The organism is Ruegeria sp. CL7 (genome assembly GCF_056536445.1).
Genome location: NZ_JBQFPQ010000004.1, coordinates 54,153 through 110,687, shown reverse-complemented (window position 1 = coordinate 110,687; position 56,535 = coordinate 54,153). Strand labels below are relative to the sequence as shown.

Annotated in this window: 52 protein-coding genes and 1 pseudogene (1 of these 53 cut by a window edge); 28 read left to right on the top strand and 25 right to left on the bottom strand. The window is 60.2% G+C overall.

Annotated features, from left to right (window positions below):
* Positions 1-115: 115 nt before the first annotated feature.
* Complete coding sequence (locus tag ACR0LI_RS12475) at positions 116-988, bottom strand: S-methyl-5'-thioadenosine phosphorylase (RefSeq protein ID WP_171636900.1); 873 nt, start codon at positions 986-988, stop codon at positions 116-118.
* 66 nt (positions 989-1,054) lie between these two features.
* Positions 1,055-1,615, bottom strand: a complete 561-nt coding sequence (locus ACR0LI_RS12470) for an invasion associated locus B family protein (RefSeq protein ID WP_480718603.1) — start codon at positions 1,613-1,615, stop codon at positions 1,055-1,057.
* A gap of 166 nt (positions 1,616-1,781) precedes the next feature.
* Between ACR0LI_RS12470 and ACR0LI_RS12465 the strand changes: the two genes are divergently transcribed.
* A complete protein-coding gene (locus ACR0LI_RS12465) occupies positions 1,782-3,416 on the top strand; it encodes a SulP family inorganic anion transporter (protein WP_480718602.1) in 1,635 nt (544 codons plus the stop codon).
* A gap of 31 nt (positions 3,417-3,447) precedes the next feature.
* Here ACR0LI_RS12465 and ACR0LI_RS12460 read toward each other — a convergent pair whose 3' ends face one another.
* Together ACR0LI_RS12460 and ACR0LI_RS12455 are read right to left on the bottom strand one after the other, a co-directional pair.
* On the bottom strand, positions 3,448-4,086 hold the full coding sequence (locus tag ACR0LI_RS12460) for a CatB-related O-acetyltransferase (protein ID WP_480718601.1): 639 nt from the start codon (positions 4,084-4,086) through the stop codon (positions 3,448-3,450).
* On the bottom strand, positions 4,086-4,691 hold the full coding sequence (locus ACR0LI_RS12455; RefSeq protein WP_171636908.1) for a flavin reductase family protein: 606 nt from the start codon (positions 4,689-4,691) through the stop codon (positions 4,086-4,088). The genes ACR0LI_RS12460 and ACR0LI_RS12455 overlap by 1 nt, the downstream gene beginning before the upstream one ends.
* Before the next feature lie 71 nt (positions 4,692-4,762).
* Here ACR0LI_RS12455 and ACR0LI_RS12450 point away from each other — a divergent pair, with 71 nt between their 5' ends.
* The 5 genes from ACR0LI_RS12450 (at position 4,763) to ACR0LI_RS12430 (ending at position 7,816) form a co-directional block, all read left to right on the top strand.
* On the top strand, positions 4,763-5,257 hold the full coding sequence (locus tag ACR0LI_RS12450) for a GNAT family N-acetyltransferase (RefSeq protein WP_171636909.1): 495 nt from the start codon (positions 4,763-4,765) through the stop codon (positions 5,255-5,257).
* A gap of 52 nt (positions 5,258-5,309) precedes the next feature.
* A complete protein-coding gene (locus ACR0LI_RS12445; protein WP_171724418.1) occupies positions 5,310-6,053 on the top strand; it encodes an EcsC family protein in 744 nt (247 codons plus the stop codon).
* Between the two features lie 132 nt (positions 6,054-6,185).
* Positions 6,186-6,647 carry an NUDIX hydrolase gene (locus tag ACR0LI_RS12440; RefSeq protein WP_171636911.1) on the top strand — a complete coding sequence of 154 codons (462 nt, stop codon included), beginning with the start codon at positions 6,186-6,188 and terminating at the stop codon, positions 6,645-6,647.
* A 72-nt stretch (positions 6,648-6,719) separates the two neighbouring features.
* Positions 6,720-7,175, top strand: a complete 456-nt coding sequence (locus tag ACR0LI_RS12435; protein ID WP_171330180.1) for a DUF1178 family protein — start codon at positions 6,720-6,722, stop codon at positions 7,173-7,175.
* 2 nt (positions 7,176-7,177) lie between these two features.
* The gene (locus ACR0LI_RS12430; RefSeq protein WP_480718600.1) at positions 7,178-7,816 is read left to right on the top strand and encodes an SDR family oxidoreductase; all 639 of its coding nucleotides are present in this window, start codon (positions 7,178-7,180) and stop codon (positions 7,814-7,816) included.
* Here ACR0LI_RS12430 and ACR0LI_RS12425 read toward each other — a convergent pair.
* On the bottom strand, positions 7,810-8,166 hold the full coding sequence (locus ACR0LI_RS12425) for a hypothetical protein (protein ID WP_171363717.1): 357 nt from the start codon (positions 8,164-8,166) through the stop codon (positions 7,810-7,812). The genes ACR0LI_RS12430 and ACR0LI_RS12425 overlap by 7 nt on opposite strands.
* Positions 8,167-8,331: 165 nt before the next feature.
* Between ACR0LI_RS12425 and ACR0LI_RS12420 the strand changes: the two genes are divergently transcribed.
* The 6 genes from ACR0LI_RS12420 (at position 8,332) to ACR0LI_RS12395 (ending at position 17,142) form a co-directional block, all read left to right on the top strand.
* Positions 8,332-9,570, top strand: coding sequence for an aspartate kinase (locus ACR0LI_RS12420; protein ID WP_171636914.1), 1,239 nt, complete (start codon positions 8,332-8,334; stop codon positions 9,568-9,570).
* A gap of 46 nt (positions 9,571-9,616) precedes the next feature.
* Positions 9,617-11,860 (top strand): phosphoenolpyruvate--protein phosphotransferase, encoded by a 2,244-nt coding sequence (gene ptsP / locus ACR0LI_RS12415; protein ID WP_171636916.1) that lies wholly within the window; start codon positions 9,617-9,619, stop codon positions 11,858-11,860.
* A gap of 149 nt (positions 11,861-12,009) precedes the next feature.
* Complete coding sequence (zwf, locus tag ACR0LI_RS12410; protein WP_480718599.1) at positions 12,010-13,455, top strand: glucose-6-phosphate dehydrogenase; 1,446 nt, start codon at positions 12,010-12,012, stop codon at positions 13,453-13,455.
* A gap of 2 nt (positions 13,456-13,457) precedes the next feature.
* A complete protein-coding gene (edd, locus tag ACR0LI_RS12405) occupies positions 13,458-15,263 on the top strand; it encodes a phosphogluconate dehydratase (RefSeq protein ID WP_216598296.1) in 1,806 nt (601 codons plus the stop codon).
* A gap of 4 nt (positions 15,264-15,267) precedes the next feature.
* Positions 15,268-15,900, top strand: a complete 633-nt coding sequence (locus tag ACR0LI_RS12400) for a bifunctional 4-hydroxy-2-oxoglutarate aldolase/2-dehydro-3-deoxy-phosphogluconate aldolase (protein ID WP_480718598.1) — start codon at positions 15,268-15,270, stop codon at positions 15,898-15,900.
* Between the two features lie 51 nt (positions 15,901-15,951).
* Positions 15,952-17,142, top strand: a complete 1,191-nt coding sequence (locus ACR0LI_RS12395) for a pyridoxal-phosphate-dependent aminotransferase family protein (protein WP_171636922.1) — start codon at positions 15,952-15,954, stop codon at positions 17,140-17,142.
* A gap of 124 nt (positions 17,143-17,266) precedes the next feature.
* On the opposite strand, the gene ACR0LI_RS12390 is transcribed toward ACR0LI_RS12395, so the two are convergent.
* Positions 17,267-18,382, bottom strand: a complete 1,116-nt coding sequence (locus ACR0LI_RS12390; RefSeq protein WP_480620817.1) for a pyridoxal phosphate-dependent aminotransferase — start codon at positions 18,380-18,382, stop codon at positions 17,267-17,269.
* Between the two features lie 88 nt (positions 18,383-18,470).
* Between ACR0LI_RS12390 and ACR0LI_RS12385 the strand changes: the two genes are divergently transcribed.
* Both ACR0LI_RS12385 and ACR0LI_RS12380 read left to right on the top strand, forming a co-directional pair.
* Positions 18,471-19,541 carry an SMP-30/gluconolactonase/LRE family protein gene (locus ACR0LI_RS12385; RefSeq protein ID WP_480718597.1) on the top strand — a complete coding sequence of 357 codons (1,071 nt, stop codon included), beginning with the start codon at positions 18,471-18,473 and terminating at the stop codon, positions 19,539-19,541.
* 66 nt (positions 19,542-19,607) lie between these two features.
* A complete protein-coding gene (locus ACR0LI_RS12380) occupies positions 19,608-20,390 on the top strand; it encodes a crotonase/enoyl-CoA hydratase family protein (RefSeq protein ID WP_171636928.1) in 783 nt (260 codons plus the stop codon).
* Here the strand turns inward: ACR0LI_RS12380 and ACR0LI_RS12375 are convergent, their stop codons facing one another.
* The 4 genes from ACR0LI_RS12375 to ACR0LI_RS12360 all read right to left on the bottom strand — a co-directional run bounded on the left by ACR0LI_RS12375 (position 20,391) and on the right by ACR0LI_RS12360 (position 26,035).
* The gene (locus ACR0LI_RS12375; protein ID WP_209834987.1) at positions 20,391-20,723 is read right to left on the bottom strand and encodes a DnaJ family domain-containing protein; all 333 of its coding nucleotides are present in this window, start codon (positions 20,721-20,723) and stop codon (positions 20,391-20,393) included. It lies immediately after the preceding gene.
* Positions 20,724-20,763: 40 nt separating this feature from the next.
* Positions 20,764-21,927, bottom strand: a complete 1,164-nt coding sequence (locus tag ACR0LI_RS12370) for a benzoate/H(+) symporter BenE family transporter (RefSeq protein ID WP_480718596.1) — start codon at positions 21,925-21,927, stop codon at positions 20,764-20,766.
* Between the two features lie 138 nt (positions 21,928-22,065).
* A complete protein-coding gene (locus tag ACR0LI_RS12365; protein WP_210093505.1) occupies positions 22,066-25,227 on the bottom strand; it encodes a valine--tRNA ligase in 3,162 nt (1,053 codons plus the stop codon).
* A gap of 79 nt (positions 25,228-25,306) precedes the next feature.
* Positions 25,307-26,035: a dienelactone hydrolase family protein gene (locus tag ACR0LI_RS12360; protein ID WP_171636936.1), complete on the bottom strand. Its 729-nt coding sequence runs from the start codon at positions 26,033-26,035 to the stop codon at positions 25,307-25,309.
* A gap of 113 nt (positions 26,036-26,148) precedes the next feature.
* Here ACR0LI_RS12360 and ACR0LI_RS12355 point away from each other — a divergent pair, with 113 nt between their 5' ends.
* Both ACR0LI_RS12355 and ACR0LI_RS12350 read left to right on the top strand, forming a co-directional pair.
* Positions 26,149-28,440 carry a xanthine dehydrogenase family protein molybdopterin-binding subunit gene (locus ACR0LI_RS12355; protein WP_480718595.1) on the top strand — a complete coding sequence of 764 codons (2,292 nt, stop codon included), beginning with the start codon at positions 26,149-26,151 and terminating at the stop codon, positions 28,438-28,440.
* Positions 28,418-29,494, top strand: a complete 1,077-nt coding sequence (locus ACR0LI_RS12350) for a DUF2235 domain-containing protein (RefSeq protein WP_171724407.1) — start codon at positions 28,418-28,420, stop codon at positions 29,492-29,494. Before ACR0LI_RS12355 ends, ACR0LI_RS12350 begins: the two co-directional genes overlap by 23 nt.
* 313 nt (positions 29,495-29,807) lie before the next feature.
* Here ACR0LI_RS12350 and ACR0LI_RS12345 read toward each other — a convergent pair whose 3' ends face one another.
* Together ACR0LI_RS12345 and ACR0LI_RS12340 are read right to left on the bottom strand one after the other, a co-directional pair.
* Positions 29,808-30,830 (bottom strand): alpha/beta hydrolase, encoded by a 1,023-nt coding sequence (locus ACR0LI_RS12345; protein ID WP_480486950.1) that lies wholly within the window; start codon positions 30,828-30,830, stop codon positions 29,808-29,810.
* A gap of 240 nt (positions 30,831-31,070) precedes the next feature.
* Entirely contained in the window at positions 31,071-32,315 is a 1,245-nt protein-coding gene (locus tag ACR0LI_RS12340; protein ID WP_480718594.1) for an alpha/beta hydrolase, read from the bottom strand.
* A 133-nt stretch (positions 32,316-32,448) separates the two neighbouring features.
* On the opposite strand from ACR0LI_RS12340, the gene ACR0LI_RS12335 reads away from it, so the two are divergent.
* Positions 32,449-33,021, top strand: coding sequence for a tyrosine-type recombinase/integrase (locus tag ACR0LI_RS12335; protein WP_480718660.1), 573 nt, complete (start codon positions 32,449-32,451; stop codon positions 33,019-33,021).
* A 1,511-nt stretch (positions 33,022-34,532) separates the two neighbouring features.
* On the opposite strand, the pseudogene ACR0LI_RS12330 reads toward ACR0LI_RS12335, so the two are convergent.
* Positions 34,533-35,667: pseudogene (locus ACR0LI_RS12330) on the bottom strand (IS3 family transposase).
* 265 nt (positions 35,668-35,932) lie between these two features.
* On the bottom strand, positions 35,933-36,508 hold the full coding sequence (locus tag ACR0LI_RS12325) for a GcrA family cell cycle regulator (RefSeq protein ID WP_152457300.1): 576 nt from the start codon (positions 36,506-36,508) through the stop codon (positions 35,933-35,935).
* A gap of 126 nt (positions 36,509-36,634) precedes the next feature.
* On the opposite strand from ACR0LI_RS12325, the gene ACR0LI_RS12320 reads away from it, so the two are divergent.
* Positions 36,635-37,438, top strand: coding sequence for an ABC transporter permease (locus tag ACR0LI_RS12320; RefSeq protein ID WP_171638216.1), 804 nt, complete (start codon positions 36,635-36,637; stop codon positions 37,436-37,438).
* 81 nt (positions 37,439-37,519) lie between these two features.
* On the opposite strand, the gene ACR0LI_RS12315 is transcribed toward ACR0LI_RS12320, so the two are convergent.
* Positions 37,520-38,404, bottom strand: a complete 885-nt coding sequence (locus ACR0LI_RS12315; RefSeq protein WP_210092782.1) for a DMT family transporter — start codon at positions 38,402-38,404, stop codon at positions 37,520-37,522.
* Positions 38,405-38,677: 273 nt separating this feature from the next.
* On the opposite strand from ACR0LI_RS12315, the gene ACR0LI_RS12310 reads away from it, so the two are divergent.
* Together ACR0LI_RS12310 and argF are read left to right on the top strand one after the other, a co-directional pair.
* Positions 38,678-39,865 carry an acetylornithine transaminase gene (locus ACR0LI_RS12310; RefSeq protein ID WP_480718593.1) on the top strand — a complete coding sequence of 396 codons (1,188 nt, stop codon included), beginning with the start codon at positions 38,678-38,680 and terminating at the stop codon, positions 39,863-39,865.
* Positions 39,866-39,941: 76 nt separating this feature from the next.
* Complete coding sequence (gene argF / locus ACR0LI_RS12305) at positions 39,942-40,868, top strand: ornithine carbamoyltransferase (RefSeq protein ID WP_171724400.1); 927 nt, start codon at positions 39,942-39,944, stop codon at positions 40,866-40,868.
* Here argF and ACR0LI_RS12300 read toward each other — a convergent pair.
* Positions 40,865-41,461 carry a ferric reductase-like transmembrane domain-containing protein gene (locus tag ACR0LI_RS12300; RefSeq protein ID WP_371732299.1) on the bottom strand — a complete coding sequence of 199 codons (597 nt, stop codon included), beginning with the start codon at positions 41,459-41,461 and terminating at the stop codon, positions 40,865-40,867. The genes argF and ACR0LI_RS12300 overlap by 4 nt on opposite strands.
* 8 nt (positions 41,462-41,469) lie before the next feature.
* A complete protein-coding gene (locus tag ACR0LI_RS12295; RefSeq protein WP_480718592.1) occupies positions 41,470-41,958 on the bottom strand; it encodes a twin-arginine translocation pathway signal in 489 nt (162 codons plus the stop codon).
* Positions 41,959-42,174: 216 nt separating this feature from the next.
* Between ACR0LI_RS12295 and ACR0LI_RS12290 the strand changes: the two genes are divergently transcribed.
* From ACR0LI_RS12290 to ACR0LI_RS12280, 3 genes are all read left to right on the top strand, one after another.
* On the top strand, positions 42,175-43,008 hold the full coding sequence (locus tag ACR0LI_RS12290) for a phytanoyl-CoA dioxygenase family protein (protein WP_171724397.1): 834 nt from the start codon (positions 42,175-42,177) through the stop codon (positions 43,006-43,008).
* Between the two features lie 119 nt (positions 43,009-43,127).
* On the top strand, positions 43,128-44,090 hold the full coding sequence (locus ACR0LI_RS12285) for a pirin family protein (RefSeq protein ID WP_480718591.1): 963 nt from the start codon (positions 43,128-43,130) through the stop codon (positions 44,088-44,090).
* A 79-nt stretch (positions 44,091-44,169) separates the two neighbouring features.
* Positions 44,170-45,144: a 2-dehydropantoate 2-reductase gene (locus ACR0LI_RS12280; RefSeq protein ID WP_480491547.1), complete on the top strand. Its 975-nt coding sequence runs from the start codon at positions 44,170-44,172 to the stop codon at positions 45,142-45,144.
* Positions 45,145-45,153: 9 nt separating this feature from the next.
* Here ACR0LI_RS12280 and ACR0LI_RS12275 read toward each other — a convergent pair whose 3' ends face one another.
* From ACR0LI_RS12275 to hrpB, 3 genes are all read right to left on the bottom strand, one after another.
* Positions 45,154-46,629 (bottom strand): inorganic phosphate transporter, encoded by a 1,476-nt coding sequence (locus tag ACR0LI_RS12275; RefSeq protein WP_480718590.1) that lies wholly within the window; start codon positions 46,627-46,629, stop codon positions 45,154-45,156.
* A gap of 89 nt (positions 46,630-46,718) precedes the next feature.
* Positions 46,719-47,177, bottom strand: a complete 459-nt coding sequence (locus ACR0LI_RS12270; RefSeq protein ID WP_171724395.1) for an NUDIX hydrolase — start codon at positions 47,175-47,177, stop codon at positions 46,719-46,721.
* A 166-nt stretch (positions 47,178-47,343) separates the two neighbouring features.
* Positions 47,344-49,818, bottom strand: coding sequence for an ATP-dependent helicase HrpB (hrpB, locus tag ACR0LI_RS12265; RefSeq protein WP_480718589.1), 2,475 nt, complete (start codon positions 49,816-49,818; stop codon positions 47,344-47,346).
* 188 nt (positions 49,819-50,006) lie between these two features.
* On the opposite strand from hrpB, the gene meaB reads away from it, so the two are divergent.
* The 4 genes from meaB to ACR0LI_RS12245 all read left to right on the top strand — a co-directional run bounded on the left by meaB (position 50,007) and on the right by ACR0LI_RS12245 (position 52,724).
* Positions 50,007-50,978, top strand: a complete 972-nt coding sequence (meaB, locus tag ACR0LI_RS12260; protein ID WP_171232539.1) for a methylmalonyl Co-A mutase-associated GTPase MeaB — start codon at positions 50,007-50,009, stop codon at positions 50,976-50,978.
* Positions 50,979-51,164: 186 nt separating this feature from the next.
* Complete coding sequence (gene rpmB / locus ACR0LI_RS12255) at positions 51,165-51,452, top strand: 50S ribosomal protein L28 (protein ID WP_050603240.1); 288 nt, start codon at positions 51,165-51,167, stop codon at positions 51,450-51,452.
* 407 nt (positions 51,453-51,859) lie between these two features.
* On the top strand, positions 51,860-52,210 hold the full coding sequence (locus tag ACR0LI_RS12250) for a hypothetical protein (protein WP_171638200.1): 351 nt from the start codon (positions 51,860-51,862) through the stop codon (positions 52,208-52,210).
* A gap of 40 nt (positions 52,211-52,250) precedes the next feature.
* A complete protein-coding gene (locus ACR0LI_RS12245; protein ID WP_209546981.1) occupies positions 52,251-52,724 on the top strand; it encodes a copper chaperone PCu(A)C in 474 nt (157 codons plus the stop codon).
* A 92-nt stretch (positions 52,725-52,816) separates the two neighbouring features.
* Here the strand turns inward: ACR0LI_RS12245 and ACR0LI_RS12240 are convergent, their stop codons facing one another.
* On the bottom strand, positions 52,817-53,425 hold the full coding sequence (locus ACR0LI_RS12240) for an HdeD family acid-resistance protein (RefSeq protein ID WP_171638196.1): 609 nt from the start codon (positions 53,423-53,425) through the stop codon (positions 52,817-52,819).
* Positions 53,426-53,486: 61 nt separating this feature from the next.
* The gene (locus ACR0LI_RS12235; protein ID WP_171638223.1) at positions 53,487-54,185 is read right to left on the bottom strand and encodes an NAD-dependent deacylase; all 699 of its coding nucleotides are present in this window, start codon (positions 54,183-54,185) and stop codon (positions 53,487-53,489) included.
* A 28-nt stretch (positions 54,186-54,213) separates the two neighbouring features.
* Here ACR0LI_RS12235 and ACR0LI_RS12230 point away from each other — a divergent pair, with 28 nt between their 5' ends.
* On the top strand, positions 54,214-54,657 hold the full coding sequence (locus tag ACR0LI_RS12230; protein WP_480718588.1) for a low molecular weight protein-tyrosine-phosphatase: 444 nt from the start codon (positions 54,214-54,216) through the stop codon (positions 54,655-54,657).
* Here the strand turns inward: ACR0LI_RS12230 and ACR0LI_RS12225 are convergent.
* From ACR0LI_RS12225 to ACR0LI_RS12215, 3 genes are all read right to left on the bottom strand, one after another.
* A complete protein-coding gene (locus tag ACR0LI_RS12225; RefSeq protein WP_171205681.1) occupies positions 54,654-55,607 on the bottom strand; it encodes a LysR family transcriptional regulator in 954 nt (317 codons plus the stop codon). The genes ACR0LI_RS12230 and ACR0LI_RS12225 overlap by 4 nt on opposite strands.
* A gap of 65 nt (positions 55,608-55,672) precedes the next feature.
* Positions 55,673-55,981: a hypothetical protein gene (locus ACR0LI_RS12220; protein WP_171229650.1), complete on the bottom strand. Its 309-nt coding sequence runs from the start codon at positions 55,979-55,981 to the stop codon at positions 55,673-55,675.
* A gap of 173 nt (positions 55,982-56,154) precedes the next feature.
* Positions 56,155-56,535 carry the final stretch of a hypothetical protein gene (locus ACR0LI_RS12215; protein WP_480718587.1) on the bottom strand. Its footprint extends 741 nt past the window's final position, so 381 of the gene's 1,122 nt are visible here — the last part of the coding sequence; the start codon falls outside the window, past its right edge; the stop codon is at positions 56,155-56,157.

Genomic DNA, 56,535 nt, shown 5'->3' with positions numbered 1-56,535 from the left:
AAATGCCAGGGAACGTTCCGTTCTGACAAACCGGCAGGACAACAAACCTTACCAGTACCCTGTGCCAGGCCGGGTTTCGGCGCGATTTCCGGCCATCAGTAGCAAAACCGGGCGTTTACATCACACGCCCGGCCACCGCATCCAACTTGGCCATAAGCGCCGGGTCGCGCTTTTCCGGTGCGGTCAGGATCGCGTATTCCAGCGCCCGGTCGCAACCGTGCGGGCAGGGTGTTCGTTCGGCCCCCAGAAGGGACGGCAGGCCCTTGACCAGTGCGCGGCCTTTTTCGGCATTGCCGGTCAGGGTGGCGATGATCGTGGTCACGTCCACCTCGCCATGGTCCGGGTGCCAGCTGTCATAATCGGTGACCATCGCGATCGACGCGTAACACAGCTCGGCCTCGCGGGCGAGTTTCGCCTCGGGCATGTTGGTCATGCCGATCACGTCACAGCCCCATTGCTCGCGATACATCCTGGATTCCGCAAGGCTTGAAAACTGGGGGCCCTCCATCGCCAGATAGGTGCCGCCCCGGTGGATTGTGATGCCAGCGGCCTTACCTGCCGTCTCGCATGCGTCCGACAGGCGTGGGCAGGTGGGATGAGCAACGCTGACATGGGCAACGCAGCCCGTTTCGAAAAAGCTTTTGTCCCGTGCAAAAGTGCGATCGATGAACTGATCGACAATCACGAAGTCACCCGGTGCCATATGTTCGCGGAACGATCCGCAGGCCGACACCGAGATCACGTCCGTCACGCCCAACCGTTTCAGCGCATCGATATTGGCGCGATAAGGTACATCGGTGGGTGAATGCACATGACCGCGCCCATGACGTGGCAGAAAGGCCATTTCGATACCGTCAAGCGACCCTGTCAGGATCTGGTCTGACGGCGTTCCCCATGGGGTCTCAACCTCTACCCATTCCGGGTTTTCCAGCCCATCGATGTCATAGATGCCCGATCCGCCGATGACGGCTATTCTGGTTTGGGTCACTGTCCTGCTCCGCCTGAATATCTGATGTTGAATTTGTGCGGGTTCAGCCCGGATTTGACAAGAGGCCTATTCCCGTAACGTCAACAGGTTGCGCTGCTGCGATTGCACGGTGAAATCATCCCAGGCCGCGCCAAACATGCCCAGAGACCAGGTCAGATCCTGTGATTGTCCGTGCCGGTCTCGGAACACAAAGCGGAACGCATCGCCGGTCAGCATGGCGTCCAAAAGCGCCTCGGCACGTTGGTCTTCGAAGGTACAGCCAAGCCCGGTCAGGCATCCGGGGCGCCGCGTGCGCCATATGGCTTCTTCGCCGTTGTCGATGCGAAATCCGGATGGGTTGAAGAAAGTGCCCGGCTCGATCCCGAATTCAACTTTGAAACCTTCAGGTTCGGGCGTAATGAAAACGAACTGTGCCGCAAATTTTGGCCGAAAGGAAAACACCTCGGCCCGTCGGATGTAACACCGCTGCCGCAGGGTGTTGTCTTCTTCGCGCTCGTCACAGATCGAATTCCAGATGCCGAAAATCTCGTGATGCGTTACCCGCCAGTTGCCGGCCGTGTCATTGCCATCCAAATCCTGTGCAAGGACGGGAAGGGCCGGGAACAGTAAGAAGAGGATCCAACGCATGGCCTCACATGTTGTGGCTTCATCATGGTTCTGCAAATCAACTTGCCGCGAGCGTCACGTATGCGTCACACGCATGGCTGCATCCCGTTTTATGCAGTAGCTCAATGCCGGCGCGCCAGCTACAACGACGCCTTCGCGCGAACATATAATCCTATAGGACTGTCTGATGCCCCGAGCCTTGCTGGCAAGCTTTGCCAATCGCCTCGCCATTCCCGATCTGCGCTGGGTTCCAGATGAAGGACTGACCGTCTCACGCCTGCGGATCGAGCTGCTGTCCGGCCTGACTGTTGCTCTTGCACTGGTGCCCGAGGCGGTGGCCTTTGCCTTTGTGGCGGGTGTGCACCCGCTGGTCGGTCTTTATGCGGCGTTTTTGGTCGGTTTGATCACCGCACTGATCGGTGGACGGCCGGGCATGATCTCGGGCGCGACCGGCGCGCTTGCGGTTGTCATGGTGGCACTGGTGGCCGAACATGGGGTTGAATACCTGTTCGCGACCGTTGTTCTTATGGGAATCCTTCAGGTTATCGCCGGGGCGATGCATTGGGGGCGCTTCATCCGTTTGGTGCCGCATCCTGTCATGCTGGGCTTTGTGAACGGTCTGGCCATCGTGATCTTTCTTGCCCAGATGGGGCAGTTCAAAGTGCCCGGAACCATGGAAAATACCGGTCATGGCATGGGCGGCGGCGAATGGTTGTCCGGGATGCAGCTTTACACCATGTTGGGTCTTGTCGGGCTGACAATGGCAGTGATCTGGGTCATGCCCCGGATTACACGCATCATTCCTGCGCCGCTGGCTGGTATTCTGGTTGTCGCGGCAATCGTGATCGGTTTTGGCCTTGATGTGCCGCGCGTCGGCGATCTGGCATCGATCGAAGGCGGCCTGCCTGCCTTCCATATTCCAATGGTTCCTCTGAACTGGGAAACGTTTGAGATCATCCTGCCATATGCAGTCATTCTGGCCGCCATCGGCCTGATCGAATCCCTGCTGACCCTGAACCTCGTGGGTGAGATCACAGGCAAGCGTGGTGGGGCGTCTCAGGAATGCATCGCGCAGGGCGCGTCAAATATCGTGACCGGATTTTTCGGCGGCATGGGCGGTTGCGCGATGATCGGGCAGTCGATGATCAACGTGAAATCCGGCGGGCGTACTCGTATTGCCGGAATTGCAGCAGCGCTTTTCCTGCTGGTCTTCATCCTGTTCGCATCACCCCTGATCGAACAAATCCCGCTGGCCGCGCTGGTTGGCGTGATGTTCATGGTTGTGATCGGCACCTTTGCGTGGAACTCGTTCAAAATTCTGCGCAAAGTGCCAATGACCGATGCGTTCGTCATCGTTCTGGTCACTGTCGTAACGGTGATGGAGGACTTGGCCGTTGCCGTTGTGGTCGGCGTCATCGTCTCGGCGCTGGCCTATGCCTGGAACAATGCCAAGCGCATTCATGCGGTCACGCGTGACTCCGAGACCGAGAAAGGCGCGAAAGTCTATGAAATTCAGGGGCCGTTGTTCTTTGGGTCCTCTGACGGCTTTATCGAACTGTTCGACGTCCCGAACGATCCCGAAACCGTCATCATCGATTTCGCCGAAAGCCGCGTGGTGGATCAGTCCGCGCTGCAAGCCATCGAGAATATCGCAGGAAAATACGAGGCAGCAGGCAAACGAGTCATGCTTCGCCACCTGAGCCGGGATTGTCACAAACTGCTGAACAAAGCCGGACACCTCATGGTCGACAGTGATGATGACCCGGACTACGAACTGGCGGTAGATTACTCTGTCCGCACCGGTATTCTGGGCGGGCACTGACTTCGAAAGGCGGCCACTCAGACCGCCTTTTTCAAGGGTCCAAGCGCTCCAGCTTATCGATATCTCCCGTCAGCAGAGCGCTTTCGGCTTCGGCGATCAGTTCGGCTGGCCAATCCCACCACTTCAAAGCAAGCAACCGCTCGATTGTGTCGGCGTCAAACCGGTATCGCCGTACTTCGGCAGGATTGCCCGAGACGATCGCATAAGGCGGGATGGTTCCACGCACGACTGAACCCGCGCCGATTATCGCTCCGTCACCGATACTGGCTCCTGGCATGATCAGCGCGCCATAGCCGATCCAGACATCATTGCCGATCACGGTGTCACGGACGTCCGGCTGGAATTCCAGCATCTGTTCCGGATCGAAAACCGGAAAGGGAAAGCAGGTTATCCCATCCGTTGCGTGATTTGCCGAGGCTGTCACAAAGCGGACGCCATGGGCAATTTGGCAAAACTTCCCCAACATCAGCTTTTCGCGCGAAAACTCGAACAGGTAAGGGGCCAACCGATTGGCCCAATCCTCGGGTTCGTCAAAATCTGATGCGTAGGTGTAATCTCCCACCTGAATTCTGGGGTGGTTGATCACTCGTGACAGAAAGGCCGTTCCTTTGTGTTCCGTGCCGTCAGGCAGAGTGACAGGATATCGGCGCGCAGCGTCAGGCAGGGGCATCAGTCATCCGGTCTCGAAAGGCTGAACAACTCGGAAACGACAGAGTAATCGCGATACCCAAGCCGCGCCAAAGGTTGGAACGAGGTCACGTCAAACTTGCCATCCCGAATATGATCGTCGTGCAGGTGTACACCTGTCACTTCGCCAAACACCACCCGATTGGCTTCACCGGGCAGCGTGACGATCTGGGTCAGCTTGCATTCCAGCGCAGCTGGGACCCCTTCGATCCGTGCGCAGGGTATGGTTTCGCATTCTATGGGTGAAAGCCCGGCATGCGAAAACTCATCAACTTCTTTCGGCAACCCGGCCGAACTTGCATTCATTGCGTCCCGATGCGCTTGGGCCACGACATTTACGCAAAACACGCCCGTGGCCTCGATATTGGCGATGCTGTCCTTGCCGGCGTTCTGATCCTGTTTGGTGCCGGTCGAGGCAAACATGACCTGTGGTGGCGTATAGGCGACGCCGTTAAAGAAGGAATAGGGTGCCAGATTGTTGACCCCATCCGCGTCCCGAGTCGAAATCCAGCCAATCGGGCGCGGCGTGATGATGGCGTTGAACGGGTTGTGCGGCAATCCGTGGCCGTCTTCGGGGCGGTAGAACATCTGATCTCCAAGCGTTTGCCCAAGGCGTAGCGAAGTGCTAGGGCGATTGCCAGCAAGTAAATGAGGGCAGGGTGCAGCAATTCGGGATCAGGCCGGAAGAGCCGGACGACTGGTGGGAGGTCGAAGCCCTGTATGACCTGTGTTTTGCGCCGGGTCGCGAGGCTTTGTCGTCCTACCGCTTGCGTGATGATGTACCGCCGGTTGCGGGCTTGTCTTTGGTCGTGCGCGACGGTCAGGGGATTCTGGCCGGTGCGATCCGGTTCTGGCCGGTTCATGTTGGTGATCATGATGCTCTGCTGCTGGGGCCGGTTGCCGTGCACCCCACCCACCAAGGTGAAGGCCTGGGTGGATATCTGATACATGCAGGAGTCGAAGCGGGGCGCACCCGCGGTTGGCAGAGGGTCATGCTGGTCGGGGATCAGCCCTATTACAGCCGGTTCGGTTTCACGCGATTGCACGCGGTCGAAATGCCTCCGCCCACCAACCCTGACCGGGTTTTGGGGCTGGAACTGGTGCCCGGCGCCTGGTCCGGGGTTCAGGGCGCGGTGACACGTTGGAGCCGCTGACCTATTGAAACCATGCTGCGCAACGCCGATGTTGAAAGGCAGGAGGGCGTGAATGCAGAACGTTGTTCTTGTTGAAAACGTGGATACCGAGGCCGAACTGGATCGTTTGGCGGATCACTACCGGTCCGCCGGAGGGGTCGGCGTGAAACTTCTCAACAAACTTGGGGGGTCAGCCGAGTCTTTGCTGGAGCAATTGCCAGAACCCGTTCGGAATGGCCTGACAGGCGCAACCGAACAGGCGTTATGGCTGGCGATGCATGCGGCCGAGGGCTCGCGGCGCGCGGTTCCTGATCAACAGCCCTGGGTCAATACCGCGCTGACGACTGCCATGGGTGCGGCCGGGGGGCTGGGCGGCGTTTCGACAGCCTTGATGGAGCTGCCCGCGACAACCGCGATGCTGCTGCGTGCCATTCAAGGGGCCGCCGCGCGCGAGGGGTTTGATCCCTCTGCCGAAAACGTAAAGTTCGATTGCGTCCGCGTCTTGTCGGCAGCTGGACCATTGTCGCATGATGATGGGGCAGACCTGGGGTTTTTCTCGGTCCGGCTGACCCTGACCGGACCGGCCATGCAACGCCTGATTGCCGCCGTTGCGCCGCGTTTTTCGATAGTACTGGGGCAAAAGCTTGCAGCCCAGTCCGTTCCTGTGCTGGGGGCATTGGCCGGCGGTGGCACGAATTATGTCTACACGCGCTACTACCAACAGATAGCGCGCGTGCATTTCGGTTTGCGCCGGTTGGCAATTGACGCTGACATCCCCCATGAGGATCTGGCACGGCGGCTTTCTGCCCGAATGTAGGCGATATCCTGGGCGACGTGAGTGACTTGGCGTGTGATACATCATGTGGTATGATTGCAAGTGCCAGCCGCTAGATTGGGTGAGCATACCAATTTGGATGGCTGACGTTCGACCGAAAGGGAGCGTCGCTTGATGAAAGCACGATTGTTGCTTCATGACCTTCCAAAAGCTGCAAGGCAGCCAGTTTTGCGGCAATCCTCGGCTTTGTGTTTCCGGATCAAGCGGGGCCGTCCCAAGATTCTGTTGGTCACGACACGCAAGGCACGGCGATGGATCATTCCCAAAGGATGGCTCATCCCCGGTCTGAGCCCGCAGGAAACCGCATTGCAAGAGGCTTGGGAAGAGGCGGGCGTATCTGGTCGGATCAGCGGGGTGCGACTGGGGCAGTTCCTGCACCACAAACATCATTCGAACCGGCCCCCATCCTTATGTCTGGTGGATGTTTTTCCAGTGCATGTAAGCGCTGTGTCGCAGGAATACCCGGAAAAGACCGAGCGTCGGCGCAAATGGTTTTCGCCGAAAAAAGCGGCGCTAAAGGTCGATTCTCATGAGCTCGCTGAATTGTTGCGCGACTTTAAGCCGTACTCACATTGAAGTAGCATCTGATAGGCTTGATATTGTCACCTTGATCGGTATCTATTCGCCAATCGTTTTTTTGGACTGAACATGATTCAATACGCGTTGAAATGCAGCGAAGGCCACAGTTTCGACAGTTGGTTCCAATCCGCAGAAGCCTATGACAAGCTGGCCTCTGTGGGTATGGTCACCTGCGCGGTTTGCGGGTGCACGCAGGTCGAGAAAGCGGTCATGACGCCTCGCGTCCGCCCGGCGCGGAATGCCAGGAAGAAAAGTGAAATCCGTTCCACTCCGGAAGAAAAGATCGACGTTGCAACGCCATCGCCCGAAATCGAGAAGGTTTTGGCCGAAATGCGCCGCCATGTCGAAGAAAACTCGGATTATGTCGGGAAAGATTTCGCCAGCGAGGCGCGCAAGATTCATCTGGGCGAGGCTCCGGAGCGTGCCATCTACGGAGAAGCCAAGCTGGATGAGGCGAAATCCCTGATCGAAGATGGAGTGCCGGTGGCTCCGCTGCCGTTTGTCCCCAGCAGAAAGACCAATTGATCATGCACATCATGATCACCGGCGCCAATCGCGGCATCGGGCAAGCCCTGGCAAAGCATTACGTGAACCGGGGGGACAAGGTCACTGGGACGGCGCGTGACGGCAGCATGCAGGTGCGTCTGGATGTGTCCGATCCCGTGCAGCAATCCGCCATGGCAGAACAGATGAAAGACCAGCCTGTCGACCTGCTGGTCTGCAATGCCGGCGTGTATCTGGACAAGGGGCATTCGATCGATGGCTACCCGGCCGACATGTGGGCGCAAAGCTTTGCGGTAAATGTCACGGGGGTCTTTCTGACCGTACAGACCCTGTTGCCCAACCTGCGCGCCGCGGGCGGTAAAGTTGCGATCCTTTCGTCGAAAATGGCGTCGCACACACTTGCGCCGGGTGGCAGTTATATCTACCGCGCATCCAAGGCGGCGGCTCTGAACCTTGGGCGGAATCTGGCGATGGATCTCAAAGATGACGGGATTGCCGTCGGCATCTATCATCCGGGCTGGGTTCAGACGGATATGGGCGGTGCAGCGGCGGATATCGATGTGGATCAGGCCGTGTCCGGCCTGATTGAACGATTTGATGCCTTGTCGCTAAGCACAACGGGCTGTTTTGAAACCTATGACGGGCAACCGCACGCCTACTGAGAGGCCAATGCGGCTTTGGGGATTTCGAAGACCTCACCAGGTTCAATGTAGACCACCATCATATCGCCTCGCGTTTCATGTGAGATTTTCGAGGTCGAATTGCTGGATTCCGGCACACCATCCTTGAAATAGATATTGCGCACATGTCCGCCTCCCAGGGCCACTGCGACCGTTATGTTTCCGTCATCATGGCGGCGCAGTTCCGCGTGGCAGCTTTGTACGGGATCACCGGCATTTGCAGCGCAGGGAATTGTGCCCAACGCGTTCTTGCCGTCCGTCCCGGCAACACTCGCGACCTGGGCCAGTGCAGGCGATGATAATAGGGCAAAGGCGAGGGCTAGGCGAAACATGAGGAACCTCTTTATCTGGTTGTTATCCTCAGGCTGACATCGCGCCGGTGCAATGTAAAGCGGCCCTGCGCCGCAGGCAGAACTCCTTTGCGCCCTTGCCCTTGCGGTGCCCCTCGCTTATGAGGCACGGAACGTCAAATCCAAGGCGCGGAGACTTTTGCCCCCATGCCCGTACTCGTAATGAAATTCGGCGGCACATCGGTCGCCAATCTGGACCGCATCCGCCGCGCCGCCAAACGTATCGGCGTTGAAGTTGCCAAGGGCTATGACGTGATCGTCATCGTCTCGGCCATGTCGGGCAAGACCAACGAGCTTGTGGGCTGGGTGAACGAAACGTCGCCTCTGTTCGACGCCAGGGAATACGACGCGGTCGTGTCCTCGGGTGAGAATGTTACCGCTGGCCTGATGGCGCTGACCTTGCAGGAAATGGACATCCCCGCGCGCAGCTGGCAGGGCTGGCAGGTGCCGCTGCTGACCACCAGCGCGCACAGTCAGGCGCGGATCGAGGAAATCCCGACCGAGAACCTGAATCAGAAATTCGGCGAAGGAATGCGCGTTGCCGTGGTTGCAGGCTTCCAAGGGATCAGCCCCGAAGGCCGCATCACCACGCTGGGTCGGGGTGGGTCGGATACCACGGCGGTTGCCTTTGCGGCAGCCTTCGACGCCGAACGCTGCGACATCTATACGGACGTTGATGGCGTCTATACCACCGATCCGCGCATCTGCGAAAAGGCACGCAAGCTGGACCGCATCTCGTTCGAAGAAATGCTGGAACTGGCGTCGCTTGGTGCCAAGGTGCTGCAAACCCGCTCGGTCGAACTTGCGATGCGATACAAAGTCAAACTGCGCGTTCTCTCAAGTTTTGAAGAACAATCCGATGAGGCCGGCACGCTGGTCTGCGACGAGGAGGATATCATGGAATCCAATGTTGTGGCCGGTGTGGCCTATTCCCGCGACGAGGCGAAAATGACAGTTGTTTCCGTGGCGGACCGCCCCGGCATCGCCACGACAATCTTCTCGGCGCTCAGCGAAGAGGGTGTGAACGTCGACATGATCGTCCAGAACATCTCGGACGAGGGGCGCACGGACATGACCTTTTCCTGTCCCACCGATCAGGTGGCACGCGCCGAAAAAGCGCTGCTGGAGATCAAGGAAAAGGGCGAGCTGAACTATGCCGAACTGGTTGCAGACACTGATGTCTGCAAGGTCTCGGTTGTGGGTATCGGGATGCGCTCGCAATCGGGCGTGGCGGCCAAGATGTTCAAGGTGCTCTCGGATGAGGGGATCAACATCAAGGTCATTACAACCTCCGAGATCAAAATTTCCGTCCTTGTCGACAGGAAATACATGGAACTTGCTGTTCAGGCACTGCATGATGCCTTTGAACTGGACAAGGCGGCCTGAGCTTATCGGCCAAAGGTATCGCCTGACACACTAAATCGGTTGGGCCATGGCGGACGGCACGGAAACAGAATCCCGCAAGCTGCTGCGGCGGTTGCGCGAAGAAATGGCGAGCGAAGCCGCCGGTCAGGAACGTCTTGACCGGATCACGCACCTGATTGCCGACAGCATCAGGGCCGAGGTGTGTTCCATCTATCTGTTTCGCGATGAAGACACGCTGGAACTTTGCGCGACCGAGGGGCTGTCTCCGGAAGCGGTTCATAAAACCCGGATGCGCATGGGCGAAGGCCTTGTGGGGCGGGTCGCCAAGTTCGGCAAGGTCGTCAACACCGCCGACGCGCCGTCGGCCAAGGGCTTCCGTTACATGCCGGAAACCGGCGAAGAGCGGTACTCCTCGTTCCTGGGTGTGCCGGTTCAACGCCTTGGGGAAAAGCTGGGCGTTCTGGTCGTCCAGTCCCGCGAGGCGCGCGAGTTTTCCGCAGATGAGGTCTATGCACTGGAAGTGGTCGCCATGGTGCTGGCCGAAATGGCCGAGCTTGGCGCCTTTGTCGGCGAAGGCGCGGCCCTGTCACCCCTGCACCAGCAATCGGTTCTGCTGCGCGGCGGCCCGGCGCAGGAAGGGTCTGCCGAAGGGCATGTCTGGCTGCACGAACCCCGCGTGGTGGTTACCAACCCCATTGCCGAAGACCCTCACCGGGAACGCGAACGTTTGGTCGATGCGGTAGAAGAACTGCGCGTCGGCGTCGACAAGATGCTCGAAATTTCGCAGGGCGGCGACAAGGAACAGCTGAAGGTCCTGGAAGCTTACCGCATGTTTGCCAATTCCAAAGGCTGGATGCGGCGGATGGAGGAAGACATAGCCCTGGGTCTCAGCGCCGAAGCCGCGGTGGAGAAAGAACAATCCCAGGCCCGTGCGCGCATGGGACAGGTCACCGATCCGTACTTGCGTGAACGTCTTGCGGATCTGGACGATCTCAGCAATCGCCTGCTGCGCATCCTGACTGGGCAAGGCAAGACGGACAGTGCTGATCTGCCACCCGATCCGATCCTGATCGCGCGCAATATCGGCCCCGGCGACTTGCTGGAATACGGACGGGCGCTGAAGGGGATCGTGCTTGAAGAAGGCTCTGTCGGCAGTCATGCCACGATTGTTGCGCGGGCGCTTGCGATTCCTTTGGTCGTGCATGTGGGCCGGATCACCACCGAGGCCCTGAACGGAGATCATATTCTGGTGGATGGTGATCAAGGTGTTGTGCATCTGCGCCCGGAAGACAGTGTGGTCAGTGCCTTCCGCGACAAGATCGCGATGCAGGCAAAGGCGCAGGAACGTTATGCGTCGATCCGCGAAACACCCTGCGTGACGCGCGATGGCTCGCGGATTAACCTTGTGATGAATGCAGGTCTGATGGCCGATCTGCCATCGCTTGGCACCTCGGGCGCCGAGGGCGTTGGCCTGTTCCGCACTGAACTGCAATTCCTGATCCGCAACCAGATGCCGAAACGGTCAGAACTGGTCAGCCAGTATCAGCGCGTTCTGGACGCGGCAGGCGGCAAAAGGGTGGTATTCCGAACACTCGACATCGGGTCGGACAAAGTTCTGCCCTATATGAAGCACGTGGCGGAACCAAACCCGGCGCTGGGCTGGCGCGCCATTCGGGTCGGTCTGGACAAGCGCGGCGTCATGAGGATGCAGTTGCAGGCCCTGCTGCGCGCCGCCAATGGTCGACCGCTGACCATCATGTTCCCTTTTGTCGCGCAGGCCGAGGAATATCGCGAAGCCCGTTGGGAAGTGAACAAAACCATCGAGCGGGAAAAACGGTTGGGTCATGTGCTGCCCGAGATGCTTGAAGTTGGCGCGATGCTGGAAACGCCGTCGCTGGCCTTCGCGCCGCAGAAATTCTTTGACGAAGTGGACTTCATTTCGATCGGCGGGAACGATCTAAAGCAGTTCTTCTTTGCTGCTGACCGTGAAAACGAACTGGTCCGGCGTCGCTATGACACGCTGAATGTCAGCTTCCTGAGCCTGATGGAACGCATCGTCGAACGCTGCGATATCTCGGACACGCCACTCAGCTTCTGTGGCGAAGATGCTGGCCGCCCGGTCGAGGCCTTGTGCCTTGCGGCGATGGGGATTCGGACGCTGTCGATGCGGCCTGCCTCGATCGGCCCGGTCAAAAGCCTGCTGTTGCGGTCCAATCTGACGGAGGTTCGCAAAATCATCGCTGACGCGCGCCACCGCGGAGAGCAATCGGTGCGTCCTGCGGTCATGGACTGGCTGCGCCATCAGACCTGATGCGCTAAACGGCACGGTTTCTTCAAACTGTGCTTGATTTTTCATGGGCGGTTTTCTAATAGACATGCAATGTTAGCGATAACATATTAGGTTTTTCGGGGTATCACGCCGTGCTAAGCTGATATCGGCAAATTCAGAAGGAGCCTGTGATGGTTTCACGCGTAATTCCGGTAGAGCCATTTGATCTGGTACTCTTCGGCGCGACCGGCGATCTGGCGCAGCGTAAAATCCTGCCGGGCCTGTACCATCGCTTCGAGGTCGGCCAAATGCCCGACGGCGCGCGGATCATCGGTACGGCACGCTCTGATATCGACAATGACGGGTTTCGCGATCAGGTCCGAAAATCGATGGAACAGTTCGCGCCCGGTTTTTCTCGGGAAACAATGGATCGGTTCCTTGCCCATGTCGAATATGTGCCCGTGGATGCGCTGGGCGAGACCGGGTGGTCCGACCTGAAAGAACGGATGCGCGAAGACGTCGTGCGGGCCTTTTATTTGTCCGTTGGTCCAAGCCTTTTTTCGGGTATCGCGCAGCGGCTGCATGACGCCGGTCTTGCGACACCGGACAGCCGCATTGTCGTCGAAAAACCATTTGGGCACGATCTTGCCTCGGCGAAGGCGCTGAACGAAGGCTTGCGTGCCTGTTTCGAAGAACATCAGATTTACCGGATCGACCATTATCTGGGCAAAGAGACCGTGCAGAATCTGATGGCGCTGCGCTTTGCCAACTCGCTGTTCGAACCGCTCTGGAATTCGACCCATATCGACCACGTGCAGATCACGGTGGCCGAGACCGTAAGCGTCGAAGGGCGCGGGGCCTATTACGATCAGTCCGGCGCAATGCGGGACATGGTCCAGAACCATCTGGTGCAGTTGCTGTGTCTGACCGCAATGGAACCGCCGTCAAAATTCTCGCCCAACGCGGTGCGCGATGAAAAGGTCAAGGTGATCGAAGCGCTGGAGCCCGTGGCCCAGTCTGACATCGCGCGCGGTCAGTACCGGGCCGAAAAGGGCGAGGGCGGTTATGTCGATCATGTCGGCAACCCCGCCAGCCGAAGCGAAAGCTTCATCGCCCTCAAGGTTCATATCGGCAACTGGCGTTGGGCAGGTGTGCCGTTCTATCTGCGTACTGGCAAGCGTCTGCGCGCGCGGGAATCCGAAATTGCGGTGTTCTTCCGCGATCCGCCGCACACGATTTTTCCCAATGTCGGCCCTCTGCACGGAAACGTTCTGGTGATCCGGTTGCAGCCTGACGAAGGCATCACCCTGCGCACCACGATCAAGGATCCGGGACCGGGGGGCTTCCGGCTGTCGGATGTTGCGCTGGACATGAGCTTTGCCGATGCGCTTGGGGCCGAAGCGCAAGCCCCCGACGCTTATGAGCGGCTGATCATGGATGTCATCCGTGGCGATCAGACACTGTTCATGCGTGGGGACGAGGCCGAGGCCGCCTGGGCCTGGGTCGATCCCATCATTCAGGGCTGGGAGCAGCGCGGAGACCGCCCGTCCCGGTACGATCAGGGCAGTTCAGGCCCCGAAGAAGCATTGATGCTGATGCATCGCGATGGGCGCCGCTGGCGTCAGATCGGAGGGTAATCATGGTTCACTCAGTCATTTCCGATGTCACCAAACGGATCATCGACCGCAGCGCCGATCTGCGCGGCCCACATCTTGAACGGATGGAGCAAGCCAGATCCAAGGGTCCTGCCCGTGCGCATCTGTCCTGTAGCGGTCAGGCCCATGCCTATGCGGGCGCGGGCGAGGATCAGCAATCGATGGCCACCGGCACTGCGGGCAATCTGGGTATTGTCACCGCCTATAATGACATGCTTTCGGCTCATCAGCCGTTTGAACGCTATCCCGCCCTGATCCGCGATGCGATCCGTGCCGCCGGCGGAACGGCACAGGTGGCAGGCGGTGTGCCAGCCATGTGCGACGGTGTCACCCAGGGCGAAGCGGGGATGGAGCTGTCGCTGTTCTCACGCGACGTCATCGCGTTGGCAACCGGTGTGGCGCTTAGCCACAACACCTATGACGCGGCTGTTTTTCTTGGGGTGTGCGACAAGATTGTGCCCGGCTTGATCATCGGCGCGCAGGCCTTTGGCCATCTGCCTGCCGTATTCCTGCCCGCAGGCCCGATGACCAGCGGCTTGCCGAACGACGAAAAAGCCAAGGTCCGACAGAAATTCGCCGCCGGGGAAGTGGGCCGCGAAGAGCTGATGAAGGCTGAAATGGCGGCCTATCACGGCCCCGGTACCTGTACTTTTTATGGCACCGCCAATACCAACCAGATGCTGATGGAGTTTATGGGGCTGCACCTGCCGGGCTCCAGCTTCGTCAATCCGAATACCCCGTTGCGTGACGCCCTGACCGAGGAAGGCGCGCGCCGTGCCCTGTCGCTCAGCGCGTTGGGCAACAGCTACACTCCGGTCTGTCAGGTTCTGGACGAGCGCGCTTTCGTCAATGGCATCGTCGGTCTGATGGCAACCGGTGGTTCAACCAATCTGCTGATCCACCTGATCGCCATGGCGCGCGCTGGTGGTATCGTGCTGGACTGGCAGGATTTTTCCGATATTTCCGCTGTGGTGCCGCTGGTCGCGCGGGTCTATCCCAACGGCCTGGCGGATGTGAACCATTACCACGCGGCCGGCGGCCTTGGGTACACGATCGGTACTCTGCTTGAACAAGGCTTGCTGCACCCGGACACGCTGACCGTCGCAGGTCAGGGGCTGCACAACTATACCAAGGAACCCAAACTGATCGATGGCGAGTTGATCTGGCAGGATGGTTCGGGACACAGCCTGAACGAAAAGATCCTGCGCCCAGCCAATGACCCGTTCCAACCCACCGGGGGCCTGTCGCGCCTGACCGGCAATCTGGGCACTGGGGTTATGAAAGTATCAGCCGTAGCGCCGGAACATCAGGTCGTCGAAGCACCCGTGCGGGTGTTCCACGATCAGGATGAGGTGAAAGCCGCCTTCAAAGCCGGAGAGTTCACAGATGACGTTATCGTCGTGGTCCGGTTTCAGGGCCCCAAGGCCAACGGGATGCCGGAACTGCACTCGCTGACGCCCATGCTGTCGATCCTGCAGGGCCGGGGCCAGAAAGTGGCTCTGGTCACCGATGGCCGCATGTCTGGCGCTTCCGGCAAAGTACCCGCCGCCATCCATGTTGTCCCCGAGGCGCTCGACCGCGGCCCCATTGCATACCTTCAGGACGGTGACGTCCTGCGCGTCGACGCGGTCAGGGGTGATCTGGAAATCCTCACCGCAGGCGTTCTGGACCGGTCCCCCGCGACCGCCGACCTGTCCGCCAATCAACACGGCGCTGGGCGCGATCTTTTTGGTGCGTTCCGCCAGAATGTCGGCTCGGCCGACACCGGTGCCAGCGTTTTCGGAGTTTAACCTCATGTCCAAATCCCAACGCACCCGCGAAATCTGCGCTATGGCGCCCATTGTTCCGGTTCTGGTTGTCGATGATGTCGCGCAGGCCCGCCCGCTGGCCGAGGCATTGGTCGCCGGCGGCTTGCCCGCGCTTGAGGTCACCTTGCGCACGCCCGCCGCGCTCGACGCGATCCGCGCGATGGCCAAGGTGCCGGGCGGCGTGGTCGGCGCAGGTACGCTGGTCACACCCGAAGACGTCTGCGCCGCCAAAAAGGCGGGCGCGCAGTTCGGCGTTTCCCCCGGTGCCACGGATGCCCTGATCGCGGCCTGCGAAGCCGAAGACCTGCCGCTGTTGCCCGGCGCCGCTACGGCAAGCGAGGCTATGGCGTTGCTGGAAAAAGGCTATGACATGTTGAAATTCTTCCCGGCCGAGGCCTCGGGCGGCGCGCCCGCGCTCAAGGCAATCGGCGCGCCGCTGCCCCAGATCAGCTTTTGCCCGACCGGGGGCGTGTCCCCCGCCAACGCCCGCGACTACCTGTCATTGCCCAACGTGATCTGCGCTGGCGGAAGCTGGGTCGCACCAAAGCAACTGGTCGAGAACGGCGACTGGGCCGGGATCAAGACACTTGCGCGCGAGGCGTCGAAGCTGGCGGATTGACGCCGCGCGGCCTCTCGGTAATGTGGGCGTCAATTTATACAGGTTGACCCCATGACACAGACGGTATCCCTTTCCCAGGGGCGGACATATTTGGCCATTCCGGGCCCTTCGGTCATGCCGGATGCGGTTTTGCAAGCCATGCACCGTCCGTCGCCCAACATCTATGATGGCGCGCTCATCGACATGATGCCCGACCTGACCCGCGATCTGTGCCGGGTTGCCCGCACAAATCACAACGTTGCCATCTATATCGCCAATGGTCACGGCACCTGGGAGGCCGCTCTGTCCAACGTGATCGCCCCCGGCGAAACCGTTCTGGCTCCTGCCTCGGGCCGGTTCACCCATGGCTGGGCCGAGATGGCCGAAGGCATCGGGGCAAAGGTTCAACTGATCGATTTCGGCACCTCGTCAACCTGGGATTTTGACCGGATCGCAGACGCGTTGCGTGCGGATCGAAACCACCAGATCAAGGCGGTTCTGGCGGTCCACGTGGATACATCCAGTTCGATCCGGAACGACATCCCGGCGCTGCGCAGGCTTCTGGACGACCTGCAACACCCGGCGCTGCTGATGGCAGACTGCATTGCCTCACTTGGCTGTGACAGGTTCGAGATGGATGGCTGGGGTGTCGATGTCACAGTTGCCGCTTGCCAAAAAGGCCTGATGACCCCGGCGGGCATCGGCTTTGTTTTCTTCAACGAAAAAGCACAAGCCAAACGGGCCACCATGCCGCGCGTTTCGCAATATTGGGATTGGCAGCCGCGCGCCGATCCAGACCTGTTCTATCAGTATTTCAACGGCACCGCGCCCACGCACCACCTCTATGGCCTGCGCGCCGCGCTTGATCTGATCCATGCAGAGGGGATCGAACAGGTCTGGGCCCGCCATGAACGTCTGGCCACTGCCATCTGGGCGGCCTGCGAAACATGGGCCGAAGGCGGCGCGCTGCATCTGAACGTTGCCGATCGCGCCCACCGCAGTCACGCCGTCACGGCCTTGCGATTGACAGAAGGTCGCGGCACGGCCCTGCGCGCGTTCACTGAACATCAGCTGGGCCTGACGCTGGGCATTGGTCTTGGGATGGAGGACTACGACAGCTGTTTTCGCCTCGGACATATGGGCCATGTCAACGGGCAGATGGTGATGGCGATGCTGGGGGGTATGGAAACGGCCATGGCCGCGCTTGATATCCCCCGTGGCAAAGGCGCGCTCGAGGCCGCAGCCGCCGTTCTGGCCGCCTGACACGCCTCAGACCAACAGCACCGATCCGCCCCTTCATCTGGCCAAAAATATCCTCGGGGGGATCGCGCTTTGCGCGATGGGGGCAGACAGCCCCCCTTTGACCCGATGGCAAGACAGACCAGCGCTAGCCCGTCTTTGCCCGCACCTCTGCTAGCGCCTTGGGCAAGGCGACCGCAAAAGCATCCAGATCTGCTGTTTCACCACAGCTTACCCGGATGCACCTGTTCTGGGGCGCTGCAAACGGCATCCGGACAAACAAGCCCCGCGCAACCAAAGCGTCCAGTACGGCCTTGGCGAAATCGCCATCCCGCCCGCAGTCAATCGCCACGAAATTGGTGGCGGAGGGCAGGGGCTCCAACCCGTTCTCGCAGGCAATCGTTGCTAACCGCTCACGCGCCTCGGCGATTTGCGCCTGAATGTGCTCCAGCCAGGTGCCATCCTGCAACGCGGCCAGCGCCCCGGCCTGCGCCGCTCGGTTCATGCCGAAATGGTTGCGCACCTTGTTGAAGGCTGCGATCAGGTCGGGCGCTCCTAGGGCATAGCCAACCCGCGCGCCCGCCATGCCATAGACCTTAGAAAATGTCCGCATCCGGATTACGCGCGGATCATCTATACTGACAGGTGCAGCCGTCCCTTCGGGCGCACATTCCACATAGGCTTCATCCAGAACCAGAAGGCACCCATCAGGCAAGGCATCCATGGTAGCCACGATGTCCGCGCCGGAATGCCAGCTGCCCATCGGATTGTCCGGATTGGCCAGATAGACCAGCTTGGCACCAACCTCAGCCGCCTTGGCAAAAAGCGCCGATGGGTCCTCGTGATCACCTGAATACGGCACTTTGTGAAGAATGCCGCCGAACCCGGCCACATGATAGTTGAAGGTCGGATAGGCCCCGTCCGAGGTGACAACCGCATCCCCGGGCCCGACGATCAGCCGCACCAGATAGCCCAGCAGCCCGTCAATACCTTCGCCCACGACGATATTCTCCGGCGATACGCCGTGATGGTCGGCCAAAGCATGGCGCAGGTCATGGTTTTCGGGGTCGCCGTACATCCAGATCTCGGACGCGGCTTGCGCCATGGCCTCGATCGCGCGGGGCGAGGGGCCGAAAATGCTCTCATTGGCGCCCAGTCGGGCCACAAAGGACGCGCCGCGCTGGCGCTCTTGCGTTTCCGGGCCGACAAAGGGCACGGTGGCGGGCAGGGATTGGGCAAGCGGGGTGTATCGAGGTCCGGTCATGTCCGCAGATAACCCCAAGCCCGATCAATGAGCAAGCGCGCACAGGCGTTGGGCGCGCTGGAAAAGAAGTAAGAATAAAGGAGCGCAGATGCGCATTCTCTCGATCGTTGTTCTCCTGGGCCTCGCCTATCTTCTGGTCTGGCCCGTCCCGGTAAAACCTGTCGCCGTCGAAATGCCGGTAGATGCCGGTTTCACAGGTGATTTCGCAGAGAACAACGCGCTGGGCGTCGCGCAGCTGATTCGCCTGCCGGGTGCAGAGATTGGCCCTGAAGACATCGCTTTCATGCCAGATGGCACGATCTACACAACCAGCCTGTCCGGCACTCTCTACCGCATCAATGGGGCGGAACCGGTCGAGGTTGACCAACTTGGCGGTCGTCCCCTCGGCCTCAAGGCCGGACCGGATGGCGCGCTTTTCATCGCTGACAGCTATCGGGGGGTGATGCGTTGGACCGGTCCGGGCACATTGGACACGCTGGTGGGCGACATCAACGGCGCGCCGGTGATCTACGCCAACCAGTTGGATGTGGCGCGGGATGGCACGATCTACTTCTCGAATTCATCTGACCGCTTCGATCCTGAAACCATGGGCGGGACCAAACCGACCTCTGTCCTCACCATCTGGGAACAGTCCGATACGGGTTACGTCGCGCGTCGCACACCCGACGGCCGCACCGAGAAAATCGCCGAGGGCTTTGTCTATACCAACGGTGTCGCGCTTTCACCTGACGAGGATTTTCTGCTGATCGCGGAAACAGGTCGCGCGCGCGTGCACAAGCTGTGGCTGACCGGACCAAATGCAGGGCGGCAAGAGATCCTGCTGGAAAACCTGCCCGGCTATCCCGACAACCTCGAGGCTCAGGGCGACGGCACCTATTGGATGGCCTTCGCCAGCCCGCGTGTCCCGTCCGAGGCGCTGATGCCGTACCCGTTCCTGCGCAAGGTGATCTGGCGATTGGGTCCGGCAGTGCGCCCCGCGCCGATCCATCGCGGCATGATGGTGCAGTTTGATGGCGATGGTACGATCCTGCGCACGCTACAGGACCCGCAAGGCCGCTTGGGCATCACGACCGGCGGTAAGATTGCGGGGGATCAGTTCTATGTCATGACGCTCGATTCCCCGTGGTTCGGGCGAATGCCTGTCAGCGACATGCCCTGACGTCGCAGTGGTATTCCGCAGTCTGTCCGGGCATGTTTGTCACGATTGAATTTCCGGAGGTCCTCCATGTCACGTGTATCCGTTGCCTATCAAGACCACGTTGCCCATGTCACTCTGACCCGAGGCGACAAGATGAATGCGCTGGATGATGCAATGATCAAGGCACTTTTGTCCGCCGGGCAAGAGGTCGCCGCCTCGGATGCCCGTGCCGTGGTCCTGTCCGGCGAAGGCAAAAGCTTTTGCGCCGGGCTCGACATGGCAAGCTTTGCCAAGATGGCCCATATGGACCCCACGGAATGGCTGATGACCCGCAGCCATGAAGACGCCAACGAGATGCAGGAGCTGGCGCTGATCTGGCGTCGCGTTCCGGTTCCGGTGATCTGCGCAATTCAGGGCGTGGCTTATGGCGGTGGCCTGCAAATCGCGCTGGGCGCGGATATCCGTATCGCGCATCCCGAAGCGAAACTGGCCGTGATGGAGATGAAATGGGGCATCATTCCCGATATGGGCGGCATGGTTCTGTTGCCTCGGCTGGTCCGGTCGGACGTGCTGCGGCTGCTGACCTATACGGCCCGCCCGATCGGTGCGCCGCAGGCGGCGGAGTGGGGCCTTGTGACGCAATTGTCCGACGATCCGTTGACCGAAGCGTTGGCCCTAGCCGAAAACATCGCGGGCCAAAGCCCTTCGGCCATCCGTGCTGCCAAGCGTCTGATCGAGGTTGCCGAAACTCAGCCCCGCGCAGACGTTCTGATGGCGGAATCCGCTGAGCAGGTGGAACTGATTGGCAAACCCGACCAGATGGAAGTTGTCATGGCGCAGATGCAGGGCCGCAAGCCCGAGTTCAAATGATCACCGCATGAAGGCCCGCCGCGCGTCGCGGGCCATGTTGTAGCGCATTTCCAGATCGGCGATACGGGCCATTGCGGCCTTACGCTCGGCGGGGTCCGTCAGGGTCGCATAATCCTGCCGCGCTGTGTCGAGCTGTTTTTTGATGTCGAATTCTTCCGGCAACACGCCTGCCTGCGCCATGATCCGATGGCCGGCGGCGGTGGCCGGATCGCTCAATGCCTCGGATGACCGGTCAGGCAGCGGTTGGCCTTCGCCCTCAAGGCCCTGCAACTGACCCTCGGCTTGGGCTTTCTTGATCTGGCGCTCGACCAGTTTTCCCAACGCTCCAAACATGGCCTCTTCATACTTGCTTTGAAGTGCGGTTTGAACCCGTTTACCGAAAGCGTTGTTTCACAAGATAGGCCATCCCGCCTGCCAGTAAGCCCCAGACGGCCGCACCAAGTCCAAACGCGGTAATGCCGGATGCAGTGATGGCAAAGGTCAGGATGGCCGCTTCGCGCTCGGCCGGAACTTCCAGCGCGGCAAATGTGGCATTGGCCATCACCCCGATCAGCGCAACACCGGTCAGCGTGCCCATCAACAGTGAATCGGCATGAATGGCGAACCCGGTAATCGCCACGGCGAACACCCCGAACAGGCAATAGAACAACCCACCCATCACGGCAGACCAATAGCGTTGCGCGGGGTCGGGGTGGCTGTCCTCGTTCGCGCACATCGCAGCGGTGATCGCCGCAAGGCAGGTGGCGGGGGCACCGAACGGAGAAGACAAGATGCTGGAAATACCCACGGACGAGAACAGCTTGCCGGTCTGCGGCGCATAGCCAAAGCTGCGGATCACCGCGATGCCGGGGATGTTCTGGGTCGCCATCGTGACGATGAACAGCGGCACGGCAATCCCGATGACCGAAGCCGCAGAGAAGCTGGGCGTGGTCCAGACCGGAGCCGCGATCCATTGAGTCGGCGTCAGCGACGCGTCCCCGGCGTTCAGAACGACGACGGCTGCCGCTGCTACGACCGCAGCCGGAACGGCAAACAGGCGGTTGATCCGGCCGGCGATGAACCATGTCAGAATTACCGGCAAGGCTTGCCATGGCAGGTCAACCGCTGCCTGAAAGGGCAATATGCAAAGCGGCAGCAACACGCCCCCCAACATGGCCTGCGCCAGGGTCGTCGGTATCGCCGCAGCCATTCGCCCCAATGGTCGCCACAGCCCGGCCAACACGGTCAAAGCCCCTGCACAAAGGAACGCGCCTGTCGCTTCGGCAAACCCCAGTGCAGGTGTGGCGGAAACCGCCAGCAGGGCCGCACCCGGCGTGGACCAGGCCACGCTGATCGGCTGTCGGTACCACAGGCTCAGCACGATGGCGGTCAGGCCCATGGCGATCGCCGCCATCATCAATCCGGACGCCGCCTGCGCCGGGGACGCGCCCATCGCCGCCAACCCTTGTAATACAATCGGGAAAGAGCTGAAGAAGCCGACGATTGCCACAACCAGCCCGGTCGAGACTGTCTGGAACGGTGGGGCTTTGTGCGTCATGACGGCCTCGGGGAAATGTGTTCGCTGATTGCTAACAAGCAGGGGCAGGGTCGGGCAAGGTCTGAACGTGCAAAAGAAAACCCCGCCGTTGTGGTCGCGGCGGGGTTCCGGATTTGAGTATTTGGGAAAAGATGAAGATCAGGCGATTTCGGTCAGTCGGGCCAGCGCCTCGTTCAGTTTCGCCTCTTCCTCTTCGCGGGCGGCGAGGTTGGCTTTGGCCTCTTCCACGACCTCTGCAGGGGCCGAGGCCACGAATTTCGGGTTGTTCAGACGCCCGCGCAGGCCACCAAGTTCCTTGGCCAGCTTGCCCTTGGCCTTTTCCAGCCGTTCCTTTTCCGCTCCGATGTCGATGATATCCGCCAGCGGCAGGCCAAAGGACGCTCCGGGCGCCGCGATCGAGATCGTGCCCTTGGGCAGCGTGTCGGCTTTGGTCAGGCTGTCGATCCGGGCCAGTCGCTTGATCAGCGCCTCGTTCCGGTCCCAGGCGGCCTGGCCGTGGGCGTCGATCTCGGTCACCAGCATCGGCACGTACAGACCGGCCGGAACGCGCATCTGGGCGCGGGCCGAACGGGTGTTCTCGATCACCGAGATCACCCAGTTCATTTCGCGATCCGCGGCGGCATCAACCAGTTCGGCGGCGGCATAGGTCGGCCAGTCGGCATGCACCAGCATCTTGGCGCGGGTGCCGGTCAGGCCCCACAGCTCCTCGGTGATGAATGGCATGATCGGGTGCAGCAGGACCAGGCACTGATCCAGAACCCAGCGCATGGTGGCGCGGGTTTCAGCCTGGGCCTCGGCGTCATCGCCTTGCAGCAGAGGTTTGGACAGTTCCACATACCAGTCACAGACCTTGCCCCAGACAAAGGCATAAAGCCCGTTCGCCGCGTCGTTGAAGCGGTAGCTGTCCAGCGCCGCGTCGACCTCTTCGCGCACGCGGGCAGTTTCGCCGATGATCCAGCGGTTCACGGCGGCTTTGGGCTTCAGATCAGCCGCATCCAATTGCGGCACGGCGTCGGTGAAAACCTCGTTCATCTCGGCAAAGCGGACGGCGTTCCACAGCTTGGTGCCAAAGTTGCGATAACCGGTGATGCGTTCGCGGGACAGTTTCAGCACCCCGCCAATCGCCGCCATCGACGCGTTGGTAAAGCGCAGCGCGTCGGCACCGAACTCGTCCACAATCTCCAGCGGGTCGATGACGTTGCCGGTGGTCTTGGACATCTTCTTGCCCTTCTCGTCGCGGACGAGCTGGTGCAGATATACGGTGTGGAACGGGATCTGATCGACCACGGCCAGCTGCATCATCATCATCCGGGCGACCCAGAAGAACAGGATGTCGAAACCGGTGATCAGAACATCGGTCGGGAAGTAGCGCTGCAACTCTTCGGTCTGTTCGGGCCAGCCCAGCGTGCCGATGGGCCACAGGCCAGAGGAGAACCACGTGTCCAGCACGTCAGGGTCGCGCCACACCGGGTAAACCAGCTTGGTCGGATCCTGTTCAACGGCGTACTGCGCCAGGCTTTCGGCGAACCGATGGATCGCCTCCTGCTTGTCGGCGACTTCGATCACGGTCGCGTGGCTCAGAGGGCTGGGAATGTCCGCATTGTCGTCCAGGAACTTTTCGGTAACGGCCTCGAAACTCGCGGCACATTCCATGACATTGCCACGATGCAGCATGCCGCCTTCGTTCAGCAAACGACCCAATTCAACCAGATCAAGGTCGCCATCATTCTCGTCGTCAATGAAGTCTTCTGCGGACAGGTCTAGACCATACCAAACCGGAATCTGATGCCCCCACCACAGTTGGCGGCTGATGCACCAGGGTTCGATATTTTCCAGCCAGTGGTAATAGGTCTTCTCGCCCGACTCGGGGATGATCTTGACCGTGCCGTCCTTGACCGCGTCCAGCGCAGGGCCGACGACCTTGGCGGCATCGACGAACCACTGATCGGTGAACATCGGCTCGATCACCACCTTCGACCGGTCGCCGAAGGGCTGCATGATCGGTTTGCTCTCGACCAGCGGAACTAGCGTGTCGGCGCCTTCCTGATCCGGCTTCAACGCGGTTGATCCCAGGCGCGGATCATCCGCGCGGGCCATCACGGCCAGACCATCGGCGGTGATCTCTTCCACCACCTTGGCCCGCGCTTCGAACCGGTCGAGGCCACGCAGATGATCCGGCACCAGATTGATCGCGTCGATCTCGTTCTCGGTGAACGCGCGCCCACGCGCATAGTCCTGCGCCTTGCCTGCCTCTTCGGCATAAGGGGCCCCATCGGCCCGCATCGCGCCCTTGGTGTCCATCAGGCGGTACATCGGAATGCCGCCGCGCTTGGCGACCATGTTGTCATTGAAGTCATGCGCGCCGGTGATCTTCACCGCGCCCGAGCCGAAATCGGGGTCGGGGTAGTCGTCGGTGATGATCGGGATCTGGCGGCGATGCTCTTTCGGACCAACCGGGATTTCGCACAGCTTGCCGACGATCGGCGCATAGCGTTCGTCCGAGGGATGCACCGCGACCGCGCCGTCGCCCAGCATGGTCTCGGGGCGGGTCGTGGCGATGGAAATGTAATCCCGCTCTTCCTCAAGGATGACGTTCCCGTCCTCGTCTTTTTCAACGTAAGTGTACGTCTCACCCCCGGCCAGCGGGTACTTGAAGTGCCACATGTGGCCGGCGACCTCGATATTCTCGACCTCGAGGTCCGAGATCGCGGTTTCGAAATGCGGATCCCAGTTGACCAGCCGCTTGCCGCGGTAGATCAGGCCCTTGTCGTACATGTCGACAAAAACCTTGATGACCGCGTCGTGGAAGTTGGGGCTGTTTTCATGGCCCGTGCGCGGGTCGCCCGCTGCACCGGCCATGGTAAAGGCGTTGCGCGACCAGTCGCAGGAGGAGCCGAGGCGTTTCAGCTGCTCGATGATGGTGCCGCCGTATTCACCCTTCCATTCCCAGACTTTCTCCAGAAACTTTTCGCGGCCCAATTCGTTGCGGCTGGGTTGTTGGGTGGCGGCCAGCATCTTTTCGACCTGCATCTGGGTTGCGATGCCGGCGTGGTCCTGGCCGGGCTGCCACAACGTGTCAAAGCCACGCATGCGGTGCCAACGGATCAGGATGTCCTGTAGGGTGTTGTTGAACGCATGGCCCACATGCAGAGCACCGGTCACGTTGGGCGGCGGGATCATGATGGTAAAGCTTTCCTCGCGCGAACGGTTCGCGCCTGCCTTGAAGGCTCCGGCCTGTTCCCAGGCCTTGTAGATCCGGGCCTCGGCCTCGGCCGCGTTGAATGTCTTTTCCATCGCCATGGGATGCGTCCTGCGTCAACAAATTCGGGTCCGCGCCTGCAATAGCGAATGCGCGCGGCAAGGGGAAGGCCTAGTGCGCCTAAGCCACGCCAAAGCGTGCTTTGAAATAGGCGTCAACGCGTTGATAGGCGGGTTCATGGAAATCCAGCGTCAGCAGCGAATGATCCTTGCCGGGATATTCGACGGTTTCCAGCAGATTGCCGAATGCCTGTTCAAGCGCCTGCATCAGTTTCTTTGGTGCAAGCTTGTCTTCGGAGTACCGCATCGCCAGACCGGGGCCTTTCGCGGTCATACCCGCAGAGGCCGCGCCGATGTCTTCAGCGCTCATGTGCAGATGGCGACCCCCGAGGATCGGCAGCGCAGGTTGGCTGGCTACCCCGCCCAGAACGGCGTCTTCGGCCATGAGGGTCAGGGCGAAACTGCCGGTCAGGCACATGCCGATGACGCCCACACCGGCGCTGTTTTCGCGTTGCTTGATCTCACGGGTCAGGGCGCGCATCCATCCTGCAATGGGGCTCTGCTTGCCACGGGCGAAAATGTTGAACTCGCGCCGCACGCAGAACAACCGGGCCATGTTCTTGGCCATTTCAACCTTGCCATATGTTCCAAACAAATGAGGCAGGTAGACGCGAAAGCCGGATGCGTTGAGCTTGGCGGACAACGCCAGCGTTTCGGGCCCGATCCCGGGCAGTTCCTGAAGGATCAGGATCGGTGGGCCTTCGCCGCCGACATAAACGTCATGTGTGGTCGACTGCCCGCTGGTCATCGGGGCAGAGAAGGGAAAAACGGTATCATGCGTCCAGCTCATGGCCCAAGGCTAGCCGAACATCCTTTGCGCGCAAACGAATTTCAGTGAACTCCGCTGGACATCGCCTGGTCGCGGGCTAGGCTCGCCCCTGAGACCGCGCAGGAGGGCCACCCATGGAAAAGTTCGGCAGAAGCCAGCCGGTGAAACGGACCGAGGATCAACGGTTCCTGACCGGGCAGGGGCGTTACATGGATGATGCGGTGCCCGGGAACGCTTTGTTTGCCGCATTCTTCCGCAGCCCGGTGGCGCATGGTGACATCACGTCTCTGGATGTCGAGGCCGCACGGGCTGCCGACGGCGTTCGGCTGGTCATGACGCTGGACGATCTGGCAGCTTCGGGCATCGACACGGTGCTAAACGCTGCCGTTTTACAAAACCGCGATGGATCGAAGGCCGCTGCGCCCGATCGGCACATGCTGGCCAGGGATCGCGTGCGTTTCGTGGGCGAGCCGGTGGCGGTTGTTATCGCGGATACGCTGGCACAAGCGCAGGACGCGGTCGAGTTGATTTGGATGGACACGGAAGAGCGCCCTGCCAAGCTGGACGTGAAGGCAGGCGGTGAGATCCTGCACGCGGAAGCGCCCGAGAACCGTGCTTTCGATTGGGGGCTGGGCGACGAAACCGCGACCCAGGCTGCCTTTCAGGCGGCCGCGCATACGGTGTCGCTGAACGTCGCCGACAACAGGGTCATCATTAGTTCGCTGGAGCCGCGCGGATGTCAGGCGAACTGGTCCAAGGGGCGCCTGCATTTCTCTTACGGAGGTCAGGGCGTTTGGGCGATGAAGGCCCAACTGGCGCAAAAACTGAAACTGGATGCGGACAACATACGCGTCACGACCCCGGATGTGGGTGGTGGTTTCGGTATGAAAGTGATGCCATACCCCGAATATTTCTGCGTTTCCGTGGCGGCGATGAAGCTGGGTCAGCCGGTGCACTGGATGTCCGACCGGTCCGAGGCGATGCTTTCCGATCACCATGGCCGCGACCTGACCTCGCTGGCCGAGCTGGCCTTCGACGCCGATCACAAGATCACCGCCTACCGCGTCCACAGCAAGGTGAACCTTGGCGCATACAACAGCCACTTCGGTCAGGCGATCCAGACCAGCCTGTTCAGCAAAGTGCTGATGGGTGTCTATGACGTCCAGACCACCTATTTGCGGGTCGAAGGCTTTTATACGAACACGACGCAGGTGGATGCGTATCGCGGTGCGGGCCGCCCCGAGGCGATTTACGTGCTTGAACGCGCGATGGACCGCGCCGCGCGCGAACTGGGCGTTGACCCGTGGGAACTGCGGCGCAGGAATTTCATCCGCTCCGCCGATTTCCCCTACACCACTTCCACTGGCGAAACTTATGATGTCGGCGATTTCGACATGGTCCTCACCCGTGCGGCCGACCAGACCACCGGGTTCGAGGCCCGAAAAGCTGCGGATGCCGAACGCGGTCTGATCCGGGGGCAGGGTCTCTGTTACTATATCGAAAGCATTTTGGGGGACCCTTCCGAAAACGCGAAGGTCGCGTTTTGCGAGGATGGAACGGTGAATCTTTGCGTCGGCACACAATCGAACGGGCAGGGGCATGAGACGGTCTACGCCCAGTTCCTGTCAGATCAGACGGGTATCCCCATGGACAAGATCACCGTCATTCAGGGCGATACCGACCGGCTTGCCCATGGCGGCGGCACTGGCGGGTCCCGCTCGGTCACGGTGCAAAGCACGGCCACCCTGGCCACGATTGACAAGATGATCGCCGCATTCACGCCTTATCTAGCCGATAAGATGGGGGTCGAGGACAGTGATGTGCATTTTGACCACGAGACATTCCGAGCGCCGGGCTCCAACCTGACGCCGACCCTGACCGAAGCTGCCGAGATGGCGCGTGCCGATGGTCGAACGGATCTGCTGCAACATGAGGCCCGCGCAAACCTGGATGCGCGCAGCTATCCGAACGGCGCGCATGTTGCCGAAGTCGTGATCGATTCTTGCACCGGCGAAACCTGGGTGGACCGGTACACCGTGGTTGACGATTTTGGTAATCTTATCAATCCGATGCTGGCCGAAGGGCAGGTACATGGCGGGGTGGTGCAGGGTATCGGCCAGGCGCTGACCGAACATGTCGTGCACGATGCACATGGGCAACTGCTCACGGCTTCGTTTATGGATTACGCCTTGCCCCGTGCAACCGACATACCCATGATTAAGTTTACCTCGGCGCCGGTTCCGTCAACCTCGAACCCGATGGGGATGAAAGGGTGTGGCGAGGCTGGCACCGTGGGCGCGCTGGCCGCTGTGGCAAACGCGGTTCAGGATGCGCTCTGGGATCATGGGGTGCGGCAGGCGGACATGCCTTTCACACCTCACAAAGTATGGGAATTGCTGACGCATGAATCTGTCGCGGCTGAGTAGAAAGGTTCTGGGATGGCTCGGGCGCCCTTTGCGGTCCGAGCATTCCGCCGAGACGCGGCACCGCGAACCGATCAGCCATGTCATCATCCTTGATGGCACCATGTCCACTCTGGAACCGGGGTTTGAAACCCACGCCGGTCAGACATTTCGCCTGTGCTGCGAGATGGGCAGCAAGGTTTCGGTGTTCTACGAGGCAGGCGTGCAGTGGGAAAGCTGGAAGTCCTCGCTGGATGTGATGATGGGCAGGGGCATCAACCGCCAGATCCGTCGCGCCTATGGGTATTTGGCGTCCCGCTACAAGCCGGGCGACAAGATCTTTTTCATCGGTTATTCGCGCGGTGCCTATGGCGTGCGCAGTCTGGCCGGCGTGATCGACATGATCGGCCTGCTCAAGGCGGAACACGCCACTGAACGAAACATACTGCAAGCGTATCGCCACTATGAATGCAATCCAGAGGGCATCGCCGCCAGCGAATTCCGCCGACGTTTCTGCCACGAAGGGGTCGAGATCGAGATGGTCGGCGTCTGGGACACGGTCAAGGCGCTGGGTTTGCGTTTGCCGCTGCTGTGGCGTAGGGCCGAAGAGAAGCACGCCTTTCACAACCATCAGCTGGGCCCGGTCACCCGCCACGGGTATCACGCTTTGGCGCTGGATGAGACGCGCGAAGTGTTCGAACCAGTTCTGTGGACCTGCACGCCCGAGTTCAAGGGCCATGTGGAGCAGGTCTGGTTCCGCGGAACCCATGGCGACATAGGTGGCCAATTGAACGGCTACGAAGAGGCGCGGCCGCTGAGCAACATTTCCCTGATCTGGATGCTGGACAAGGCGGAATTGCACGGTCTGCCTTTGCCCGACGGCTGGCGCGATCGGTTTCCCATTGATCCCCATGCTCCGTCGGTTGGCACATGGCGCGGCTGGGGCAAGATTTTCCTGCTGCGAAAGCATCGCAAGGTCGGGCAGGACCCGTCAGAACGCCTGCATGTTTCAGTTTCGCCGGACGAACTGCCCGGATGGGTCGCGATGCCGAACCTGCCGACACATCCCGCGCAGTGAAAGGCTACAATGTGCCTGTGACTCCAAGATCACCGGTACTTCACTGTCAGGTTCGAGCCCAACTTGTAAATTCGAATTTCTTGGTACGTGCGCACGCAGCACCAGAAATGCTGCATGCGCGTGAATTTCAGCGCCGCCGCGCAGCGGAAGGACCAGTCATTCATGTTGACCGCAGCGAGGAACAGACGCCGAATTCACCAGGAGCGGGACTTTGCTGCCGTTCTCGTCATTCACTCGTTTGCGGAAATCCGAAATTGCTGAAGTTCGTCTGAACTCGTGAATGCTTTCGGTTTTTGTAGATGCCCGGGGACCCTTACTTTGAACCCAAGTGCACATCAAGGAATGATATGATCCGGTCTCCCAAAGACATTCGAGTGCCATCGTCACCCAGCGAAACAGCATTGTGCGGATAAAAATGGGCAAATCCCGGAACCCATGACAGTGAGTATTCCACACCGGCTTCCCTCAAAAGCGACACAACTCCTGGCAGGTCACTTAACTGCGTGTGTTCGTCGAATTGAGAGTACGCCAGTAGTGTGGGTGGCAAATCAGGGTGGTCCATCACCGCCTCATGCTCGAAGAGAATGTTCGGCCCGGACAGCGGAAAAATCGCGGCAAGTGGGGCGTCCATACCAATTCCGACGTTGAGTGTAATTCCGCCACCGGCCGAATGCCCGCCCATTGCAATGCGCTCAGGATCGATATTGAAGCGCTCCGCGTTCTCAATGACAAATTCGAGGGCGAGGTTGGCATCTTCCGCACCAGCCAGGCCGGCTTTCCACAGATAAAGCCTGTCTTCGGGTCTGTTCTCTAGCCGTGGCAATCCCATTGCATTCCGAGCCCGAACTGTCGCCTCAAACACCTGCGGCGTGATGTAGGCGTCAACATCGGCAATCAGGTTCCCTTCCCCCGGCGCTAAAGCAGGCTCAGGGTATTCGGTGGCAAGCCGATACTCGATAACAAAAACAACGTAGCCAAGCGGCGCAAGCAACCGCGCATAATCTTCCGGGCGCGAGTGCACAGCGGCCTCTAGCCGAAAGGGTTCTATACGTCTTCCACCGCGGTGATGCGCGCCACCATGCACGTATATTACCGCCGGATGCGGGCCGTCTGAAACTGACGCAGCCTTGGTGTAGTCCGCGTTGGCAGCAGAGGGTGAATAGACGTCCATCCGCAGTTCCCGCTCTGTCTGAATACCATCAGGCGCGATTTTTCCTGTCCCGTAAACAACGTCGAGCTCAGTTTCGTATCCAAACACCTGATCAGCGTTGCCAGATTTGGCGGCTGAAAAAAGCAGCAAAGCGGCTACAGACAGCCAGACGCTTTTACGGATCATTGAATCCTCCAATCGAAAGTAAAGTGTGCTGGTTCGCAACGCTGTCGGCACTTCTGAATGAAGTGGTCGTCGGTATTTTGCCTCTGATTTGTCAAAGCGTCGAAATAGTTATGAAGATTGAAGCAAATAACCGTCGCAAAGTGCTCTACTGCCTGAAGAGCGTTGCAAAGTTCTCTTTGGTATGCGCTGTAAATACAGTCACTAGCAGAAACTGCCGAAGGCGAATGTGCAAGCCGCACTTCAGCGATCATCGGCAAAGGAGCGGTCAAGGAAGGCTGCAATCCGACCTTCTATCGACACACTCACCGCATCGCCGCCCAGACTGGCAGCACCAGCAGGGTAAAAATGGCCAAACCCGGGAACCCATGCGAACTCATAGTCAACGCCGACTTTTTCATAATGCTGGATGAGTTCAGGCACAGAGGATAGCGCGCCAGGAAGATCATATTGCCCCATAAACATCAAAGTCGGTGGTGTTACTGAGGTCGATGTCACGGTCTTTTTCACGTCAAATCCCGCATCGGTTCCGGAAAGTAAAAAGACACCTGCAACGGGGACGCCCATGCCATAAGCGACGTTCCAGGACGTCACCGCGCCTGCTGAAAAACCTCCCAGAACGATACGGTTTGGATCGATCTGGTATGTCCCGGCTGCCTTGCGAATGTGTAAAACGGCTGTGCGCAGGTCTTCAGCGGCGGCGACTACGCCATCAACCATTGTCTTTTTTTGATCCGGAATCGCGAAATCTATCGGCGGCAGGTTCATCGTCCCCCGAATGTAATTGGCTTGAGGTAAAAGCGGTAACAGACTTTCAGGATCTATCCAGTCTTCTTGGTAGCCCTCGCCGGACAGCACCGGGCGTTCCGTTGTAAGCCGATAATCAATCGCAAAGCAGGTATAACCTCTCGCAGCAAATCGGCGGCAATAGTTGCCCATCGAGGTGTCCTGCGCACCTCCGGATTGAAATGTCAGACGTGGACTGCCGCGATGGAAAGCCCCGCCGAAAGTAAGGATCACAGCTGGCCGTGGCTCGGTAGCATTTTCGGCGGGATAGTAGACGTCCATCCACAGATCTCGCGATACTTGCGTCCCGTCCTTCGTCACGAGGCCCGCGCCGTAGATCACATCAGCCTCCAGAGTGTATGTCTCCGCTGGTGCCTCCTGCGCGAGCAGAGGAGCACCTCCCGGAGCAGGAAAAAGGAGTGCAGCGACCAAAGCCATCAAATTGAAGTTTCGCAATTTGCTCACTTGGCGCCTCGATCGAATGATAAATTGAATTGCCCGAAGCTTTTCACGCAGGTGCGTAAATTCGGACGGCGTTCGCAAACACGCTAAATGAGGAGACCCGATCGCACAACTGGCAGGCAGAATAATTCGCTGGCTGCAAATGCAAAGTGTATAGATTAAGTAATTCTGCTTTGGGCTCTCTACTGCCCAATGCGTCTGCGGCGTTCGCCAATGAAACAGCAAGCTTATAACGGCCATTCAAACCACCAGCAAACTGAGGCGCCAGCGCTGTGCATAGTCAGGGTTTGGCGGGAGGATTGGAGGGCGCACAATGCCAAGAGTCCAACTTCCCGCTGTCACCCCGAAACGAAGAGCCTGACACAAGGGCCGGATCATCGGCCAGAAACGGCCGCTTTGGCCGAAACAGGTCTGGGCGATCCGCGCGCGGCTCGAGCTGGCGGGCAACCTGCGCGATCTTGCGCTGTTCAGTGCGGCCATTGATAGCAAGCTTCGCGGATGCGATTTGGTGAAACTGGCCGTCGCCGACCTGGTAAAGGATGATCGCGTTCGCGAACGCGTGTCCGTGATCCGGAGCAAAACCAAGCGGCCTGTTCAGTTTGAACTTTCTGAAAACACGCGGGATACCATTGCCGCATGGATCAAGTCACCAGAGATGCTCGGCTGCCATTTCATGTTTCCCAGCAGGTTTCATGACCGCCCGCATATCTCAACACGCCAATATGGCCGGCTTGTGAAGGATTGGGTGGCCGCGATTGGGCTGGAGCCCAGCGGATACGGCACCCATTCGCTGCGCCGGACCAAAGCAGCGGAAATCTACCGCAAAACCGGAAATCTCAGGGCAGTTCAACTCCTGCTCGGGCACACAAAGGTTGACAGCACTGTCAGATATCTTGGTGTCGAACTTGAAGATGCGTTGAGCATTGCCGAGCAAATCGACATTTGAACCATGTTGGCGGGCGGCACTTGCCGTTCGCCAATTCAGACCAGACCTACGGTCGCACCGCGGCAGTGGTTCGGTTCGAGCCCACTTTGACCGATGCTGATCGATGCCCCCATGACAGTAATGCGCAGAAATCTGACTTTGCAAAGATGCCGTTCATGCTTTTGCTCGCCTAACCAGACCGGCCCAGATAGCCGGAGGCCCATCTTGGAAGTGCGGCACTATAGATTGTTGGCCTATTTGAAAAAACTTAGGTACTGAGCAGTGTTGTGCTACGTCAGCCAACGTTAGTGCTAGGGGAATAAGGGCAGTACAAGCTCCAACAAATCAGACGATTTTGGACGAACTATTGGTCGATTAACATCATTGTCCGAGCGATAGCTGCCAGACAAGCTTCAGCGCTGTTTTCGTTTAACCGAAATAATGCACCCAGAGTGTTTTGGATGCCGTGCTGGTACATCCCGCGCCATAGCGTCCACGTTTCCGAGGTGCCGCAACGCTCCGTTGTTCAGCAACACACCACGCCCTGCATCGTAACGGCGCTGTCCAAATCCGCTGGCAACGCATTCCCAGTTTTCCTTTGCCGCTGCGTTGCGGAACCTGGGTAAGTCGTGCGGGTCATGCCGTCCAGGTGTTGCTGCGACATGATCGAGTTTCTTTGAATTGCTTTGGTGGGTCAAATGGTGGGTAACTTGTGTTGTGCCAGTTGGCTGGACAGTACCGGTTGTCGGCCTTGGCTTTGGGCGCATAACTGTCACTACGCCTTGTGGTTTCGGATGTCCTGGGACGGCCATATGAGTTGCCGTAGGTTTTGGAGTCAACTGTGGAACCTGACCAGGAACCGCTGTGGGAACCTGATTGGGAGTCGCGGTTGGGACGAGCGGTGGCACAGCAGTTTGACCGTTAGGTTGAGGCGGAACCTGACCAGGAACAGCGACTGGTATTTGGTTGGGTGTTGCTGTTGGCACCAGGGGCGGCACATTGGGTTGAGGCGGAACCTGGCCTGGGACAGCTATCGGAACTTGATTGGGAGTTGCAGTCGGAACTTGCGGCGGCACAGCAGTCGGTCCGGTAGCCAACGGCGGAACCTGATTGGGAACGGCTGTCGGAACCCGGTTTGGTGTCGGGTTTGGCACTAATGGCGGAGCTAGTGTCGGCGCTACGATCGGCGTTGGCACCTGACCGGGTACCGCTACTGGTGTCGCGATAGGAACCTGACCGGGAATTGCGTCCGGGACCGCGCCCGGTGCAAGGACCGGCACTGTGACGGACGTGGGCGTTTGCGGCGTTCCTCGAGGTGGCAACTGATTTGCCACCGGCTGCGTTGGGCCGGTAATTTGATTGCCTGCCCCTTGCCCACCGGCCTGCCCGCATCCTTGGCTCGACTGGTGTGGGTTCCCTACGCCTCGGCACCATCCGTAGTGATTTCCGCGGGCAAAGACCTGAGTAGCGGCCAGTTCAGCAAACAAACAAGCTCAGGTGATCAGCCCCACTTGTGTGGTCCAAGTTGATTGTTAGTGCATGACCGGCCTTTGGTCCAATTGAACGATGGTTTCCGGGGCCGGCGGTTTATATCCCAGAGCACTGTGCGGGCGTTTTGTGTTGTAGTGTTTCCTCCATTCTTCGATCAAAATCTGCGCTTCTCTTAGACAGTAGAAGACTTCTCCATTCAGGAACTCATCTCTGAACCGCGCATTGGAACTTTCACAGTAACCGTTCTCCCATGGGCTGCCTGGCTCGATGTATGCGGTCTTTGCTCCAACTGCATTGATCCAGTCTTGCACCGCCACGGCAATGAACTCAGGGCCATTGTCGGAGCGAATGTAGCTTGGCACACCGCACATGATGAACAGGTCACTCAGCACGTCGATGACATCGCTGGAGTTCAGCTTGCGGTCCACACGGATCGCCAAGCACTCCCGGCTGTACTCATCGATGACGTTGAGCGTGCGGAATGCCTTTCCGTCATCCGTTCGACAATGCACGAAGTCATAGCTCCAGACATGGTTTCGATGCTCCGGCCGCAGCCGAACACACGATCCATCATTTAACCATTTAACCAGAGCCGTCCCTTCTTCGGTTGTTTCATTGGCACTTTCAGCCCCTCCCGACGCCAAAGCCTTTCGACACGCTTGTCATTCACCTGCCAGCCCGCATCTCTCAGCAAAGCCGCGATCCGGCGATAACCGTAGCGGCCATACTGGCGGGCCAATTCTATCATGTCCGCCACCAAGCGCTTCTCGTCAGCTCGACCTTTCGGCAGCTTTCGCCGTGTGGATCGGTGCTGTTTCAGGACACGACACACCCGGCGCTCTGAGACACGCAGTTTGTGGCGCACATGGTTGATGCAGGCACGGCGACGGGCGGGGCTCAGTAGTTTCCCGTGGACGCCTCCGTCAGGATCAGTTTGTCCAGGGTAAGATCCGAGACGGCCCTTCGAAGACGCTCATTCTCTTTTTGAAGGCGCTTGAGTTCCTTCAATTGATCCGCGCCCATTCTGCCGTACTTTTTCTTCCAGCGATAATAGGTCTGTTCAACAACACCAATCTGCCGGATCGCATCCAGACGGGACATGCCTTGCCCCATCAATATCTCAACCTGCCGTAACTTCGAGACAATCTCTTCCGGCTTCGGTCGCTTGTTCGCCATGTGGTTCCTCCGTTTTCATAACCATAACGGCGGACCACTTCAGAGGGGGAGGATCAGAAAGCGATGAGCCTACGGCAACTTTGTCCGCAAAGCTGACGCTCCGAACTAAAACACCCTCGCAGCATTCAGCGAGGGTGTTTTCTTTGTAAGAACCCGTTACGCCTTGCGTCGTTCTTGACTATGCAACGTCTCCGGTAGAGGCGTGGCGAAATGCCTGCGCCCTTTTCACGTTCCATAGACATGATTTAGGTTCTTGTGTTCGCAATTACCGCCGACGATCCCTGCGCGAGCTCATCGGCTGGAAGGCCACTCCCACATGCGCCTCGCAATAGGGTTTGCCCGCCTCAACCGGAAGGCCGCAGAACCAGAAATCCTCGGTCGCGGGGTCGCCCACGGGCCATTTGCATGTCTTCTCGGTCAATTCCATCAAAGTCAGCTTCTTGGCTTTCTTTTCAACCTCGTTGACCTTGGCCAGCGCCTCGGGGCTGATCTCATTGGCCGATGGCTGCGGTGGCAGCGGCTGACCGGCGGGGATGATCTGACGGCGGGCCGGAACGACCGGTTTCGCCTCGGCGGTCGGGGCCGGGGCCGGACGCGCCGGTTCGGTCTTGGGTGCAGGTTTGGGCTTGGCCTCGGCCTTGGGGGCGGGCGCCGGTTTTTCTTTCGGTTCCGCCTTGGCCGGGGATGCGCCTGCCGTCCGGTTCGACAGGCCCAGGCGGTGCACCTTGCCGATCACCGCATTGCGGGTCACGCCACCCAGTTCCTTGGCAATCTGGCTGGCCGACTGGCCTTCGCCCCACATCTTCTTCAGCAGTTCAACACGCTCGTCTGTCCAGGACATCGTTAGCCTTTCAAAAGCGGAAAGCGGCCCCGGATTCGGGCCGCCTTGGGAATTCGTCTCAGCCCCCTATTCTAAACACTGCTGCCCGAGTTACAAGCTGTCTTCGAATCAGCTTGAGGGCAAATCATGCAAAATCCCGCAGATCAGACCGCGCGTCGCTTCGGAGCAGTCAACTGGATGGGCCTGTACACGCTGGCGCAGCGCGAAACCCTGCGTTTTCTGGCCGTCTGGACGCAGACGGTTCTGGCACCTCTGGTTACGGCGGGGCTGTTCCTGTTGATCTTCACCATCGCCATCGGACCCAGCCGGCCCGATATCATGGGTGTGCCGTTTGTGATGTTTCTGGCACCGGGGATCATGATGATGACGGTGATCCAGAATGCCTTTGCCAATACCTCGTCCTCGATGGTGATCGCCAAGGTGCAGGGCAATATCGTCGATACTTTGATGCCGCCGCTGTCACCGCTCGAGATTCTGCTGGGTTACCTCGCGGGTGGTATTGCCCGAGGCGTGATGATCGCACTGGTGATCTCGATTGCGTTTTTGGTCTTGCTCTCCATTGCGCCTCAGCACCCCCTGATCGCGCTGACCTTTGTTGTTCTGGGTGGGGCATTCATGGGCGCGTTGGGCCTGTTTGCCGGTATCTTCGCCAACAAGTTCGACCAGATGGCAGCAATCACCAACTTTATCGTCACGCCGCTGGCCTTCCTGTCGGGCACGTTCTACTCGGTCGAGGCGCTGCCGCCCGTGCTGAACCGCCTGACCCACCTGAACCCGGTGTTCTATCTGATAGATGGTTTGCGCTACGGAATGATCGGAGTATCCGACAGCTCTCCGTGGCTGGGAATGGCGGTTTGTACGTTTGCAACACTCGTGATCGGAACCATCACCTGGCTGATGCTGCGCACCGGATATCGCCTCAAGGCTTAGGCTGGCCCAGCCATCGCGACCGGTTGCAAGGGCCGGGGCCGGGATGCAGGCGCACCCGTTTCCGCCGTGCAGGGCAGGCTCTCAGACGCGGCGCCGCACCGCTTCTCGCCAGACCAGGATCAGCCCACCGGCCAGAATGGTCGCAGACCCGATCAGACTGATCCAGTCGGGGATTACATCAAAGACCGCCAAGTCGTAAAGGGCGGCAAAGATCAGCGTGGCATAGCTGATCGGGGCCACAAAGGATGCATCCGCCCGCGCCATGCCGTTGACGAAACAGGCCTGCGCACAGGCCATCAGAACGCCGATCCCCACCAATGCCGCCCACTGCTGCGGGGTCGGCATCTGAAAGACGAAGCTGACGGCCAAAGTGGCGATCAGCAAACCCATCGCGTTATTGATCAGCAGGATCTGCATCGGTGGCTCGCGCCCGGACAATTTTTTGATGAAAATCAGCTCCATCCCGATCAGCGCAGCCGCCGCCAGCGCCAGAAGCGCGGCAGGCTGAAAGCTGGCGGGGGTCGGGCGCAGCAGGATCAACGCGCCCGTCAAGGCGACAGCCGCCGCCAGCCAGCGCCAAGGACCAACCCGCTCGTGCAGCAGAGGAATGGCCAGCACCATACCAAAGACAGGGTTCAGAAAGGATATGGCCGTCGCATCCGCCATCGGAATGAAGGCAACCGACGCGAACATCAATGTCACCCCCGCCCAGCCAAAACTGGTCCGCCCGACGTGAAGCCCCCAATGGGGCCGCACCAACCGGGGCCGCAAAGCTGCAACCGCCAGCACGATCGCCAGCAGGGCAAACAGAAACCGCCCGTGACTGATCTGCATAGCGTGCAAGGACGGGCCCAACGCATCCGTCCCGAGCGCCTTTGCCAGCAGCGTCGTAGCGGCGATAAAGGCGGTGGCGACAAAAATCAGCGCAGCGGCAAGCGGTGGATTGTGGTGCTTGGGTTGGAACATGGCCAAGCGGTGCGCCGTTGCACAGGCTTTGGCAAGGGCAAAATTCGATCCCTGCAAAATACTGGCTTCCCAACCTGTGCAAGCATCGCTATACGGTCGGCCATGATCAAACATATGCATATCCAACTGCTCCGACGCCGACGCATCTTTGCGTAACCGGCCTGTTTGATCTCGTGTGCCCGACAAATCGGCACAGACCTCACCAAAATTGTTGACGAACAGGGCCTTCGTGTATCACTCACGAGGCTCATACTACCTGAAAAGGATGATCCCATGATCCCGTCCGTTCTGCCGACCTATAACCGTGCGCCCCTGACCTTCGTGAAGGGCGAAGGCGCCTGGCTGACCGAGGCGGATGGCCGACGTTTCCTGGACCTCGGCGCAGGGATCGCCGTGAACGCACTGGGCCATGCCCATCCGGCATTGGTGGCCGCGCTGACTGACCAGGCCCATGCGCTGTGGCATGTCTCGAACCTGTACAACATTCCTCAGCAACAGGCGTTGGCAGACAAGCTGGTGGAAAACAGTTTTGCCGATACGGTTTTCTTCACGAACTCCGGCACGGAATCCTGCGAACTGGCCGTAAAAATGGCCCGCAAGTATTTCTATGACAAGGATCAGCCCGAGCGGGTCGAGATCATCACTTTCGACGGTTCGTTCCACGGCCGGTCGTCAGCCGGCATCGCCGCTGCCGGGTCCGAGAAAATGACCAAGGGCTTCGGCCCGCTGCTGCCGGGTTTCGTGCATGTGGCCTTCGGCGATCTGGACGGCGTGACCGACGCCATCACCGACAGGACCGCCGCGATCCTGATCGAGCCCATCCAAGGCGAGGGCGGTATTCGCCCGGTGCCGGACGCCGAACTTAAGGCGCTGCGCCAGATCTGCGACGACAACGGGCTGCTGCTGATCCTTGATGAAGTCCAGTGCGGCGTTGGCCGGACAGGCAAGCTCTTTGCCCATGAATGGGCTGGGATCACCCCTGATATCATGATGGTCGCCAAGGGCATCGGCGGCGGCTTCCCTCTGGGCGCAGTCCTGGCCACCGAAGACGCGGCCAGCGGCATGACAGCAGGCACCCATGGTTCGACCTATGGCGGCAACCCGCTGGGCTGCGCGGTGGGCTGCGCGGTGATCGATCATGTGGCAACACCCGCCTTTTTGGAAAGCGTCAACCGCAAGGCGGGCCTGCTGCGCCAAAAGCTCGAAGCCCTGATCGCAGATCACCCCGACGTGTTCGAAGAGGTGCGCGGATCAGGCCTGATGCTCGGCCTCAAGTGCAAGCCTGCCAATATCGACGTGGTCAACGCAGGTTATGACAACCTCGTCATCACCGTTCCCGCCGCCGACAACGTGATCCGCCTGTTACCGGCTCTCACTCTGACCGAGGACGATATCGCTCAGGCCATGATCCGCCTCGACAAGGCGGCCCGGCAGATCGAGACCCAACTCCAAACCGCCTGATTTTCATCTTTTCCCAAATACTCCGGGGGTCCGGGGGCAGCGCCCCCGGCAACCGACAGCCAGGAAACGAACCGACATGAACCATTTTCTCGACATCCACAAAACCGATGCTACCGCGCTTCGGTCCATGATCGATCAGGCGGGCGCGATGAAACAGGCGCGTCTGGGCCGTCCCAAGGCCGCCCCTGATGACGAACAACCGTTGAAAGACCGCATGGTCGCGCTGATCTTCGAAAAGCCCTCGACCCGGACGCGCGTGTCCTTTGATGTGGGCGTGCGCCAGATGGGCGGCCAGACCATGGTGCTGTCGGGCAAGGACATGCAGCTGGGTCACGGCGAAACCATTGCCGATACTGCCCGCGTGCTGTCGCGTTATGTCGACATGATCATGATCCGCACCTTTGATGAAACCATCCTGACCGAAATGGCCGAATATTCCGACGTGCCCGTCATCAACGGTCTGACCGACCGCACCCATCCCTGCCAGATCATGGCCGATGTTTTGACGTTCGAGGAACACCGTGGCCCTATCGCGGGCAAGAAAGTGGTCTGGACCGGCGACGGCAACAATGTCTGCGCTTCCTTCCTGCACGCCGCCGGTCAATTCGGATTCGATCTGACCTTCACCGGCCCCGCTCAGCTTGACCCGGAAGAGGAGTTCATGGGGTTTGCCCGCCAGAAAGGTTCGAAAATCGTGATCGAAAGGGATCCGCACAAAGCGGTGGAAGGCGCGGACCTCGTCGTCGCGGACACCTGGGTTTCGATGCATGATTCCCAGTCGGCCAAAGAGCGCCGCCATAACATGCTGCGTCCATATCAGGTCAATGCTGAACTCATGTCGCATGCCAAACCGGATGCGCTGTTCATGCATTGCCTGCCGGCCCACCGCGAGGAAGAAGCGACCTCCGAGGTCATGGACGGCCCGAACTCGGTCATTTTTGATGAGGCCGAAAACCGTCTGCATGCACAAAAGGCGGTGATGCGCTGGTGCCTGGGCGTCTAAGGGCGTCGACGGATATCCCACACTTTCAATTTGGCGAGCGTGCTTGCGCTCGCCAAGAGGACCAGTGCGCAAAGCGCTGTTTTGGTTACGATCTCCATCGTGCCTTCGATCAGCATGGCGTGAACAAGGCTGCCGACAATCGTCACCCCGGCCAGTGCGGTGTGGCTCAGCCGCCAAAAACGAAAACGCAGGCGCAGACGTTTGCGGAAGACCCCTAACAGGGCCACCCCGAAAGCGGTCCACATGGCAATGACACCCCAGGCCGAGAACGGCGTTGGCGATGCGAACAACAATGCATCCACCACATCCGGCGGGCTGGTAAGCCACAACCCCGCGACATGGACAACAATCGCCAGCACAAGGGTCAGGCCGATCCAGCGGTGAATGTGGCGGCTCATCACTGCGGACAGGCCCGGAAGGTATCTTCCGGCCAGAAGCGGTTGCAGCAGCAGCAGGCCCAAGCTCAGAATTCCGGCAAACCCGGCGAGGATATAGGCTGGATCGCGCCAGGCAAGATACGGGCTGCCTGCCGCAGCGATCAGGGGAACGGCAAGGGCGGCGATCAGGGTCGCCCAAATGGCACCGGTTCGGATCACCGGGATCAGAGCGGTTGCAACACGAAATGCGCAGCCAGTGTCTTGTCTTTGGAACTGGACATCACAGGCCGCAGGAACACGGTTTCGAACGCGCCGCTGTCATAGGCCAGATGCCCGTGCGGTTGACCGAATGCAGGAACGATCTGCGGCATTTCCAGGCGGAATTCACCCTTTTCATCAGTCAAGGTCGCTCCATGGCTTTGCGGGTCACGCTCGTGCCCTTCTGTGGTATGGGCCCAGATCTGTATGCGCTGGCCGGGCAGGGGGGCGCCATCGCCCGCCCGTCGTACGGTTCCGGTCATCCAGAACCCGCCGCCACCGATCCGGTCCACGATTGGCGCGCCGGGGCGATAGTTGTTCGATCCGCCCCGCATCGAAGGCGTAGGCGCAATCCCGGCTGCGCGGGCAGGCACCAAAAGCCCTGTGGCGCCGGTCGCCAAAACGGCAACACTTTGGGTGATCAGGGAACGGCGGGACAGCAACGCATCTGTCATCGAGAAACCTCCAATACGCGATCCATTTTTGTCAGTCTGCGGCTTCCATCTGAAACATAGCATGTTTCGTTCAAAATCCGAGGCCGTGCGCGGTTGGATCCCCGCGTCCTCACGGTTCTGTGAGTGATTCCGGGTCGTCGAAACGAATCTCTTTGACCTCTGGCGGTGCCTGGTGCGATGCTCGGGGCCACCGAACCACATCGGGATGATTATTCCATGACGACAGCAGATATGGTCACACAGGAAGACGTTGCCGCCTTCCAACGCGATGGTGCTGTTGTTCTGCGGTCGAAATTCTCATCCGACTGGTTGTCATTGCTGCGCGCAGGTATCGACGCCGACCTTGACACGCCGACGGATAATTTCACCCGTCATACCAAGGATCCGAACGCCCCGGGCTATTACGAAGACTACTGGGCCTGGAACAAAATCCCGCAATTCAACGAATTCGTTCACAAGTCGCCCTGCGCTCCGCTTGCCGCCGGGTTGCTGGGGGCGCCATCCATCAACCTTGTCATGGACAACTGGTTCCTGCGCGAGGCCGGCTCGACCTCGCGCCCGCCCTTCCATCAGGACCTGTCTTACTTCGACTTCGAAGGCGCGATGTGTGTCCTTTGGCTGCCGCTGGAACCCGTGACCAAGGAAAACGGCATCGCATTCGTGAAGGGTTCACACCTATGGGACAAGCTGTTCATGCGGGTGCGGTTTGTCGATGGACATCCCAGCTATGAGCCCACCGAAGTCGCCGGGCTGACCTATCATCCGCCACCTGATGTCAATGCCGACCCAGGCGCGTATGAGTTGCTGCAATGGGATCTGGAGCTTGGGGATTGTATCTTTTTCGACATGCGAACGCTGCATGGCGGGTTGTCCTCGACCACGCCGTCGGAAACGGTGCGGCGCTTCACCCTTCGCATGACGGCACCTGATGGTGTCATCCGGTATCGCGGCGACTGGGCCAAGGACGAGCGTGCGCAGTTCGAGGCGGCAGGTTATGGCGAGGGGGATCGGATTGACGGGCCGTTTTTCCCGCAACTCTGGCCGCGTTGATCGGAACGGCGCCGCACTTAATCTGTGCGATTGTGCACTTTATGGGCTGCTTCGCGTGGCTATTTCTTACCTGAGTGAACGCGGGTGGCCTGACCATCCGCAACGAAGGGAGAGCTGAAATGAGTTGGAACCCGACACACAATCCGGAGTGCATTTCGGAGAATCCGGCGCTGGACACATTAATCATCCCGCGTGCCCGTGACCTGGGAGGGTTCGAGGTGCGCCGCGCGCTGCCTTCGGTAAAACGACAGTTGGTAGGCCCTTTCATATTTTTCGATCAAATGGGGCCGGCTGAATTCATCACCGAAGGCGGCATCGACGTGCGCCCCCACCCCCATATCGGACTGGGCACGGTTACCTATCTGTACCAGGGCGAATTCGAGCACCGTGACAGCCTTGGCACACATCAGATGATCTATCCCGGCGAGGTCAACTGGATGGTTGCAGGGCGTGGTGTCACCCATTCCGAGCGCACCAGTGACGAAACACGCGGCAGGGAACACAGCCTGTTCGGCATTCAGACCTGGATTGCTTTGCCCGAAGCGCATGAGGATATGGCCCCAGATTTCGAACATCACAAACAGGCCGCGTTGCCGCATATTCAGGATGCAGGCGTCAGCGCCCGGTTGATCCTGGGTTCGGCTTATGGTGAAACCAGCCCGGTCACGATGCTGTCCGAAACCTTCTATCTCGACGTGCAATTGGAACCCGGCGCGTCTTTCCCTCTGCCTGACGACCACGAAGATCGCGGTGTCTATGTTACGCAAGGTTCGGTCGAAATCGCGGGCGACAGGTTTGACGAGGGCCGCATGATGGTGTTCCGGCCCGGGGACAAGCTGTCTGTCAAGGCCGGTGCATTGGGCGCACGGCTGATGCTGCTGGGCGGAGCGACCCTGAATGAAGACCGCTACATCTGGTGGAATTTCGTTTCGTCTTCGAAGGAAAAAATCGAAACCGCAACCCGTGAGTGGAAAAGCGCCGATTGGGCCAATGGTGCATTTCAACTGCCTCCGGGCGACGATCAGGAATTTATCCCTATTTCCAAAGAGCTTGAGCGCACCAAACCCCGGCTGGCCCGCTAGCGCGTGACGTCGGGGGCAAGCGGGCTTGTGTCACAGGACGTTTGCGGTGATCCTTTTCGGGTGTACCGGAGGGGGTATCATGAATCTTGTCCTTGCAGGCGCGGGCAGCATTGGCTGTTACTGTGGTGCTTTGCTGGCCCATGCGGGCCACGCTGTAACCCTGCTGGGTCGCGCCCATGTGCTGGACCCGATCCGAGAGCACGGGCTGAAGGTCACTGACTTTGATGGCCTTGACGTCACGATTCCGACCGGGGGCCTGACGCTCAGCGAAGATCCGGCCTGTCTGGATCAGGCCGAACTGGTCATCGTCACCGTCAAATCGGGTGCAACCGCAGACATGGCCGAGCAAATTGAGCGCTTTACGCGGCAGGATGCTCCGATCCTGTCCTGGCAAAACGGTATCGAAGCTGCCGCAACATTGCGTGAGGCCTTGCCGGGGCGCGATGTGCGTGCGGGTATGGTTCCGTTCAACGTGGTGCCAAACGGCCCTGCCACCTATCATCGGGCCACGTCCGGAGAGATCGTCATCCAAAGCGGCACCGGTGATCTGGCTGCGCAGCTGAGCAGCGCAGACCTTCCCGTAAAGTCCAGCGACCAGATCGAAGCCGTGCAATGGGGCAAGCTGGTGATCAACCTGAACAATGCGCTTAATGCCTTGTCGGGCCTCACGTTGGTGGATCAGCTGATGAACCGCGACTGGCGCAATCTCATGGCGGATCAGATGTCCGAGGCGCTGACCGTCCTCAAGGCGGCGGGTCATCCCGTGGCCTCGACCACACCGCTTCCGGCATGGATGACCCCGCATATTCTGCGGCTGCCGACACCGCTGTTCACCCGCATCGCGGCCCGGATGCTGACAATCGACCCCAGCGCGCGAACGTCCATGGCCTATGACCTCATGGCCGAGCGGCAAACGGAAATTGACAGCCTGCAAGGTCACATCATCCGGATGGGTCACGAAACCGGAGTGCCAACACCCATCTGCACGCAGGTGTCAGACCTGATCAAGCATGCACCCGATCACCCGTTGTCGCCGGAACAGATCAGGCTCTGACGGTCTCCCTCAGGCGAACGCGGTCAACACCCAGTAAATGACGGCCGACATGGTTGCGGCGGCGGGCACAGTGACTACCCACGCGGCCACGATGGTCATGAAATGCGACCGCCGTACCAGCTTGCGACGGCGGTATTCTTCCGGGGCAAGGTGATGTTCTGTGCGGTGACGCTTTCCCTGTTTGCGCCGGCGCTCGGAATCCCACTCTCGGTAGAAGCCGACGCCAAAGACTGCACCAACGGCGATATGGGTCGAACTGACCGGCAGGCCAAGCCAGCTGGCCAGAATTACGGTGATCGCCGCCGACAGGGCGACGCAAAAGGCGCGTATCGGGTTCAGCTTGGTGATCTGGCGGCCCACCATCCGGATCAGCCTGGGGCCGAACAGAAACAGACCGAAGGAAATCCCGAACGCTCCGATGATCATCACCCAAAGCGGGATTGGAACTTTCGCGGCGAACTCTCCGAACTCGACCGCGTGGACAATCGCAGCCAGCGGACCGACCGCATTGGCCACGTCATTTGCACCATGGGCAAAGCTCAGGAACGTGGCCGAGATCACAAGCGGCAGGCCGAACAGCGTCTTCAGCGACCGGGTTCGGTTCTCCATCCCTTCGGATCTGCGCTTGACCCACGGGACGGTCACGGACCAGGTCAGCAGCCCCACGCCCAACCCGATCAACAGGGCCATTTCCGGATCGATATGCACGATCCGTTGCAGGCCTTTGACGGACAGATAGGTGGCAAAGGCCCCCGCCATCACCGCCAAAAGGACAGGTACCCATTTGCGCGCGGCGGCGATCTTGTCGTCCTGATTCTGGATTTTCGACTTGATCAGCGCCAGAAAAGCCGCGGCAACCGCACCCCCGAGCATCGGCGAAATCACCCAGCTGGCTGCAATTGCACTCATCGTGCCCCAGTTCACCGCGCTCAGGCCCGCTGCTGCAATGCCCGCACCCATCACCCCGCCCACGACTGAATGCGTTGTGGACACAGGGGCGCCAATCCAGGTCGCCAGGTTGACCCACATGGCCGAAGATATCAGCGCTGCCATCATGGCCCAGATGAACACCTCGCTGTTTTGCACCGAGGCGGGATCGACAATCCCCTTCGAGATGGTCGAGACCACGTCACCCCCCGCAAGCAACGCACCTGCGCTTTCGGCGATGGCGGCAATCACGATGGCACCGCCCATGGTCAGCACATTCGCGCCGACCGCTGGCCCCATGTTGTTGGCCACGTCATTGGCACCGACATTGATCGCCATATAGGCCCCGAACGCGGCCGCCGCGACCACGACATGGCTGCCATCCGCCCGACCGAACAGGACCGCCGCCGTCAGCCCGGCAAGCGCCATGAAGGCCAGTGCGACCCCCGGTGCCAGCAGGTGGCGCGCGACATGGATGTTGGCGGTTTCGACCCGCGAAATTCGGTGCAGGTCGCTGTCCAACGTTTGCCAGCGTGGTTTCGGATTCGTGTCACACATGAACTTGGTCAGATATTGTAGGATCGTGCGCCACTAACGGTATCCGGATGCTCAGGCAAGCTGGGTGCCATCGAAATGTTGCGAATTCCTTACAGTCTGCGCAACAAGGCCTGAAGCTCGGGCTCTTGCACCAGAGTGGCCGCTTCAACCGGCGAAAACCAGCTGCGCTCGCGCTGATCGGCCTCGGGAAAGTCATCCGCCAGCGCGCGCACCGAAATCCTGTAGACATTGGTCAATACCGGTTGCGCTGATCCGTTTTTGAGGATCTTGTCATAGGTGAATTGGCCGACGGGTTCATCGTGAACTGCATCCGCGCGCACTCCGGCCTCTTCCCAGGCCTCCTGAAGGGCTGTTTCCGCGCCACTCAAACCATCGATGGGCCAGCCTTTCGGGATGATCCAGCGTTTGGTGTCACGGCTGGTGATCAGCAGAACCTGATCGTGCCCGTCATAAACGCGGGTGCATAACGCCGCAAACTGCACCCGTCGGGGGCGCAGGAACAGCGGTCGCCCGACCTCTTCCCAGATATTTTGCAGCCATGCATTCATCAGTTTTTTGTCAGTCTACTCTATGCCTTCAAAGTTGATACGACTTAACAACGGAAATGGTGAGTTTCAATTAAACCTTCCAGTATTGGCCGGGTTTGGCCGATTCTTGAGGGTTTTCTGGGTTGTTTTGTGGATTTTGGGCAAGGCTCGGGCTTTGCTGACGGCTCTAGTCACGTCTGCGTTTTGCCCTCAGCGTGGGATCAGCCTGGGTCGGGTCTTCGGGCCAGGGGTGTTTGGGGTATTGCGCCCTCATGTCCTTGCGTACATCCGCGTAAGAGCCCGCCCAGAAACCGGGCAGGTCACGCGTTATCTGGATCGGGCGCTGCGCCGGTGACAGCAGAGTGATCTTCAAAGGCTGGCCGCCGATCGCCGGGTGTCGGGTCACGCCAAACACTTCCTGCAAACGGACCGAGATTTCCGGTACGGCCGCGCTGTAATCAATTGGCACCTTGCGCCCCAGCGGCGTTTCAAATGACCCCGGAGCGCGCCGGTCCAGTTCCTGCGTCTGCGCCCAGTCCAGCCGCGCGCGCAGGGCGGGCAAAAGATCGAATTTCTTCCAGTCTTCGGCGCTTTTGACCCCTGACAGCATGGGCAGCAACCAGTCTTCCATATCGGCCATCAGGCCTGCGACCGAAAAATCGGGCAGATCGACGCCATCGGCGCGCACCAGTTCGACACGGGCGGCCAGGCGCGCGGCGGCACCCTCCAGCCGCAGGCCCAGATCGCGTATCCCATCCAGCATCGCGCGGGCCACAGCGTCGTCCGGGACGTCCTTCCAGATGCGGTCGTCCAATGTGATCGCACCGAACCGCTCTTGCCGCCGCGACACGACGCGCCGCTCGCGTTTGGACCAGGCGCAGGTCTCGACCCAGCCGATCTGATCCGCGAACAGATCGCGGATGTCGCGTTCCGAAATCTGGGTGGCCATCCGGACCTTCGCCTCGCGCGGGTTGCCATCCGTGTCGATGACGACCAGAAACGGAGCGTTGGCCAGTGAATCCGCACTGTCCAGAACAACACCTTTCCCCCCTGACAGCACATAGCGCGGCGCGTCGCCCTTGCGCCGCTGCCCGATGCGGTCAGGATAGGCCAGCGCAGCCATGGCAGCGGGGCTCAGATCGGGCGAGTCGCCCTTGGCCTGTTTTCGCAGCCGTCTGGCCTCGGCATTGATCCGATCCACTGCGCCCATGTTGACCTGCCAGACCCTGTTGCGCTGAAAGGCCCGGGGGTCGCGCAGCGCCTCTTGCCGCAGGGTGATATCCACCGGCGCGCCGCGAAGGGGGTCACGCTCGGCCATCAAGGCCGCCAACGGGGCGGCGTTCGGACCGGCCCGCACAAGCATGTGCCCCAGCCGGGGATGCAAGGGCAGTGCCGCCAGGGCGCGCCCATGATCGGTAATCCGCCCATTGGTATCGAGTGCGCCCAGCATTGTCAGCAAAGCCCGCGCCTCGGCCATCGTCCCCTCGGGAGGTGGAGTCAGAAAGGCCAGATCGGCCGCGTCAGCGCCCCACAGGGACAGCTCCAGCGCCAGCCCGGTCAGATCCGCCGCTTCGATCTCGGCAGGCGGGTAGGCGGCCAGCGCACCGTCTTCCCCCTTCGACCAGAGCCGGTAACACACCCCTTCGGCCACCCGTCCGGCCCGGCCCGCGCGCTGTGTGGCCTCGGCCCGGGTCACCCGTTCGGTCACCAGCCGGGACATGCCCGATCCCGGATCGAACCGAGCCCGCCGGGCCTGTCCCATATCCACCACGACCTTGATGTCGGGGATCGTCAGCGAGGTTTCGGCAATCGACGTCGCCAGCACGACTTTGCGCCCTTGTTCCACCGGGGCAATCGCGGCACGCTGGGCCGCAAAGGGCATGGCTCCGAATAACGGGCGCACCACGCAACTGTCGGGCAACCGACCGTTCAAAAGGCTTTCAGCGCGTCGGATCTCACCCTCTCCCGGCAGGAAAACCAGAATTCCGCCGCCGGACTTCCGGGTCTCACGCTCGGCCTGCACCACCAGATCGATCAACGCATCCAACCGTCGCGCTTGCGGCCCCAATGGCCGATCCAGCCAGCGCGTCTCAACCGGAAAGCTGCGCCCGTCCGATGTGACCAGAGGGGCCGCCATCAACGCGCCGACCGGATCCGCATCCAGCGTGGCTGACATGGCCAGCAGGATCAGATCGTCCCGCAATGCGTCGGTCACTTCGAGGCACAAGGCCAGCCCCAGATCGGCGTTCAGAGACCGTTCGTGGAATTCATCGAAAATCACTGCGCCAATTCCCGGCAGATCCGGGTTGGATTGCAGCATCCGGGTCAGGATGCCTTCGGTCACCACCTCGATCCGGGTGTCTTTCGACACTTTCGCCTCGCCGCGCACACGGTATCCCACGGTCTGCCCTGGGCGCTCTCCCAGGGTCTCGGCCATCCGCTCGGCAGCGGCTCGGGCCGCCAGCCGCCGGGGCTCCAGCATCACGATCCTGCCTTCGCACAAACCCGCCTCGAGCATTGCCAGGGGAACCCGCGTGGTCTTGCCCGCCCCCGGTGGGGCCTGCAATACCGCGCGGCCCTGCGCGCACAATCTGTGCAGCAGTTCGGGAATGGCGTCGTCGATGGGCAGGCGTATCGTCATCCGGTTCTTATCCGCGATCATGCTGGTGTCGTCCAGTTCTCGCGCCGCGCACGTTCTGGTGACACCGGGGCGGCAGAATCAACCCTGAACGGCCAAGCAACGCACGAATTGACGCAGCTTTCGCTTTGATCGCATTTCCGGCGACCTGCGGTCTGGACAAACGCCCCCCGAGCGCGGCAACTATTCCTGCCTCTAGGATCGGGACAAGAATGCAGACAGACAGCCTCAGCGACAGGATTTTGAAGGGCGAGCGCCGGGCGCTGGCCCGCGCGATCACTCTGGTGGAAAGCAATCGCGCCGATCATCGTGCACAGGCCAGCGAGCTGTTGGCCCAGCTCGCAGGATCGGGGCGTCAGGCGCTCCGGATCGGTTTGTCGGGTACGCCCGGGGTGGGCAAGTCCACCTTCATCGAAAGCTTTGGCATGATGCTGACGGGGCAGGGGCTGCGTGTCGCGGTTCTGGCAGTCGATCCCAGCTCTGCCCGTTCGGGGGGCTCGATTCTGGGGGACAAAACCCGGATGGAACGCCTGAGCCGCGAGAAGAACGCCTTTATTCGCCCCTCCCCCAGCCAGAGCCATCTCGGCGGCGTTGCCCGACGGACCCGCGAGGCCATCGCCCTGTGCGAGGCCGCAGGCTATGACGTGGTGCTGATTGAAACCGTGGGCGTCGGGCAGTCTGAAACGGTGGTGTCCGAATTGTCGGACCTGTTCCTGTTGCTGTTGGCCCCGGCGGGTGGGGACGAATTGCAGGGTGTCAAACGTGGCATCATGGAGATGGCCGATATCATCCTGATCAACAAGGCGGATGGCGACCTTAAGGCCACGGCGACCCGGACATGCGCAGACTATGCCGGCGCGTTGCGATTGCTGCGCAAGCGCCCGCAGGATCCCGAAGGTTTCCCCAAGGCAATGACCGTTTCAGCGGTCGAAGAACAGGGGCTGGAGCAAGCCTGGGACGAGATGCAATCCCTGACCCGGTGGCGCCGCGACAACGGTATCTGGGAAGCCAACCGGGCCGCCCAGGCGCGATACTGGTTCGATCAGGAAGTCCGCCATGCCCTTCTGGCTCGGCTCGACACGCCGCAGGCCAAGGCTGAGATGGAACGCCTGAACGCTGAAGTCTCGGCCGGGCGTCTGAACCCGGCCCGCGCGGCCGAAGAACTGCTTGGCACGCTGAGCTGACGGGGTGAAAGGGGGCAAGGTTTCAAAGGCGGGCGCAAAATGAAAGAATTCGTTCGGTCCGTCTTGACGCTTCCTGCGATTCCCACTACACGCATCCAACCAGTTTTCGGGCGCGACTTCGGGTTGTGCCCCTTGTGATTTGGCCGAGGGCTTTGTGCCCGGCCTCCAGAAACAAAGGAAGAAACCATGTCGCGCCGTTGCGAACTGACCGGAAAAGGCCCGATGACTGGCAACAATGTCAGCCATGCCAAAAACAGAACTCGTCGTCGTTTCCTGCCGAACCTGAATGACGTTACCCTGCAGTCCGAGACCCTGGGCCGCGGCGTCAAGCTGCGCATCTCGGCAGCCGCCCTGCGTTCGGTTGACCACCGCGGTGGTCTGGACGCATTCCTGGCCAAAGCCAAGGATGAAGAACTGTCGGCGAACGCGCTGAAAGTGAAGAAGGAAATCGCCAAGGCGCAAGCCACGGCCTAAGCCTTTTCGCTTACGGGATTTCAGGCCCTGCACCTCTGAGGTGCGGGGCTTTTTTGTTTTGAGACGCCCGCTGCTGCCTTGCTTTGTTTTCAAATTCGAAATTATTTCTCGCCATTGGTGAATTGCTTCACATACGGAAAGCCGAATCTGACCTATCGTCACTGTCATTCATCAGGCGGGGGCCTCACTATGACGTTAAAAAGTTTCTACCTTTTCCTGTTTCTGGCCGCGGTTTTTCGCAAAGCAATTTCGGCTTGTACGCGGATGCAGCGCAGGGTGAATCGTTCCCACACCAGCTTCAATACAAGCAAGGTGAAACGACCGGGAATTGATTACTGAAACCAGCTTCAAGCGCGACCCTTTGGCGCTTGAAGCTACTTTGCTGACTGACCTATACCCGGGTCAGGATGAGACCTGCCATAACACGATTCCTGCCTTATGCTCTGTCCCTGCTTTTGGTTCTGACCGGGCAGGGCCTTGCGGTGTCCCGCGGCATGGACAGGGCCGTGGGTCAGATGGTGTTGTGCACAGGCACCGGTCCGGTCGTTGTCTATATGGACGAAGACGGACAGCCCACCGCGCCACCGCATTACTGCCCGGATTACGCGCTGTCCCTGATGGGCGCGGTCGCCATTGCCCAGCCGCCCATGCCTATGGCACCAGAGCAGGCGCAGTTAGCGCCGCTGCGACATCTGGTCAATCAAATCGCCTTGCCGGTCCCCGGCACCCCGGCGCGCGCGCCGCCTGTACGTGTTTGAAGACACTACTTTTTCAAACCTACAATACAGGAGAGGCACGATGTCCCTCAAAACTACTCTGTTTGCAACCCTGGCCGCCGTGACCCTGGCCATGCCCGCTGTTGCCGAAGGCACTATCAAAGTTGATGACGCCTTTGCCCGGTCGTCGGGAAAGACCGCCAAGGCAGGTGCCGCGTTCATGATGATCCAGAATCTGGGCGATGCGGACGACCGTCTGGTCGGCGTGACGTCGGATGCCGCTGCTCGGGTTGAACTGCACACGCACAAAGTCGACGACAATGGCGTGGCCAAGATGGTGCATGTCGAGGAAGGCTTTGCCATTCCGGCAGGCGAAACCCACATGCTGAAACGCGGCGGCGACCATGTGATGTTCATGGGGCTGACCGAACCGTTCGAGCAGGACGCCATGGTTCCGGTGACGCTGATCTTTGAAAAGGCTGGCGAGGTTGAGATCGAAATCCCGGTCGATCTGGAGCGTCAGGACATGGGTGGGCACGGATCTCATTCGAACTAGGGCAACGCCTGTCTTCGGGCCGCGCTGCGGCCGTCATTCATGCGTCAGGCCGGGCATTGCCCGGCCTGTTGTTCCTGCGGCCGCCGCTGGTGCTATTTGTTGACGTTTTTCATACCGACGCGGTCACCGGCCTGGCGGAATCGGGATGCCAGCCAGAACATGACCGCGGCGATGGCCAGTGCCGAAAAGGCGATGCCCCATCCCAGCGCAACAAGCGCGACCGCTGGCCAGATCATCAAAACAAGCCCGACCACAAGCGCGACAAAACCCGAGACGCGCATGGAGCCGCGTTGAGGGTCTCTCTCGTGCATTTGCCCGGATGCCGCCAGCGAACCGATCCCGATAATCAGCGCCCATGCGCCCATGAGGAAAAAGGCGAGTTTGACCGTCCCTTCCGGCCAGATCAGCAGGACAAGCCCGATCAGAAGCGCACCGATTGCAGCGCCGCCCATTACCCCGCGACGCCCAACGCCCAAAAGCGTCAGGCCACCATCGAGGATCAGCAGCACGCCAACCAGCCGCAGCAGCAACGCGATGCTGCCAGACGGCCAGAACAGTGCTGCAATACCGACAAGCCCGGCCAATACTCCGCGCAGCAGAAAGGTCCACCACAGGCTGGAAAGCTGCTCTCCCAGCATGTCGCGCCCGGCCATGCTGCCTTCATCCAGAATTTCACCGGTCCGGGGGTCCTGATCCGTCATGTCTTGTCCTCCAGTCGTTTCGGGGGCATTCTAACCGAATTAAGCGAGTGTTGTCTGTACTTTAACTATGCGGCGCAAGCAGGTGCCCGACCCATTGCGGAACTGTCTGGGTCGCTTTGCCGACAACTCTTTCATCAAACCCGGATGCGCCCGGCGACGGTTCCAGATTGATCTCGATCGTCCGAGCGCCCGCCGCTTGTGCCTCGTGCACGAACGCTGCCGCCGGATAAACCTGACCCGAGGTGCCAATGGCGGCAAAAAGCCACGCGCTGCTCAGGTGGTCATAAATCTCGTCCATGAAATAGGGCATTTCACCAAACCAGACCACATCGGGCCGGGCCGTGGGCCGCGCACAGGCGGGGCAGGATTCCCCAACCGCCATTTCGGGCGGGGCGGTCCAGCGATGGCCACAAGCTGAACACAGCGCGCCCGCCAAAGTTCCGTGCATGTGGATGACATCCTTTGCGCCGCCCGCCTCGTGCAGGCTGTCCACGTTCTGGGTTACGATCACGACGTCTCCGGGCCAGTCCCGTTGGAGCCGGGCCAGTGCTTCATGAGCGGCATTGGGTTGAACTTCGGAGGCCTGAACCCGCCGCGCATTGTAAAACCCTTGAACCAGTGCGGGATCGCGGGCGAATCCTTCCGGCGTGGCGACATCCTCGATGCGGTGCTGGGCCCACAATCCACCCTCATCGCGAAAGGTGCTCAACCCGCTCTCGGCTGATATTCCGGCCCCGGTCAGAATCACGATCTTTTCCATTTCTCCTCCGCGCGGTACAGCATAATGCATGTCACACGGTATCCTTTTTGTCTGCCTGGGCAATATCTGCCGCTCGCCTGCGGCAGAGGGCGTTTTTCGCGCCCGCGCGCCACATCACGTAACCGATAGTGCCGGAACCATGGGCTGGCATGCGGGAAAACCGCCCTATGGCCCAATGCAGGCAGCTGCGAAGGTCAGGGGAATCGATCTGGGCGACCTGCGCGCGCGTCAGTTCACCGCTGCCGATTTCGACCGCTTCGACCTGATCCTGGGCATGGACGCCAACAACATCGCGGATATCGAGAATCTGCGCCCCGCCGGCAGTGACACCCCGGTGCGCCTGCTGACCGATTTCGCCCCTGAGGCCGGCGCGGATCATGTGCCTGACCCCTATTACACACGGGATTTCGATGGCGCGCTGGACCTGATCGAGGCAGCGGTTGACGGCCTTGCTGCCCATCTGGACAGTTAACCGCCGATCACCCGCAGCGATCCGCTCAGCCAGGGCAGTTTGGCCAAAGCCGGGTCAACGATCTGGTTCTGCATCAGACGCCGTGTCATGCCCGCGACCTCCTGCGGCACCTGATCGGACCAGCCCGTTCGCGCCAGCAATGATATGCTGCGCGAGAAATCCCCGAACGGGGCAGGGTGGGCCTCCAGCCCGTCATGAAAACGCGCTGCGCGCATGAAGCCCAGCGGCGTCGTGATCGCCCAACCCAGACCCCGTGCAACCATGGCCATAAGCGCCATGTGCGAGCCGATCTCGAACCGTTCCTCGAACTCCTGCGCGCCGCGCGCCATATGCGCCTCGATCTGCCGGCTGATCAGCTGCTCGCGGGCATAGCGCAGATATGGCAGGCTGTTCTGCACAGCCTCCACTCCGCCCGCCCCCTGAGGCGCAACCAGAATGAACGGATCCCGGACCAGAGGGTACTCGACCACCCCTTCCAGCACTTCTCCGCTATGGGCGGTGACGGCCATATGCAGGCGTTGTTCGGCCAAGGCCTCGAACAGATCGAGGCTCGACAAGGTGATCAGTTTGAAATTCGATCGGGTCAGACTGTCCGCCAGCAGCGTGGCCAGCCGTGGGGTCAGGTCATTGTCGAAGTCGTCGATCAATCCGATGGAGAGCGTGGTCAGATGCCCCAGATCCATGACCGACAATTCGCTTTGTGCCATTTGCAGCTCGGCCAGAACCGCCTCGGCCCGCACCAGAAAACTGCGCCCGGCCTGCGTCAGGCGCATCGGTCGGCGCCCGTGATCGACCAGTTCGGTGCCCAAAGCCTTTTCCAGATTGCGCAACTGTTGGGAAACGGATGGCTGGCTGAGCCCCGTGATCTCGGCGGCCTGTGCCACCGATCCCGTCCGCGCCAAAGCCTCGAACACCTCAAGGCCCCGCAGGGTCAGCCCTTTCATCACCATAAGATACACCTTTCGCTGCGCCTTTCTGGGGCGCAGCGTGGATCAGGTCAAGGTTTCAGAGGGGCTTAGCTGCAGATCGCCTGCGCCATCTGGCCAAAGTTCTGATACCGGTCCCACAGCGCATCGTCGCGCGCGGTCTGCGACATCTTCAACTCCTGCGCCTGATGGGGGTCGGTGAACCATTTGGCCACGGTTTTCTGATCGCTGCGGGTAAGCGCCTGATCCGCCACGCGCTGGATGCAACTGCACCGATCCCGCGTCGCCGCCGACCGGTCCGACGCCAGACACGCCCGCTTGATCTGCGCCGCATCCGCAACCGGAGCCACCGCCGTCAGCGATGCCGCACAAAATGCGATTAAGAGGAACTGTTTCATACTCGAGCCTCGTTTTTGCCTGCCCGGAGGTGTCTTGCGCCCCTCTCGGTCTGCGGCGGAGTATGAATCAAATGGGCGCGCGGATCAATCATACGTTGCGAAAAAGTGATTGCACGAGCCGGAAACGATACAATCCCGCCACCCCCGTAGGCCGGGTTTCAGCCCGGCACCGGTCAGGACAGGAGCGGGAGCCACCTTTCAATGGCCTCGATCAACGCTTCAATTTTCTCCGGGTGTTTAGCTATGTAAGCGTCAACGATCGCTGTAGTGCCTTTGGTTGAGCCTGCAACGACCGCAGTGCCAACTCCTAAATTTGCCTTACCAACGCACCACTTGAGTAAGCCAAACAGTCCTGCTTTGAGTTTGCCCAGAATTGCTTCAATCCACTCACGAGCAGGGCTTTCCTCTTCCAATGCCGTCGAGAGGTCGTCGGTCGTTTCCCAGATCAAGGTTAACGCGTCGGACAACCGTTCATCTTCGATGCTCTTAGGAGGGTTGTTCCCTCCGATGCCGTGGCGTGCTGAGGTTCTAACCGTCAGGCTACCTTTGATGTC

Bases quoted from the DNA above. Each gene is read 5' to 3' on its own strand.
- ACR0LI_RS12470 (WP_480718603.1), bottom strand. From the start codon at position 1,615: ATGCGTTGGATCCTCTTCTTACTGTTCCCGGCCCTTCCCGTCCTTGCA.
- ACR0LI_RS12465 (WP_480718602.1), top strand. From the start codon at position 1,782: ATGCCCCGAGCCTTGCTGGCAAGCTTTGCCAATCGCCTCGCCATTCCC.
- ACR0LI_RS12460 (WP_480718601.1), bottom strand. From the start codon at position 4,086: ATGCCCCTGCCTGACGCTGCGCGCCGATATCCTGTCACTCTGCCTGAC.
- ACR0LI_RS12455 (WP_171636908.1), bottom strand. From the start codon at position 4,691: ATGTTCTACCGCCCCGAAGACGGCCACGGATTGCCGCACAACCCGTTC.
- ACR0LI_RS12445 (WP_171724418.1), top strand. From the start codon at position 5,310: ATGCAGAACGTTGTTCTTGTTGAAAACGTGGATACCGAGGCCGAACTG.
- ACR0LI_RS12440 (WP_171636911.1), top strand. From the start codon at position 6,186: ATGAAAGCACGATTGTTGCTTCATGACCTTCCAAAAGCTGCAAGGCAG.
- ACR0LI_RS12435 (WP_171330180.1), top strand. From the start codon at position 6,720: ATGATTCAATACGCGTTGAAATGCAGCGAAGGCCACAGTTTCGACAGT.
- ACR0LI_RS12430 (WP_480718600.1), top strand. From the start codon at position 7,178: ATGCACATCATGATCACCGGCGCCAATCGCGGCATCGGGCAAGCCCTG.
- ACR0LI_RS12425 (WP_171363717.1), bottom strand. From the start codon at position 8,166: ATGTTTCGCCTAGCCCTCGCCTTTGCCCTATTATCATCGCCTGCACTG.
- ACR0LI_RS12420 (WP_171636914.1), top strand. From the start codon at position 8,332: ATGCCCGTACTCGTAATGAAATTCGGCGGCACATCGGTCGCCAATCTG.
- ptsP (WP_171636916.1), top strand. From the start codon at position 9,617: ATGGCGGACGGCACGGAAACAGAATCCCGCAAGCTGCTGCGGCGGTTG.
- zwf (WP_480718599.1), top strand. From the start codon at position 12,010: ATGGTTTCACGCGTAATTCCGGTAGAGCCATTTGATCTGGTACTCTTC.
- edd (WP_216598296.1), top strand. From the start codon at position 13,458: ATGGTTCACTCAGTCATTTCCGATGTCACCAAACGGATCATCGACCGC.
- ACR0LI_RS12400 (WP_480718598.1), top strand. From the start codon at position 15,268: ATGTCCAAATCCCAACGCACCCGCGAAATCTGCGCTATGGCGCCCATT.
- ACR0LI_RS12395 (WP_171636922.1), top strand. From the start codon at position 15,952: ATGACACAGACGGTATCCCTTTCCCAGGGGCGGACATATTTGGCCATT.
- ACR0LI_RS12390 (WP_480620817.1), bottom strand. From the start codon at position 18,382: ATGACCGGACCTCGATACACCCCGCTTGCCCAATCCCTGCCCGCCACC.
- ACR0LI_RS12385 (WP_480718597.1), top strand. From the start codon at position 18,471: ATGCGCATTCTCTCGATCGTTGTTCTCCTGGGCCTCGCCTATCTTCTG.
- ACR0LI_RS12380 (WP_171636928.1), top strand. From the start codon at position 19,608: ATGTCACGTGTATCCGTTGCCTATCAAGACCACGTTGCCCATGTCACT.
- ACR0LI_RS12375 (WP_209834987.1), bottom strand. From the start codon at position 20,723: ATGTTTGGAGCGTTGGGAAAACTGGTCGAGCGCCAGATCAAGAAAGCC.
- ACR0LI_RS12370 (WP_480718596.1), bottom strand. From the start codon at position 21,927: ATGACGCACAAAGCCCCACCGTTCCAGACAGTCTCGACCGGGCTGGTT.
- ACR0LI_RS12365 (WP_210093505.1), bottom strand. From the start codon at position 25,227: ATGGCGATGGAAAAGACATTCAACGCGGCCGAGGCCGAGGCCCGGATC.
- ACR0LI_RS12360 (WP_171636936.1), bottom strand. From the start codon at position 26,035: ATGAGCTGGACGCATGATACCGTTTTTCCCTTCTCTGCCCCGATGACC.
- ACR0LI_RS12355 (WP_480718595.1), top strand. From the start codon at position 26,149: ATGGAAAAGTTCGGCAGAAGCCAGCCGGTGAAACGGACCGAGGATCAA.
- ACR0LI_RS12350 (WP_171724407.1), top strand. From the start codon at position 28,418: ATGAATCTGTCGCGGCTGAGTAGAAAGGTTCTGGGATGGCTCGGGCGC.
- ACR0LI_RS12345 (WP_480486950.1), bottom strand. From the start codon at position 30,830: ATGATCCGTAAAAGCGTCTGGCTGTCTGTAGCCGCTTTGCTGCTTTTT.
- ACR0LI_RS12340 (WP_480718594.1), bottom strand. From the start codon at position 32,315: ATGGCCGTTATAAGCTTGCTGTTTCATTGGCGAACGCCGCAGACGCAT.
- ACR0LI_RS12325 (WP_152457300.1), bottom strand. From the start codon at position 36,508: ATGTCCTGGACAGACGAGCGTGTTGAACTGCTGAAGAAGATGTGGGGC.
- ACR0LI_RS12320 (WP_171638216.1), top strand. From the start codon at position 36,635: ATGCAAAATCCCGCAGATCAGACCGCGCGTCGCTTCGGAGCAGTCAAC.
- ACR0LI_RS12315 (WP_210092782.1), bottom strand. From the start codon at position 38,404: ATGTTCCAACCCAAGCACCACAATCCACCGCTTGCCGCTGCGCTGATT.
- ACR0LI_RS12310 (WP_480718593.1), top strand. From the start codon at position 38,678: ATGATCCCGTCCGTTCTGCCGACCTATAACCGTGCGCCCCTGACCTTC.
- argF (WP_171724400.1), top strand. From the start codon at position 39,942: ATGAACCATTTTCTCGACATCCACAAAACCGATGCTACCGCGCTTCGG.
- ACR0LI_RS12295 (WP_480718592.1), bottom strand. From the start codon at position 41,958: ATGACAGATGCGTTGCTGTCCCGCCGTTCCCTGATCACCCAAAGTGTT.
- ACR0LI_RS12290 (WP_171724397.1), top strand. From the start codon at position 42,175: ATGACGACAGCAGATATGGTCACACAGGAAGACGTTGCCGCCTTCCAA.
- ACR0LI_RS12285 (WP_480718591.1), top strand. From the start codon at position 43,128: ATGAGTTGGAACCCGACACACAATCCGGAGTGCATTTCGGAGAATCCG.
- ACR0LI_RS12280 (WP_480491547.1), top strand. From the start codon at position 44,170: ATGAATCTTGTCCTTGCAGGCGCGGGCAGCATTGGCTGTTACTGTGGT.
- ACR0LI_RS12275 (WP_480718590.1), bottom strand. From the start codon at position 46,629: ATGTGTGACACGAATCCGAAACCACGCTGGCAAACGTTGGACAGCGAC.
- ACR0LI_RS12270 (WP_171724395.1), bottom strand. From the start codon at position 47,177: ATGAATGCATGGCTGCAAAATATCTGGGAAGAGGTCGGGCGACCGCTG.
- hrpB (WP_480718589.1), bottom strand. From the start codon at position 49,818: ATGATCGCGGATAAGAACCGGATGACGATACGCCTGCCCATCGACGAC.
- meaB (WP_171232539.1), top strand. From the start codon at position 50,007: ATGCAGACAGACAGCCTCAGCGACAGGATTTTGAAGGGCGAGCGCCGG.
- rpmB (WP_050603240.1), top strand. From the start codon at position 51,165: ATGTCGCGCCGTTGCGAACTGACCGGAAAAGGCCCGATGACTGGCAAC.
- ACR0LI_RS12250 (WP_171638200.1), top strand. From the start codon at position 51,860: ATGAGACCTGCCATAACACGATTCCTGCCTTATGCTCTGTCCCTGCTT.
- ACR0LI_RS12245 (WP_209546981.1), top strand. From the start codon at position 52,251: ATGTCCCTCAAAACTACTCTGTTTGCAACCCTGGCCGCCGTGACCCTG.
- ACR0LI_RS12240 (WP_171638196.1), bottom strand. From the start codon at position 53,425: ATGACGGATCAGGACCCCCGGACCGGTGAAATTCTGGATGAAGGCAGC.
- ACR0LI_RS12235 (WP_171638223.1), bottom strand. From the start codon at position 54,185: ATGGAAAAGATCGTGATTCTGACCGGGGCCGGAATATCAGCCGAGAGC.
- ACR0LI_RS12230 (WP_480718588.1), top strand. From the start codon at position 54,214: ATGTCACACGGTATCCTTTTTGTCTGCCTGGGCAATATCTGCCGCTCG.
- ACR0LI_RS12225 (WP_171205681.1), bottom strand. From the start codon at position 55,607: ATGGTGATGAAAGGGCTGACCCTGCGGGGCCTTGAGGTGTTCGAGGCT.
- ACR0LI_RS12220 (WP_171229650.1), bottom strand. From the start codon at position 55,981: ATGAAACAGTTCCTCTTAATCGCATTTTGTGCGGCATCGCTGACGGCG.